Origin of the sequence: Streptomyces sp. VTCC 41912 (assembly GCF_045799175.1) — a bacterium.
GTDB lineage: Bacteria > Actinomycetota > Actinomycetes > Streptomycetales > Streptomycetaceae > Streptomyces > Streptomyces albulus_C.
This window is the reverse complement of sequence record NZ_JBJMAB010000005.1, coordinates 263037-318249: the sequence shown is the minus strand read 5'-3', so window position 1 is coordinate 318249 and position 55213 is coordinate 263037. Positions and strand designations below refer to the sequence as shown.

Sequence of the window (55213 nt, the reverse complement as noted above, 5' to 3'; positions counted from 1 at the left end):
GTGGCTACGACTGACCGCTTGAACTCGTAGATCTCGGGGAACTGGTCCTCGTGGACCTGCATGATGCGCTCGGCTTCGCGCACGGGGATGCCGGCCATGGCCGCGACGGTCTCGGGGCCAGCGCCGTAGACGATCGCGAAGTTGAGACCCTTGGCGACCTGGCGCATCTCCTTGGTGACTTCGTCCCAGGAGACGCCGAACACGAGGGCTGCGGTGGCGGTGTGGGCGTCCACGCCGGCCAGGAAGCCCTCGTACAGGGCGCCGCGGCCGAGGTAGTGCGCGAGGACTCGCAGCTCGATCTGTCCCCAGTCTGCGACCAGGAGCTTGAAGCCCTTGGGGGCGACGAACAGGGAGCGGACCTTGGTGCCCAGCTCCGTGCCCGGCCTGGGGACGTTCTGAAGGTTCGGGGCCGAGCACGAGAAGCGGCCGGTCCTGGCTCCGTACTGCTTGAAGATGGGGTGGATGCGCCCGTTGAAGACGCGCTTGGGCTGGCTGGCCTTGCCGAGGTAACCATAGACATACGTCGACAACAGCTTGTCCACCTCGGCGTACTCCAGGAGGATCTGGCAGACCTCGTTCTCGGGGTACGCCTCCAGCGTCTCCGCGTCGGTGCTCCAGTCGCGGAAGTCGATCTTCTCGCGGTTGCGCTTCTTGGCCTTGCCGCCGTCGGTGAGCTTGATGGGCTTGAGGCCCTGGCCGCCCTTGGATTTGGACAGGAAGAGGATGTCCTGGCGCTGCTGGGGGGAGTTGATGTTGAAAACCTTGCCGGCCGCCAGGAAGAGACGGGTCTTAATCTCCTCCAGCTTGATGACAAGTTCGTGCTCCAGCTCCAGGAGCCGGTCCTCGTCGACACAGGCGCCCGTGGGGTGCATGTCGAGGAGGACCTCGGTGACGGCGAGTTCGAGCGACATGATGTGGGAGAGGTCCTGCTCGACCAGGTCGCCGCACATCGCGCGCCACAGCAGCCAGGTGTACTTGGCGTCGAGGTAGGCGTAGCGGGCGACCGTGCTGAAGCCGTACTTCTCGACTTCCTTGCCGACGTTCTCGGTGTCGTACTTGTGCTTGTAGCGCGTCTCGACAAGGTTCTTCAGACCGTTGAGGCGGTTCTCATCGAGGAGCCAGGAGCCCACGAGCGTGCACCCGTACGGCTTGGGCGGGACCCGGCCGCCGTAGTACTTCGCGAGGGAGCCGAGGTCGAAGGTGGCGGAGTGGGCGACCTTTCGCCGGCTGGAGAACAGGAGGGGTTCGAGGGCCTTGAGGACACGACTCGGGCGGAGTTGCTTGGGCGGAGCACTCCACACCGCGGGGATGGTCTCCCGCTCCCCCGTCTTCTTGTTCTTGCGCCAGGTCGCCTTCGAGATCAGGCGGTCGCCGTTGGGGTGACCCATCGGGATAACGACCGCCCGGCCGTGGGTGGCGAGCGCGACCCACAGGATCTCGTTGGCGACCGGGACGCCACGGTGTTCGCCGACGGTCTCGATGTCGATGACGAACTCGTCATACTCCGAGAAGTACGCAACAGCCTCTTCGAGGTCTGCCATCGTCAGGATGACGTCGCCCACGTCTCGGGTCCTTCCAGTTCAGGCAGCGGCGTCGAGCTGCTGCTCGGCGCAGAGTTCAGCGAGGATCAGGCCGTACGCCTCGATTGCCTGCTGAGGCACGACGCCGTTGCCGATCTTGTGGATCTGCTGGGAACGGGTGAGGTCGGGCACTGTGGTTACTCGGCCGGGGATCCCCATGAGCCACTCAGCGAAGGGAGCGGCCAGACGTCGGCCTCCTCGGGGGCCGATCTCCGTGGGAGCCGGAGCCGGGCAGCCAGTCACGTCTTCCCATCGGCGGATCGCGGGCAGGTACTCGCCCCACCAGTCATCGGGAGACTGGCACCCTTCTGGTTCTGCTTCCGATGCCTCAGACGCATGCGGGAGAAGGAAGCTGACCTCGTCGTCGAGGGTGGGCCCATGCCCACCCTTCCTACGTTTCTCGGGGTCCTGCGGAGCGCCGTTCTTGCCCAGGTTCGCGGTTGGCGTCTTGAGGAGGAGGGCCACCTCTGACAAGGGCCGGCCAACGGTCCCCAGGTTCGTGCTGCCGGACTTCCAGTCCCGTGTGAGCGGAGTCGGCAGCAGGTGTCTCACTGCGTCCGTAAGCGTCGGGTGTGCGCGCGCTTCCGTGTACGGACTTCCGTCCGCGCGCCAACTCGCCGACGATCGGGAGTCCGCTGCTATCGGAGTCGGCAGGAGGTGTACCACCGCGCCAGGAAGCGCTGTGTAGTTCCCATTGCTATCGCGCTGGTTGGGTCCGCCCTTGGGGCCGTCGCTGGCCCTGGGTGTCGGGAAGAGGATCACGTTGTCCGCGTCGGGCCGGTCAGGCGCCTTGGGCGTCGGGAACAGTTGGGTAGGCGACGCAGAACCACCGGTCGCGGCGGTGTGCTGCTCCGGCATCGGAAGCTCGAAGGCACACCCACCGCGCGTCATACCCGATCGCGACCAGGTCCCCGAGTACTTGGTCGAGTCCTCGCCGGGTGATCGCGGCGACGTTTTCCAGGAAGACGATTCGCGGTCGAAGTATGCGAATGGCTTCGGCGACATTCCGCCAGATACCCGACCGCGTGCCATTGATACCCACTCGCTTTCCGGCGTTGCTGATGTCTTGGCACGGGAAGCCGGCTGCGACGATGTCGACGAGGCCGATGAGCTGGTGCCAGTCGATGGTGGTGATGTCTCCGAGGTTGGGGACTTCGGGGTGGTGGTGCGCGAGGATCTTCGAGGCATGAGGTTCGATCTCGGCTACGAAGGCCGTCTGGTCGCCAGTGAGCGCTTCGATGGCGAGTTCCAGTCCTCCGTATCCCGCGCACAGGCCGAGAATCGGCAAATGCTTGTCCTTCAGGAGCGGGGCCGCTCCCCACCCGGAGGAGAGAGGTACAGGTGGGGAGCGGCCGGTCAGGTGGTCTAGTCGTCGTCCTCGTCGTCGTCCACGCCGTTGAGGACCGTCTGCACGGCGGCCTCCAGCTCGGCGCGGGTGCAGTGGCGCTCCCAGGCGTCCGAGTAGAGGGACTTGGACAGGCGCGCGTAGTCGTCGTCGTTCAGCTCGTTGGCGTCCCAGTCCGACTCGACGTCGCGGGCCTTGACTGCCTCGACGTGGTACTCGGTCTTGGTGCCCTTGCCGGTCTTGTGGACGGCGATGTAGAGCTGTGGCGCGGTGAGGTCACCTACGTGGTCCTTGCCGACCTTCTTGGGGTCCTTGGCGATGGCCTGGAGGGCGCGGGCGGCACGGATGCCGACCTCCCACACCCGGTGGACCCACTTCTCGTCGTCCTCGTCCCACAGGCCGACGTTGAAGACCGCGACCTTGCGGCCGTAGTGGTCGAGGTCGTCACAGAGCGGGCAGTCGTCCTTCGGCGCGAGGCCCCGGAAGGATCGCTTGCCCGAGGTGATCTCTCGGACGTAATGGAACTCGTAGGAGTCGAACGGCTCGGGCTCCAGCAGTCGGATGAGTTGAGGATCCTTGGTGATCTCCAGGCGCATCTCGTTCTTGGCCTCGAAGTTCTGCCCGCCGCTGCCGGCGACGTCGTCGAAGGCGTCCCAGCCGCCCTGTGCGCCCTGCTTACGCGCGGTATTGGTGCGCCGCGCCTTCGGCGTGTCGTCGTCCTCGTCGAAGGCTGCTTCACGGCCCTGAGCATTTCGGCCGCGTCGTGTCTTGGGAGCGTCGTCGTCGAGCACGTCTCGCCGGCTGCGTCCGGCTCGTGGGGCGGCGGCAGGGGCGTCGTTCTCGAAGATGTCGTCGAGATTGGCTCGGGCCATATCAGTCCTCGTCGTCGGTGATGGCGGGGTGTACGTGGGCGAAGCTGTTCTCTTCGGTGGTGAGTTCGGCCGCCATCTGCCGCTCACGCGCCAGGAGTTCGTCGATGGCGTCGTCCAGGATCCGAGGGTCGTCGGACTTGACCCGGGCGGTTACCTCGATGTGCTCGTACGAGCCGAGGTTGTAGCGCTCGGTGACGGTCTTCTCGTACTCCACGACCGGCTTCACGCCGCCTCCTTGTGCCTGAGCTGCTCGAATGCTTCCTTGACCCGCTCGGTGAAGCGGGTGTCGGAAAGTCGAATGCCGCGGGGGTCGCCGTCGAACAGCCCTTCCTCTTCGGCGATCCGGACGATGGCCTCGATCTGGTCGCGGGTGTAGAGGCGTCGGTTGCCGTTGGCGGTCTTGCCGCTGATGACGTAGGTGGCCTTCGGGATGACCCCGGTCGCCTCCCACTTGCGCATGGTCACGGCGTCGCGTCGCAGAGCCTTCGCGAGGTCTCCGATACCGAAGAACTCGCGGTATCCGCCGGCGAAGGGCTTGACCTGCGGCTTGGAGTCCCACCGGTCCGGGTGGTCGTGACGGGTCAACTCGCTTGATGGTGAGTCGAGTTGGGCGCGCACCGGCCGGCGCGAGATGCGTCGGGTGGAGCCGGGGTAGAACCGCGTCGGAGGCTTGCCGGCAATATCGGCGAACTCGCTGTCCCAGTCCCTCGTCACGCCGGCACCCGCTTGAACCGGAAGCCTTCCGTCTCCGGGAAGATCCGGTCCATCTGCTCGTCCGTCAGCAGCCCTTCCTGGTACAGCACGTATGCCTCCTGGGCGTCGAACTGCCTGACCAGGGGAAAGAGCCGCTCGTAGACGGCGGCTTCCCGGTTCTGCTCCTTGGCCTGGACGTCGAGATCGCGGGCGATGACCTCGGCTTCGTTCTCGTCAGAGCCCTGGATGGTGTAGCGCTCCAACTTCATGCCCTTGAACTGCTTGTCGCCGACCGAGAGCGGGCGCGGCAGCTCGATGAGGTAGCTGCCCTTCTCATCCTGAATGCCCACCTCGCGCAGGTCCGCGGTCATGTCGTCGCGGAGCCGGTTGAGCAGGGTCGTCTGGGTGTCGACGCGGGCCTTGATGAGTGCCCACTGGGCGGCTTTGCGTTCGAATGCGGATTCCGGCGTGTTCGCGGTCAGAACCGACCCTGCCGGGGCGTCAGAGAAATCCACGCCGTCTCCTCAAGTACGTGTAGGTGAGTAGTCGCCAGGGTGGCTGACTGCGCGGTATCGCGGACCGCCGCAGATCGGGGGCTCGCCCTGGCGACTGATCACAGACTAACACTCTTGTTGGTCAAGTTGAAGAACAAGTTGAGTAACAAGATGTGAGGCTCGGATAGACGGCAGAGGGCCCCGGCGGCTCGCACGTCCACCGGGGCCCTCGATGCGCGTCAGGCGGTCAGCGCCTCTTCCATCTCGTCGATCCGCTCGTCCACGCTGCCCTTGTCGGTCTTGACGGCCTTCCACTCCGCCTCGATCGCCGGGAACTCGTCACGCATGATCTGCCGGCAGCGGACCACGGTCGGAGCGTCGCCCTCGCCCATCTCGGCCACCAGCACCTTGTGCCATGCGGCGGCGGGGTGGTCGTCGTACGTCTTCCCGGAAGCCAGCCACTGCTTGATGAACTGGCGTGCCGTGGGGCGCAGCCTGGACTCCCGCCGGCCGCCCTTCTTGCGCGCCCCCTGCTCAACGTCCTTGGCCATGAACTCCGCGAGCAGCTCCTCGACGGTGCGCGCCAGGTGATCCACCCGGTTGTCGTCGACCGCTGGCAGCGTGCCGGTCTGAGCCTCGGCGTGCTCCGTGCGGGCGATGTGGACCTGCCGCATGAGCCAGGGCCCGATCTCGCCCCAGATCAGCAGGAGGGTGGGCATCACGGCGTCGAAGAGGGCCTCGCCGTAGGCGTGGCGCATGAAGGCGTCGGCGCAGTTGAGGCCGTAGGTCATGACACCCATGAGGCCGAGCCAGATCCGCGGCCGGCGGAGTTCGGCGTCACTCCAGCCGCGCAGGCCGAGGTACTGCTGACCGACCATGAGGCCGAGGTAGGAGAAACTTACGGCCGGGGCGACGAGGGCCTGGACGTGGTCGGGGACACCGAGCCGGGCCGCGAGCGCCCAGACGTTGCCGAAGTCGAAGAGGAACGCCAGGAGGATGACGGCGACGGTCATCGTCATGACGAAGTAGATCGTGAAGCGCTCGCCGGGGATGCGCTCCTGCTGCTTGGCGTACGGCTTCGGCCGGCGCCGGATAGGGTTCTTCATGGGAGTTACGGCTCCTGTTTTCGACGGCTCTGGGTGCGCGCCCAGGGCCGTCGTCCGTTTGGTGATCTCTATTGTGTACACAACGTACTCTGTGTGCGCTAGGTACGCTGCTCGAATGAAGGAAATTGGGGTCAGGGATCTTCGGCAGGACCTCGCCGATCACCTCGACCAGACTCAGTGGAACGGCCAGTTCGCCCGGATCACGCGCCACGGCAAGACAGCCGGCTTTCTCGTCCCGCCACAATTCGCCGACCAGGTCGAGGCGTTGGCGGCTACGCAGCCCTCGGCAGCTGACGCAGAGAGCGCTCCAGGTTCTCCCTGAGCGTCTCCACGTCGTTGACGACCCGGCCGTCGGCGTCGGCCCCGCGGCCGTCGAGGATGGCGGAGGCGGTACGGGTCTTGAACTCCCGGCGCTGGCTGCGTCGCTCCTCCACCGTGCCGGCCACCATGAAGTCGATGGTCTGGACGGTGGCGTGCTGGCTGGAGGCGCGGACGTGCCGGGTGTCCTGCTGCTCCTGTGCGCCCGCGCTGTCCCTCTGGTCGTAGTTGATCAGGATGCGGGCTTCCGGAAGGTCGAGTCCGTAGCCGCCGGCACCGGACGCCAGGAAGAGCCGCACGCCCTTCTCGTAGGAGAAGAGTGCCTTGGCTTCTGCCTTCTTGAGCGCGTTGTGGTCTCCGGTGAACATCACCGAGCGGTGCTGCGGCATGGCCTCGCCGATGAGCTTGAGCATGCCCTTGAAGAACGAGAAGACCACGATCTTCAGGTCCGGGTCCCGCATCAGTTCCTTGCGCAGGAGGCGGGTCAGTTCTTCCAGCTTGGGCGAGTGGTCCAGCTCGTCGAGCACCCCGGATTCCGCGAGGGTGAGGCAGTACGTGCTGCCGCCCTTGCCGGCCAGGTAGCGCTCCGCCGAGTCCCTGATGAGTCCTGGGTGGTTGACCAGCATGTGCAGGGCCAGGAGCCTGCCCATCACGCGGCCCTGGGCGGTGTCCTCGGTGGGCTTGGCCTTGCCCGAGTAGAGCGCGGCCAGGTCGATGCTGCCCGAGCCGTGGCCGGCCGCCTTGGACATCTCGAACAGGGCGTCCTTGACGATGCGTCGGTAGACCTGCGCGGTGGCCTGGTCAAGGTCGACGAGGACGTTGCTGCGCTCGACCGTCGGCATGTACTTCGCCACCTCGGGGTCCTCGCGGGTCTTGCGCACCATCGCGACGGAGACCTTCTGGTGGAGAAGAGGAAGGTTCTTGTACGCCACGGGGAAGCCGGCTCGCCCCTTCCCCTTGCTGCGGACGATGAAGGCGGGGTCGAAGTACTCCCATGGCCCCAGCACTTCGGGGTCGACCCACTGGAAGATCGAGAAGAGTTCTTCCGGGTTGCCGTTGTCCATGACCGTTCCGGTCAGACCGATGCGGTGGTCGCTCTTGATGCGCTTGATCTTCCGGGTCCGACCGGCGTTGAACGTCTTGATCAACGAGGCTTCATCGGCGACGACGATGCCCGGCCGGATCTTCCGGACGTCGGTCCAGTCGTGGACCAAGTTCTCGTAGGCGGTGACCACGTAGTCCGGCTTCTGTTCCCGGATGAAGTCGAACTGCTTCCTCTTCTGCTGAGGGGTTCCGTCGATGACGGTGCAGTGGTGGTCCGCCGGGACGACGATGTGCGCCTTGCCGACCGCACGCTGGCGGGTGTCGACGTCGGTGAACTGGGCGATCCGCTCGGCCCACTGCCACTTCAGGGCGGCGGGCACGACGACCATGCAGGTGATGCGCCGGTCGGTGTCCATGAGCATCTCGGCTGCCGCGATAGCCATCACCGTCTTGCCCGTTCCCATGCCGTAGGCGGCGAGCATCGAGCCGCGGTCGACAATGCGGTCGACGTCGTCGGCCTGGTAGGGGTGTAGGACACCGGTGAACATCAGCGCCTCCCGAAGGCCGACAGGCGGCGCATCATCGGGTGATAGGCGTTCTCGTACGCGGCCCGGTTCTGCTCGGGCGTCATCTCGCCGGGGTCCTTCACCGCGAGGTCTCCGTAGTCGAAGTAGCGGACGATCAGCCCAGTGCCGTGGAAGTGGCCGAAGACCTTGCGCCGCTCGCGCTTGCCGTCATGGTCGTTGTCGTGGGCGGCGACCAGACGGCTGAGACGCCCACCGAGGATGTGGAACTGCTTCGGCGTGAGGATGGCGCCGTAGCTCGCGAGCCCGCCCGCTATGCCGGCCGTCCACAGGACCGCGGTGTCGATGGGCGACTCGACGAGCACACCCTCCTCACCGTCGAGGGCCGGGAGGCCGAAGAGCGAGTCACCCTTCTGCATGCCTTCCGGGTGGTTGAGGAAGTGCCCCTTCCCCTTCTCCTGCCAGCCCAGAAGTTTCCCGCGCTCGTCCCGGACGGGGAAGATCCAGTACTTCCGCTTCGGGTCCCAGAGGATTTCGAAGCGGAGCGCTGCCTCGGCGGTGATGCCCCTGGCGTCGAGAGCCTTGGTCGGCGGCTCGGTGAACAGCGCCAGGTGCGACTCGGTGACCTCTTCTGCCTCCCGCTTCTTGGCGAAGGTCTCTCCGGCAAGGAGGCGCACCGCGCGGTCGATGACGCCCTGGTCGCTCACCCACTGGACGGCGTCGTCCTCGCCCTGACCGCGGATCTCCTTGGCGAGCCGGACGAATGGTCCCCTGAAGTCGCAGGAGAAGCAGAGGAAGACTCCGGTGTCCTTGTGTACGTAGCACGAAGGGTTCCGGTCTTCCTTTCCCTTCCGCCGCAGGTGTGCGGGGCAGGGGATGCGCCAGTTCTCCGAGTCCTCCCCCACGATCTCGATGCCCAGCTTTCCGAGCGCCGAGATGACGTCGCCGGGGATGGGCGCGTCGAGGAGGTCCTCGCTACCAGCCCGCGTACGCCGGGACATCGTCGTTCGCCTCCTCGCCGAAAGGGTCGCCCTGCTGCTCGATCAGGGAGCCGGACTCCCAGTCGAGCTTCACGAACCACTCGTCCTTGGGGACGTTGCGGCCGGCGAGGACCTTGAGCTTGTAAAACATGGGGTCGTCGGTCTGCTCGACTCCGAGCGCAAGGGTGGCGTCCTGGGCGAAGGCCGAGGTGTAGCCCATGGAGCCGGAGTTGAGGCCATTGGAGCCGAGCTTGCTGCGCAGGGCCTGCGTGGTGACAACGAACGGCAGCCCGTTGCGGGCCGCCATGCGCTTGATGCCGCGGCTTATGTTGGTCATGGCCAGCGGGGTCTGCTGCTCACCGGAGACAGCGTCCACGAAAAAATAGGCACCGTCGATGATCACTGCGTCCGGCTGGTACTCGTCGATCTTGGCCTGGACGTTGTCGAGAGTCATCCGGGCGGAAGGGTCCTCGGCGATGATGTAGTCGCCCATCCCCTCCAGCTTCCGCATGGCCTTCTCCAGGCGCTTCCACTCCAACTCGTTGAGTTCGCCGGCTCGGAGCTTGCGCTGGCTGATGCCGGCCAGGAAGGCGTCCAGGCGCTCGGAGATCTCCATGGCGCTCATCTCGAAGGAGAAGAGCAGGGGTCGAGCGCCGACAGAGTGCATGGCGCGGGTGATGGCCAGAAGGGTCGTGGTCTTGTTGGACTTCTCCAGGCCCGTGAGGGTGACCATCTGACCGGCCTGGAGGCCGAGAGTGAGCCGGTCGAGCGAGGGGAAGCCGGTAGGAAGACCGATCAGCTCCCCCTCCTCCCGCTCGGCGTACGAGCGGTAGGTGGCGAGACGGTCATCGACGGTCTTGGCCCAGTTGAAGTCGTTGCCGATGGGGCTGTCTTCGGCGACCTTGCTGATGAGGGCTCGGACGATGTCGAGGGCGTGGTCGGTGTCGCCCTGGCCGACGAGTGCCTCGACCGCGGCGTTGAGGCCGCGCTCGGTCAGAGCGGTGCGGCGCCGGCCGCGGATCCGGTCGATGAGGTAGTCGATCGGCTCGTCGACCTGGGCGACTTCGAAGGTGGGGTGGTCGGCGAGAACAGCGTCGAGGGTGGGCGCCGTGCCGTACTCGGCGTTGTAGGCGATCATGTCCTCGAACACGCGCCGGATCTCGCCGTTGGTGATGTGGCCCGGCCGGATCTTGGCGTTGAGGACCGTGGTGATGTCTCCGGTCTGGATGACCTTGCACAGGAGCTTATGCTCGTGCGACAGGACCGCGCTCACGCGCTTCCTCCTTCAGAGCCTTGATGATGGTGTTGATCAGGACCGTCTTGCCGGTACGTCGGGGCCACTCGACGCAGAGACGGAGGGTGGACCAGTCAGGCTCGACTCCGTCCGCTCGCATCTGAGCGAGGATTACTGCCACTCCAGAGCGCTTGATGCGGTGAACCTGGTGATGGGGCATCCAGGCGGGCAACTCGAAGTTGTGCTCGTACGTGCAGGCGTGCGGTGTCACGCGGCAGTGCTCTCGTCCTCGACGAAGCAGCCGCAGCCACCGACGTCGTACGGATCGATGTTGATCTGCTCGGTCTCGACGCGTTCTCGGAACTCCTGAAGCGACATGGGCTTGGTGGTACCGCCACGCCGATCCCGGAGGATCGCCACGTCTTTTCCGAGGTGGTTGCGCAGGTCCTGCTCGTTCCGCTCGTGGTAGGCGTAGCGCTCGGGCATCACCTTCAACAGATTCTTGAACTGGGCATGGCCGGCCTTGACGCAGAAGCCGCCGCAATTGGCGTGGGGGAAACCGAGGTTGTAGAGCCGCGGCGGTTTGATGCCGCGCTCACGGAGCTGCGCCAGGATGTCGTCCTTGTCGAGGTAGGGCGGCTGACATAGGGGGGCTACGGCCGTGTAGGGCGCGTAGGAACGGACGATGGCCGGAAGGCGGTGGGCTTCGCTCCAGTCGATGCCGACGTAGACAGTGGTCTCAGCCGGATCGCAGTTGGCCTCCAGCCACTCGCGTGCCGGGCGCTGCTTGAGGATCTTCGAGCAGTTGGCGAGGCGAGTGTTGCCGAGGAAGCGGTCGTCGTGGAAGACCTGCCATATGTCTCGACCCTCGTTCAACCAGACCAGTTGGCCGTTGAGGTCCCATGCAGCCTGGCGCAGGAAACGATAGTTATCCGGGTCCTCTCCGGCATGGGGGCTGGGGTTGTCGCCCTTGACGTCGGAGAAGACGAGGTAGAGGTTTTCGCTTCCGTGCTGGTCAGCGACGCGCCGGGCCGCTGCCCAGGAGCCTGCTCCGCTGCTGAACATGACCACGTGCTTATGCACGGCGGTGGTCCCTTCCGGTCATCTGCACGACCTCGCATGCCTCGGTGAGGAAGGACTGCATGGACACGTTGTAGACCTTGTCCCAGTCGCCGGGCTTGTTGTTGCTGGTCAGGATGGTTGGACGACCGTTGCGATGCCGGCCGCGGATGAGTGCGTCGAAGACATCGGCGGCGAATCCCGAGCTGGTGTGGTGTTCCTTGCCCATGTCGTCGAGGACCACCAGGGCGCAGGTCAGCACCTTCTCCAAGAGCTTCTGGAGGGCCATGAACTTCTCGCGGGCGAACTCGTCCCCCGTGGCCTGGTAGAGGTCCCGCATGTTGCGGTGGTCGATCAGGGCCTGGGTGTAGTCCGCGAACGGGACGAAGACGACGGCGACACCGTATGTGCGCCGAATGGTCGTGAGGACGGCGGATGCGGTGGTGGTCTTGCCGCTGCCTGGGTTACCGAAGAGGAGCAACCCCCTGCCAACAAGGTCGCGATCCTCAGGGAGTTGGGCCATCGTCGCGTCCAGCGGGATGTAGCGCTGGTTCCAGGTGGCGATGAATTGTTGGATGGTGGCCCGGATGTCGGGCTGCATCTGATCGATGGCGTCGGCTCCGTGCCCCCAGTGCTTCACGGGAATGCGGGCGGTGCGCCAGACCAAGCTCTCGTCCCTGGCCTGCTCAGCGGTCTGCACGGTCCTCCTCCTTGGGGTGGGGTGAGGACCACATTGAATCACAACTTGTTGCTCACTTTGAATAACAAGTTGTTGCTCACCAAGACCAACTGTCATCCGACGGCTCCTGCTGCGCAGGCTCATCCCAGCCGTCGTAGACCTCGGCCGGGCGCTCGTTGACGGCCCCCGCCTCACGCCCCTTGCGCACCGCGTCGATGAGCAGTGCGCGCTTGCCGATGAAGTCGCGCCACGCCAGGGCACGGGAGTTCCGTAGGCCCTCCGTGGTCGCGTACAGCTCCGACATCGCCCGCAGTTCGTCCGGCGTGAAGCCGGCCTGCTTGAGCTTCACGAAGTGGGCGGCGAGCGCCTTGACGTTGGACTCCAGGCCAAACGCCCACGACTGCGCCCCGACGGTCTCGCGCCAGTGCCGGGCCAGGCCAGGACCGGTGTCAGGACCAGGCCGGCGACTACTGGAGCCCTCGTCGCGCCGGACGGCACCCCAACCGCCGCGAGCGTCCTCCGAGTCGGGCCGAGCAGCCGTCTCGTCGTCCCACAGGCCCATGGCCTTGGCCGGGTCGTATTGATCCTCCTCAGCCGCCCGCCGCTCCTCCTCGGCTCGCCTGGAGGTCCGCCGCGGCGCCGTGCGCGGAGCGTGCGGCCCTTCCGAAGGAAGGAGATTCTTTGAATCTCCTTCTTGTTGCGCCACTTTTGGCGTGACACCTACGCCAGATTTGGCGTAACCCATCTCCTCCGGCGTGGCCAAGTAGTAGTTGCACGGACCGCCTGACCAGCGCCGTTCGCTGCGCAGCCAGCCGCTCTCGCGCAGTTCGGTGATGCGTCGGGAGACGGTGCGCAGGGACCAGTTGAGGTCCTTGGCGAGGGTCGACTGCTTTGGGAAGGCGCAGCCGTTCGCGCCGGCGTACTTGGCGAGCAGACAGCCGATACGGAAGGCGGCGTCGGAGATCTTGTGGTCGAGGATGAAGACGTGCGGGGTCTGCACCCACAACTCGTGGGCCTGGAGCCGGTCCTGCTGTTCGTCGGTCACCGGCCACCCTCAGAGGTGATCAGTCCGGCGGACTTCAACTCGATCCACCAGCTGTTGATTTTCGGCAGGCTGTCGGGCAGTTCCTCGGCGAGGGCGGCAGGCGTCATGGTGGCGCCCTCCTCGCGGGTCAGCAGGTACAGGTACAGGCCGCGTGCGCCGCTGGACAGGCGGACGTCGGCGGCGATCTCGCGGGGGATGCTCACGGGCGCGTTGGCCCAGCCCTGGAGCGTTCCGGCGGGGAAGTCGTCGTGGCGCATCTGGTCACCTCGGAAGAGCAGCGGGGCATGGGGGAAGCGGGGCGGCCGGCGCCGCCCCGCTCGGTGGCCTTCTCAGACCGCGACTTCGCGGATCTTGACGTCCTTGCGGGGCCGGCCGCGCAGGGGCTCCCACTGATTGGTCTTGGGGTTGAGCCACTCCTTGCGGACCTTGCCGGTAGTCCTCTTCGCCGGCTCCTCGACCAGTTCGGCGGCCTGGACGGCGGCGGCCTTGACCCTTTCCAGGCCGTTCATGGCCAGGATGGTGATGGGGCGGTAGTGGACCTCGATGAGGTTGGCGGCGGCGTTGGATTCGTCCACCAGGCGGAGGTGCTTGGTGACGGCTTCCAGGACCTCGACGACGTCGGCGTTCGGCGGACGGTACCGCTCGAAGCGGACAACGTCGTGGTGTGCGGCGGCCTCCTCCTTCAGCGGCTCCTCCGGCTTGGTGGCCGGTGGCTGCTTGGGGAGTGGGACGAGGGACTGGGTGCCGCCCTTGCAGGGCTCCTCGTCGGCCTGATCTTCGACTTCGCCCTCAACTTCGGGCTCCGGCGGGTGGATTTGCTTGAGGGCGTCACGCAGGTCCAGGACGGTGATGCCCTCGGCGTGGGCGTACTCGACCAGGTCGCGTAGGTCGTCGTCGCCTTCGTCGCCGGCTACGAACAGATAGCGATCGCCGTCGCGCTCGGCGAGCGTGCGGCCGAGGACGGTGGTGACTTCCTCGTCCCTCGCCGGGACGGCGTCCTCAGCGTGGTCGCGGATGACCTTGGACGCCTTGTCGAGGGTCTGCGCGACGACGGCGGTGTAGGGCACCTCGGGGTCGACTTCACCGCTCCAGTTGTAGACGGCCTTGACCGCGTGGGTGACGTGGTCGGCTGCGGCAGGGAGGACGAGGTTCACCTCGTCGTCGGTGGTGGGGTGGCCCTTGCTGTCGATGTGGGCCCAGTCATCGAGCAGTTCGGTGACGGTGTCCTTGTCGACGGGGCCGGAGCCAGCGACGGCTATGTGGATGGTGGCCAATTGTGCTCCTTGTACGGGCACGTCGCGCCGCTCGGACGGACGCGCCGAGTATCGAAACTTGACCAACACCCTAACGCACTTATTGTTCTAATTGTTTAACAAGTTGAGCTACAAGTGAGCCCGCCCCGGATTCGGGGCGGGCTCGTCGCCTGACGGGGCTTGTTCAGCCGCTGGTACCCGCCGTGGCCGGCGCCTTGTAGAGCGACTTGGCGAGCAGCTCCTGGAGGGCGGTGCCCTTGTAGACACCGAAGTGCGCAGCAACGCCGAACACGAAGGCGCTGGCGGCACTCCAGCCAGCGACAGTCAGGTTGAAGGTGGAGGGGCTGGCAAGGTACTCGGCACCCAGGCCGCTTGCCGCGGACAGCACGGCGAGGATGACGCCCTTGACCCAACCGGCCCATGCCTCCTTGGAGACGAAGGCGACCAGAAGAGGAAGGACAGCACCAACCAGAAGGTTGACAAGGCTTACTCGGTCCATTGGCACTCCGGAATTTCTACGAGAAGTCGAGGTTGAAAGTTGTTCCCCAAGGGACATTATCCTGGAGAATTTCGGTGAGGCGTCTTGCGTGCCGGGCCCGTCCGGGGAAATAGAAACTCTTTGATGAGTCGTTGGATCCCTGCCAGAGGTAATCCGCAGACGGGTCGGATCCGTCGAAGAATTGCCCCATGCCCGTACCCTCTTCCAGCAGGACATCATCCATCCAGAAGGCAACACCGTTGGCACTGGCCGCGTACGTGGCCTTGGGCGCCATGACGCCTGCGTAAATCTCGCGAGTGCTGGTGGCTGGTGGGGTCCAGGTGTAGTAGACGCGGACCCAGTCACCGTCGACTAGGTCGGGACGATTGGCTTTGATCCAATCCGAGTTGGGCCCCAACTGGTAGCTCGCGGCCAGCGGATCCCAGGCAGCGGCGCTGACCGGCGGGTACCCCGACGGCACGTTCACCCAGGCCGTAAGGGTGTGAGGGACGCCCGTGTGCAGCAGGTCTCCCCCCTTGGTGTTGGGGTTGATGCCCCCGAGCGTCGCGATGCCGACCTGGGCTCCGGGCGTTCCGCCTGCGGGGCTCTGGAGCCTGATTGATCCGGCCTTGGTTCTCCCGACGGCGCTGTCCCAGGAGACAGTATTCGTCACGCCAGAAGGCGCGAAATACCCCCAGCGCGAGACGCCGGAATTAAATCCTGGATTGTTGAGCAGGTTGACCCGCTTCGGCTTTATCTTGATGCCCAGTTTTCTCGGCGCAGCCCAATCCCGGACCTGATACGAAGCGCTTGCGGATTCGTATGCGATGTAGTGGGCGTCGGCATAGAAAATCCAGCCGATCTGGGGGGAGCCGGATCCGTAGTACACGAACGGCGTCACGCAGGCGTATAGAGCAGTGTTGGGCGCCGTGATGCTGATCTGGGCAGTTGACCAGATCCCTTTCGGCTGGCTGGTGTTGTCCGGAGCCGAGGACAGCCCGTCGTAGACCAACTTGAAGTTGGCGTCGTAGCACCGGACCCAAACCCGCCACGTCCGCGGGACGTCCGTCGACACCGATACTCGGGCAGTGATCCTGCCGCCGCCGGCCTTCAGCGGGGCCAGGGCATCGGTGTGCGGGTCCAGGCTCCAGCCGGTCGAGCCGCTGGGGATGTAGAGGATGGTGCTCTTGGCCGAGTAGGCGCCGACCATGGCCCGATCCTGAGTCCGGGTGGCGATGGTGCCGTTGTAGGACTCGTAGCACATGTGGTCGTCGTGGAAGGCGGCCGAGCGGTCCAGGAGATTGCCCGAGGGCGCCTTGGCCACTTGGACGCGATCGAACGCCACCGAGCTGGACGCCGGAAGACTGTCCCAGCGCAGACCCACGCTTGCGTAGGTGGCCCCGTTCCACAGCGTGCCGGCCTCACCGCGGTTGTAGTCGATCGGCGACGTAGCGGTGAGGCTGGTCCTCTGCCACGTCGAGGTCACTGCGGTCAGCGCCTCCGATCCTGCGATCCAGGACATCGCCGGATCCGGACAGGAGGGGTTGGCGATACCCAGGTCGGCGAATCCTCCTGCCGGCCTGAGCGTGGTGATGGCTCCCGTGCCGCTGGTACTGCTCGCGGCCGACCCGGTGATGACCACGGGGTACTCCACAACGAGGGCGCTGGCCGTCGTGGTGGCGGTCGCCTGGATAGGCTGGGTGGACAGGACAGGCATCACAGGCTCCTTTCGAGCAGGCCGAAGTATGCGCCGTCGGGGGCGGCTTGGGAGACCGAGGCCAGCTTTCGAGGGGCGACGCCGGGGCCGACGTACTGGTACACCTCGATCAGAGTCCCCACATGGTTGACGTAGATCCGCCCGCCGTCGAGGATCTCCGGCCAGGTGGCCATGACAGTGATGGTGCCGCCGACTGTCTTGGTCAGTCGGGTACGAGAGGCCATCCAGAAGCTGGAGGCGTCGCTGGTGCAGCGGAAGACGATGCCGTGCTCGGCGCCCGAGCCGAGGCGGGGCCGGCTCATGAACGTCACAAAAAGGCGCTGGTCACCAATCGGTGCACCCCACGGGATCGCGTTCAACGCCCACACTGTGTATGGGGTGGTGCTCGGCGTGACAGGCGACAGCATGCCGTCGGAAACAACCCACGTGCCACTCGTCATCCAAGCACTCGGCGTCCGCCAGATCGAGCTGTTGCTGGAGTAGCTCTTGTCTCCATTGAGGTTGGGGTTCGGCTCGTTGAAACGCTGGAAAAACCCCTGGCCGACGGTGCGCTGGTCGTAGATGGTCGTGACCAGGCGTCCTTGCTCGTCGTACCACTCGACGAATGGCCGCGCGACGCTGCTGGTCGTGCCGGTGAGCAGCTTGGTGTAAGCGGAGACGGTGAAGCTCTGCTGCGCCGAACCGGCGAACGTCCAGTAGCTGGTGTCTGCTGCGTCGCCGTGGGGCTGTTGGCTGCGTGAGTCGATGCGAGCGATGTAGGCGAAGTTGTTGAACGCGACGCGGTCGCCGGCTCGGTAGCCGACCTGGGGACTCCACTGGGGGCTCCGACTGAGGGGTGTCCCCCACTGTCTGACCATGGTCGGCAGTGGCAGTGGGCCATTGCCTTGAGTGTCTGCGTACTCCCACACGTCGCGGTTGGTGCCCGGCAAAATCCCAGTGTTCGTGACGAGCGCCCGCCAGACCGCATTGTTAGTGTCCCGGACCAGGTTGTCGAGAACGTAGACGACGGTTGACGACCAGGCAGGTGCGACGGGGGTACCGACTGAACGGACACCGAGGGTCGCTGCGGATGCCCCCTGGTTGGTGACGGTGCCCGCGTTGTTGTCGGTGCTGGTGCCGGTGACCGCAGTCAGGCCCGCCGCCACGCTCAGCCCGCGGGGGTAGGCGCCGGTCGTGAGGTTTTGCAGGCTCCACGTCGAGGGCGCCAGGGTGATGGGGTTGGTCATTGCGTCGCCGACGTCGAGCCGAGTCGCTTCACTGACCCTGCTCCACCATCCGCTGCCGGCTGCCGGCACCTGGCCGTGTGAGGGGTCTGCCGTGCCGGTGACCGTGAAGTCGAGGAGTCCGGCGTTGTACCCCGTCGCCGCGGCGTTCTTCCCGACGATCTTCATCATGAAGGTGTGTGTGCCAGCGGTCAGCGTGTAGCGGCCGAGGTAGCGGGTGGAATACCAGGTGCGGGCGTTACCCCCGAGGAGTCCGAGGTAGTGGTCGATGGTGCCGATGCTGCTCTTGGCGCCGTCGATGTAGTAGTCGGTCTTGCCGTAGGCCGTGCCGTCGATGGCGCTGGTAGACAGGTCGTAGACGCCGTCCGCGCCTACGGTGAAGGTGACTGTGACGTAGGAGTTGGTCGTGCCCGTGAGCAGCAGGTTCGGTTTGATGCTCTGGAGCCATGGAAGATTGACCTGGGTGAATGCCCCTGAAGGGTTCGTCGTGACAGTGCCCGAACTCGCGGCGACGTTCAGCTTGTCAGCCCATGTCGTGGTGCGTACGGACTTGACTGCCACCCACAGGCCGCCGCTGTAGGCAACGACATCACCACCCTGGTAGGTCAGGTTGGGGTCCCATTCCGGGTACTTCGGGTGGGCGAATGCCGCCTGGTCCTGGTCGAGCATGAGGTTGCTGCTGTCGTCGACCTCGACGTCCCAGCCGGTGAGGGTGTTGACCAGTTCGGATATCCCGGCTTTGGTCCCCCGGTTCCGTGCCAAACCGATGGCCTTGTGTGTGTGCAGCCGGCGCCGGAGAGGCTCGTCACTGACCTCGGCGGACACACCGAGCTGATGGGCCAGGTGCTCGATGGCGCTGTCCGGCGCGGTGTCGATGCGCCGTAGGTCCCGCAGGACGTTTGTCTCGGTGGCGATGGTGTCGAGTTGATGGCCGAAGATCTGGAGGAACTTGAACAGCCCGGGGTTGGTGATGCCGTCCTCGTATCCGGTGACCTCGGCTGTGTCGAGCCGGTAGGCACGCGGGATCGATTCGTACAGGCGCAGCGCGTATCCGCAGTCGAGCACGGATAGTCCTGCGGCTGCGCCAGCCCGGACCCAGTCCTCGGTGAGGGGGGAAGGCTCCCAGTAGTTGCTGTTGCTGCCCGGTGTGATCCCGGTGCTGCCTGTGGTGGATGCGTAGTGCACACCGTTGTAGCTGACGACGTCGCCAGTGGTGTAGGTGGCGGTGCTCGACCAGGCGGTGACGCCGAGGAAGACCGCGTAGTAGTAGACGCGGCCCTGGGGTAGTCCGATGTCGTCCCAAGTGCGGCCGGGGGCGCTTTGGGGTATCTCAGCGATCACGGTGCCGTCGCCGCCATGCGCCGGCACGCCGAAGGGGTTGCGCACGATCCGCAGGACGCTCCAGGCATTCTGCGATGCGGCTCCCCAGGCGAGCTGGATGTGTCCGGGAGCAATGGACGTCGCGGTGACGGGTTCGACGCTGTAGTGGACGGCCGTGTCGGCGCCGTACAAACTCTTGCCGTAGTAGTCGTAGCCGTACACGGCCATGTGTGTCTCCTGGGGTGTGCCGTGTTCAGGCCGAAGGCAACGCCGGATCGATGTCGTCGATGGGGCGGGTGTTCATGACGCCAGGCAGGGCACGGATGTAGGTCAGGCCGCACCAGGCCCAGGCGGTGATGTTGCCGACGGGATTCGGGTAGCTCGCGCGCTTGTGGACGCGCATGGAGTCCATGTGTCGGAGTTGCATCTGGAGGCGCTCGCCCTGGTACCACTCGCCGCTGTACGTGAGGTCGGCGCGGTGATAGCCGTGGGTGCCGCGCGCGTTGGTCGACTCTGCCGTAGCCACGTCGGTGCCGTGGTCGGAGAGGTACATGCGCGCGTAGCACATGTGGTCCAGGGAGTTGGGTCCACTGGGAATGGTGGCGATCAGCCGCATCGTGATGATCCACCAGCCGGTCTTCGGGCAGGTGATGGTGGGGCTGCTGCTGCCCCAGGGGAAAAACGTCAGCGGGGCGGGAAGGCCCACGTCGGTGAGCTTCCGGTTCCAGGTCACCGGATGCCAGTCCTTCGTTACGTCCACGTCGAGTTGGTCGACGGTCGGCGCGATGGATGTGCCGGTGCAGCGGGCGGAGCCGACGGGGAGGTTCCACCCGGTGTTGCTGGCGTCGACCAACTGGTTGACGCTGGCGGCGACTTGGTCGTCGTAGCGCTGCATGGCGTCCAGCCGACTGGCGATGTCCTTGTAGGCGTGCGCCTTGCCGGCCGCGTCGGTGTAGGTCTGCGGCTTGATGCCGATGGCCGTCTCGACGCCTGTCAGTTCGTCTTGAAGCTCGTTGACGTCGGCCGCCAAAACAAAGTCGCGGCCGTCCCGGTGGGTCGGGAACGTGCGGATCGCATTTGGGTAGACCTTGCTCATGGGTGTCCCGTCCTTCTTACTGACCGCCGTCTGAGGTGATGAAGATCTGGCCGGCCACGGGGATTTCCCAATCGCGGCAGATGATGTCCTGGGCTCCGGTCTGCTGTCCGTCAGCTCGGGCCAGGAGGGGAATGGCTACGTACTCCACTCCGGGGATGGCATCGAGCAGCGCGTAGATCTTGGATGCCGGGATGCGTTGCCCGAATGACGATCGCTGACTGGACAGGAGGTCCTGGAGTCCCTTCTGGGCGGCCAGGACGACTTCGGAGGCCCGGAAGTTGCTGTAGACGCCGAGGACGACCGGGCTGGCTGCGGATCCGACGTTGACGCCGACCAAAGTGCCCGGGACCACATCGATGTAGACGCCGGTCAGGGTCCGGTCCTGCACATAGCGGGCCGTGGTACTGAGTTGGTCGCCGGAGGGTACCGAGTTGTCGGCGCCGACGGTCGCGATGGTGATGGCACTGTAGTGGGCGCCGATCGCTCTGGCTTTCGCGTTGCCGGGCACGGCCAGTGCCAGGTCCTCGCAGTCGCGCAGGCTCACCGCGCGGTCCTGGGCGCGATGAACTTTGGGTGCGTTGGTGCGGATCGACTCGGTGGACTCGACGTCCCGGCCGCCTGTCATGGCGGAGGAGCTGGCGATGTAGACGCCGGCGATGCCGAGGGAGATGTCGATGACCTGGTTGGCGTCGATGTTGCCGCGGTTGCCGCCGCCGACCCGGTACGCGGCGTACACAGGGACGTCGCGATCAGGAATCGCGCCAAGCGTGCCGTCGCCGAAGGTGAGCGTGACCGTGCCGGTGTCGGTGCTGGTCAGCGTGAACACCTGATCGGTGGCTGCGGCCGTCAGGAGGTCGTCGGTGGCGTGCCACTCGATGATGGCGTCGCTGCCGACGAACACCCGGACGCTGTCGACGAGCGCAGGAGTGGAAGGCAGCGTGAACGTCTGGCCGGCGACGCCGTCGGAGGTCCCCAGGCTGTCAACGAGGACGAGGGTCTCCGACGCGCTGTTGGCATTGAGCGTGAGGAGCTGCGCACCCGCGATCACGCCTTCTGTTACCGAGACGCTCGCGGTGCCGCCGCGGGCCGGCACAGTGACTGCCTGGTCCGTCTCGAAGGTGAGCGGTGCGTCGAGGCTCTCGATGAACTCGGTCGTCACCTGTGTGCCGGTCGGGATGATGACGTCAGTGGTCTGTGTGGTGTCGGTGACGAACGTGACGGTGCCGACGGCGGGGGCGGCTGCGGCTGGTCTGTAGCCGAGCAGCGCAGCGTGGGCGAGGACAGAGGAGCGCTGGGTGGCGGTTTCCAGGAAGCTCTCCCGTGCGGCGGCATCCCCGTAGTAAGAGAGGATGTCGCCCATGTACGCGAAAAGGTTCACGAGCAGGACGCCGAAGTCGGCAGTATTGCGGCCGGACCATTCCGGGTAGACGCGGGCGGCGTGGTCGAGCATGGCTTGCCGGAAGCCGTCGAAGTCCCGCGAGGTGTAGTCGATAGCCGGTGAGCTGGACGTGAGGTCCGCCACGGTGGTTCTCCTGAATTGAGACAGCGGAATGGGTCCCAATTCGTGCACCGTATGTGGATCAGTTTATGAGGCGTGAAAGCCTGGGTGTTATAGGGAACGTCCGACGACTTGTCCGCCTGGCATGATTCGGACGCTTTCCGTCTGCACCGCTTCCGCAGCTGGGGTGGTGGTGAGGGCGACGTCGACCTCGACGTCCACGATGCCCTCCTGGTCGTCGTGGGCCACGGGGCGGATCGCGGTGATGGTGGCGTCGGGTTCCCAGCGGGCCATCGCATCGCGTACGGCGTCGTTGATGAGTGCCGGTGCGATGGGGTCGCTGGGCCTGAACAGTGCAGCAGCGACGTTGGATCCGAACTCCGGCTGTCCGACGTACTCGCCGGGCGTGGTGGCCACCACGGCGCGTGAGCGCTGGACGAGCATCCTGTCGGGGTTGGTGACCACGGCGATCCTGCCCATGGCGTCGAGTTGGAAGGGCATGCGCATCTGGACTGTGCCGGCGCCCGGGTACCCGGCAACGCTGGTCACGGTCTGGGACGACGGAACCGGCGGGGCCGTCTGTGGCGCTGCCGAGTCACTGTCAGCGGTGCTTTGTGGCCGTGTCTCGGCGACGGCCGCCATGACAGCGCTGGTATAGGCATAGAAGGCATCTGTGCGCCGGGAGGCATCAGCAATCGACTTCAGCGACAGGTCGGCACCTGTGTAGAAGCTCTCGCGCAGTCCCCGGCTCAGTGCGAGATGCACGCCCAGGCCGCGGCGGTTGCGGTTGGCGATGTTCAGCGGGTTGTTGCCGTCGTTCTCCGTTGGCGAAGTTGTGGCGACGGTGAAACCGCCTGCGATCAGCCGGGTCCTGATGGCGTCGATGAGTTCGGTGTCGAGGCCGCTGATGTAAGTGGTGAGGTCGCTGCCGCTGGCTCCGTGCCAGGACACGGTCCACTCCACCGTGCGCAGGACTTGGAAGAGGATGGGCTCGTCGAAGTGGGTGCTGGTGACGTGCAGCGTTGTGTTGCCGCTGCTCATGACGCCCTGGAAAGTGTAGAAGCTCTGGTTGGTCGTCGCGGCGCAGTGGTCGGCGAGTTGTGTGGTGGGCGCCTCGATTTCGCCACCGTGGATGGCAATGTGGGCGCCGCGCGCTCCAATGACGGCTCGCTGGGAGATCAGGTAGTCCGTGCCGAGAGTCTTGTGCGTGGCGAGGTCGGCGTAGTTCGAGTAGGTGTCAGCCAAGGGACGGTTCTCCTTACGTGATACTCAGCGGTACCCGCGCATTGACGTAGAAGCTGTCACCGGCGTTGCGGGTGAAGCTGGCGGGTTTGTCGAAGTGGACGGCACCTGAGGTGTTGACGTAGCCCCAGCTCGTGATGAAGGTGCCATCGGCCTTCGCCTCGACGACCGGGTAGCCGATCTCCCACTTGGCGCTGAAGTAGCCGGCAGGCAGGGTGAAGGCAACGGCGGAGGCCGCCGGGTCGGTGATCTTCAGCGCACCGCACAGGTGCAGGCTGCCTTCGATGTCCCTCCGGAACTGGAGCGGGTTGACGGCGCCCTGAGCGGCGAAGCTCGTCGTGGTCGCCCACCCGGCGGTCAACGACGGGTCCGTCCAGGAGTCGCTGCTGCGCAGCGGGGTGGTCGCGGAGACCGTGATGCCGTCGAGGGCGCCGACGGCCAGTTGTGCTCCGCTAATCAGGCCGGGCTCGGCAGTCCAGTAGACCAGCCGTGTGCCGCCGCCTTCGAACGACACCCACACCCTCTCCCCCACAACGGCCTGTCGGGTGACCTGCCCCGTGGGGGAAGCCCATCCCGTGACGACGTTGCCAGTCACCTGCGGGATTCGCAGTCGTACGCGGCCCTGGCCTTGCGGGTCTTGGGCGTGGGTGACGACCGCGGCGTAGACGTCGCTGCTCATCGAGGTCAGCGCCATGGTCAAGCCCTCCCCATGTGGTGCGCCCGCCAGCGCCCGTCGATCAGCGCCGCGCCGTCGGGGATGGCATCGACCCGGCCGGCCTTCGGTACCGAGTCCAGTCCGTCGAGCCGGTTGCGACCGAGGACCACGTCGGTCAGGTAGACGCCGGCAGCGGGCCGGTTGGGGGCGACGGAGATGCGGTGTGTGGCCGAGCGGACCATCCACACGCCGGCATCCTTGGGGCCGAGCGCGCCGCCGGCGACCGCCAGTTCCGTACCAGGACGCAGTCGGCAGTCACCCACGACGGTCGCTTCGCCGTGCACCCACAGGGTGTCCTTGCGCACCTCCGCCGCGAGGATTTCTTGGGCTTCTGCCTGGTTGGCGAAAGGGCGCCTGGTGCTGTACTGGGTCGTCGTGGCGTCCTGCGTGCCGTCGGCGACGACACGCAGCAGCGCGCGTGTGGTCGTGTTGAAGGAGTACCCCTCGCGCCGGGTGCGCCGACCGCCGAGCGGGTCGAGGTGGCCAGCCGTGGACTTCCACGTCTTGACTGTGTCCGTCCGGTCCTTGGCATACCGGAACTGCGGCAGTTCCTCTCCCGACTCGCGCAGCGACACCAGCGGATGCGTGATCGAGATCGTCGTTCCGTTGGCGACCATCCGGAGGCCGACTTCGTCGCTCAGATCTCGTAGGAAGGCGAAGTCGGACACGGACTGCTGGGGGAGGTTCTCGAAGCGCCGGCTGCTCTGCTGCACCTGCGGGCGTAGGCCCGCGGCTCGGATGATGGTGCGTGCAGCGTACGAGGCGGTCGCCGTGGTCCAGAGGCGGTTGGTTTGGGACTGCATGTGGTGGGTTGGTCCGAGGCATGTATAGACGACGGGGACGAGGACGGAGGCCGCCGTGGAGTGGTGCACGTCGGCGCCCTTGATCGCCACGGACGTGACGTAGCCGTAGAAGGACGTCGACCGCGCCGTGTCGCCGAAGCGGAGGGCGATGGCACTGCCTTCAGTCTCGACGCCGGCAGCATCCAGCAGCCATCCCCCGGCGGGGGACGAATTGCGCTGCACCTGGTGCAGCACCGTGATCTGGGCAACCTCGTGCAGCGACTCCCCCTGTGAGATCGCCACATCGGTGACCCATTTGCTTCCGCTCAAGGCGGGGGTCTCCAAGGATATGATCGGCCACGTGCTAGACAATCGGGATCCTAATCCGTGTGCTGGCGGGGACACTTGTCCAGTCCAGGATCTGTGGGTTGACGTCAGCTATTCGCCACCACTGGGAGGCTTCACCGTAATGACGGTGTGCCAGCAGATCCGCTCGATCACCTTCCGCCCAGGTATATATCTGCACAGTCGCTGACAGCACACCTGCCCCCTTCGGAAGGATCACGCTACGGGACTTCCCGTCCTTTCCGGTAATGACCGCCGTGACGTTGGATGCATATCGAGAGTTCGCAGAAATCACGACTATGCGCCCTTCGTCGACAGATCCACCGTAAGGCTGATCCCGCACCGTTGAGGGATCATCTCTCGCGAGAAATGGGTGTACGCGACAGTCAAGCCCGACACGATTCCGTAATAGGACAGGGTGTTGTTCACCAGGAGACCGATACCCGACGTCGAACCGCCGAAGAAGAAGCTGCACGGGGTGGGTTGCATCGCTCGAAGCGCCTTCTGCTGCGCGCCCTTTGCCGTGACGTCGTAGGCTCCAGTGACGTTGTAGAGCGCCTCCACATCAGCGAGCACACCCCTGGTCCCTGCCTCGTCGTAGAAGCTCGGCCTGGCCCCATACATTTCGTAGGTCCTGTCAAAAAGCAGATCAAACGCGAGCGTCCCGATCCCCTGCGCCCCGATAATGTTCCCGTCCGTCGACATCTGATCCGCCGACAGGTTGTATCCCTGCTGGTGACTGAGGTTAATCGTCGAGGGGTTGAACAGAAAATTCACGATCAGATAGCCGCCCGTGACGGACTTCTCTTCCCGGTAGATCGCACCTCTCCAGAAGCCCGGATTCTTCTTTGCTGCGAGTCCGAGTGCCGGGACGTTTCGCATCCTCGGATCGAACTGCGGATTAGCTGCGTTGACAGGAGACATCAGACCCCCATTCCGAGTTGCTTGATGCGATTGTCAGCCGTGATGCATTCGACGACCTTCTTGGCTGCATCGGAGGCCGCCCGGTCGGTCATCACACCGCTTACGGTGATCTGGATAGCGCCCTGCGCGAAAGACAGTGAGACACCTCCGCCTGGCCCGCTCCCCACGGCGGCCGAAGCTGCGGCGCCGGCCGGTGAGATGACGTTCACCGAGTCCTTGATCAGAGCCTGGCGGATTGTCTCCGCCTTGGGCGCCGGTATGATCATTTCGCCCTTGTGGACCTGAGCGGTGAGGTCCTCGGGGATCTCCCAGGCGCCGGACGCGTACCAGTGGGGATTACGCCGCTGCCAGAGGTCCCACGCCTTGGACGGCGTCCCGTAGTCCGGCCGTTCGGCGATGTACTCCATGCCCCACTTGATCTGGGTGGCCGGGTTGGTCTTCCAGTCCTTGCCTGCGGAGTCGTACTTGCTCGCGGGCAGCGCCTGAGCAATTCCGTACGCGCCCGAGCTGGGGTTTGTTGCGGTGGTGTTCCAGCCGGACTCGTGCTGCCAAAGCTGGTACAGGGCGTCCCAGTCCTTGCCCGTCCAACCTCGCTGCGCGGCCATCTTCTTGCCCAGGGCCACGTTCCCCTGCGGGTTCGAGGGGGCACTGGCGACCGCAGAGGAGCTGTCCGCGTTGGTGGATTGGCCAGTGCCCTTCTTCTGTGGCCCCATCGTGAAGCCGGCGCCACCCGACAGGGCTGCCGCGAGGGCGTCGACCTCCTCGGCGCTGAAGCTGCTGCCGACTCCGCCGTACCAGCCGGAGTCGCCGGCGCCGGCCTGCGCGTCAGTTTGCTTGGTGTCGGTGTTGTAGCTCGCCGCGGCACCCACACCGCTTGCGACTCGACGGACGTCCTTGATCTCGCCGAGGCTGAAGGAGCGCACGCGCACGTCCAGTCCGGTGCGCGGCGCCTCGACGAGCTTGCCGTTGCCGAGCGCCAGCATCACGTGGCCGGGCTCAGGGAACAGCAGGTCGCCTGCTTGGATGTGCTGCTTGTCTACGTCAACGCCAGCTTTCATCTGCTGCTGGGACGTGCGCGGCAGCTCGATGCCGGCCTGCCGGAACGCCCACTGTGTGAGCCCCGAGCAGTCGAAGCCCTGGCCGGGCATCTCGCCGCCCCAGACGTAGGGCACGCCGACCTGTGTGAGTGCCGCCTGGATCGCCTTGCCAGCGTTGCCGCTGGACTGGTGGCCAGCAGTGGCAGTTGCCGTCTTGTCGTGACCGCCAGAGGACGTCGAGGTTGTAGCGCCGCCGAAGATGCCGGTGGGCAGCAGACTCTTACCGATGTTCCAAACTGACTTGAGTTGCTTGACCGGCTCCTTCGCAGCCGTGCCCCACGAACCGGAGAAGCCGACGACCTGCTTGATGCCGGGCAGTTCGAGCAGGGAGTTGATCGCGCCCTCGAAGCGCTGGACGGCCGTAGTTGCGGTCTCCAAATTGTGGGCGAAGGAGTCGCCCATGGTGGCGTCGTGCTGCCGCTCTTGGGCCTCGAACGTCTTGCGTGTCTGGCCCAGGCCCTCGCTCACGCCGTACTTGCTCAGCTTGGTGCGTGCGGCGTTGCCCTCCTTGCCGGTCTGGGAAGCCTCAGAGATGAGCTTGTCGGCCTGGGCCGCTGACATATGGGAGTTGCGCAGGAGGGTGTTGCGCCCTCGCATGTACTCCTTCAGGTTGTCGATTGTGTCCTCGTCCCAGCCAGCCGTCTGGCCGAGTTGGTCGACGTTGTAGTCGAGGACCTGGCCGGAAGCGGTGGCCGCTGCGAACTTCTTGCTGTCGATCGACGTCGACCCGAAGGTTCGCTGCATGATGTTGTCAGCGAGCGTGCCGATTCCTGTCGCCTTGCCGCCCTGGCCGATCAGACGCCCGTAACCGAGGCGCTGCGCTGCGAGCGACGCCTGCGGGTTGTAGAGGCTGGAGTACAGCTTCGCGCCGGTCTCCGCGTCCAGGCCGGCGACGTACGAGGCGCCGAAGGCGTTGCCGCGTGCGGCGGACTGTGCGGATGTGCCGTAGGTCAGGCCGAAGTTCTTGTCGAGGAGGAAGTTCGCGTTGCTGGCGTCCTCGGTGGACTTGGCGACGACCATGCCGTAGCTGTGGTCGCGGATCGCGTTCTTCCAGCCCCACTTGTCGTAGCCCGACGGCGCGCCACCGGAGGCGATGGAGGCCCAGTTGGTGTACCGGTCCATCTCCTCCATCTGCGGCTTCAGACGGTCGCCGTACTTCACCGCCTGCTGGTAGACGGTGTTGACCGGCCCCTTGCCCAGGGTCGAGGGAGGACTGTCGTCGACGCCGTTGGTCGCCTCGTCCGACGGCACGGTCGAGGAGAAGCCCTGCTGCGGAGGCGCGGTGTAGTTCTGCTGCTGCCTGCCCAGGTTCAGGACCGAGCCGTTGCGCGTGGCGTAGACACCGCCGCCGCTGACTCGGGCGCTGGAGAGGCCGGCGCCGCGGTTGTAGGACCACATCCGCTGGCCGATGCGCAGGCCGTACGTCGGGTTGTTGGCGATGTTCTGCCGTCGTATCGCCTCGTCGAAGAGGGAGCCGTAGTAGGCATCGGCGTTCGCCTGTCGGGCTTGCGCCACTCGTTCCGGCGTAACACGGGACACCAGGGCCGGGTTGATGCCAGGGTTTCGGGCCTGCTGACGAGACTGTCGCGCCGCCGCGCGAGCCTGGGCTGCCGCCTGGGACGCGGAAATGTTCTGCTGGTACTGCTGGCTTGCCTGCGAACCGTAGGTGGCCGCGAAGTTCTGCTGCGCGTCCAGGCCCTGCTGGTTCACCATCTGCTGGCGACTGGCCCGCGCCTGTGCGGACTGGGCCTGCATCTGGGCCTGCATCTTCGCCCGCTGCTGCCGGCCGGCCTCCCGAGCCTGCGCCGCTGCCAACGAAGCGGACATGTGCTGCGACAGCCCGTTGTCCTGGTAGCCCCAGCCCCGCGCGGCAACCATGGCCTGCTGGCTGAACGCCTCCTGCCGCGAGACTCGCGCGGCGGACAGGCTCTGCTGCGCCGCGATCTGGGCCTGGTGCCGCGCGGCCAAGCGGTCGGCCATGGGCCCGCTGTAGACCCGTCCCGTCGTCGGGTGCGTGAAGGTGCCCCCGGCCTGGGTGACGGTGTTGGCCGGCGGGTGGGAGATCGGGGCCGGGTTGATGCGGGTGGTCTGGTTGGCTGCGGGGAATGCCTGAGTGGGCATGCCCCGGAACGCTGCGCCTCGGGTGGCCGAGTTGACCGCACCCTGGAGGGCACGGTTGAGGGCAGCGATGTTCGCACCGAGCTTGTTGATGTCCTGCTCGACCTTGTCGGCCGCGCGCTGCATTCCGTTCGTGCCGAGGAGGCGGCCTCCGAAGTTGGGCTCTGCCCGGTTGATCTCGTTGTCTTCAGCCACTGGAAGCCGCCGCCTCCCTTCTGTTCTTGACCCAGACGGCCAGGTCACGCCAGTACTCGCGCTCCTGGACCGTCAGTTGCTTGATCTCGCTGAGCTGCCACTCGGGGTGGGCGTAGGCGAGGGTTGTGATGTCAGCCCGTGCTGCTCGGGCGTCAGAAATCGCGAAAGAGGTCCGCCACGCTGAGCGGGAGCGGCACCTCCCCGCCGCACGCCTCGTGCTCGATCGACAGCTCCAGCAGCCGCGGTCCGGGTTGCTTGGCGGCGAGCTGGGTGAGGATGGTGCGTCGGTCGGCCAGGCCGAGGGACTTGGCGAGGTCCTCGCCGCCGGGCTTGGTGGTGCCCTGGTCGTCACGGGTCTCGACGAGGCACCGGGACAGGAGGATCGAGTTGTGCTCGGCGTTGGTGGCCTTCGGGTCGGCGAGCATGGCCGCCTGGTCGGCTCCGGTCGGGAAGCGGACGATGGCGTAGCCGCCCTTGCGCAGCGGGACTGTCAGCCGGCCGACCTCTGCCGACTGGGACTTGATGTCGCCGAGCGAGATGGTGGCCGCGAAGTCGTCGCCGCAGGCTGGGCAGATGATCTCGGCGAACTCCATCTCGTCTCCGAAGGTCACCCGCCTGATCGCGAGGACCAGGGCATCGCGGTCGCCGAGGAGGAGCTGCGGGAGGACGTCGGAGGTGGCTGGCACATCGCCGATGCGGACGGTTCCCAGCTCCAGCAGCGACTCCAACAGGCGCAAAGGGTTGGAGCGGACGCGGGCCAGGGCCTCCTCGTCGGCGCCCGTCAGCTCGCGCACCTCACCCTCGGTGATGATGTGGTCGTCCCGGACCAGGCCCGCGGGCAGGGTGACGAGGCAGTCGGCGGGCGCAGGTATGGACGGCGGCTCGCCGGCTGAGTCGGTGAGGAGGGACTGGATGGTGGCGGTCGCGCCCTGGGTGTCCCCGAGGACGTCGACCTGCCGACCACCGGCGGGAGAATCGAAGGTCCAGTCGTACTGCGTTTCAGTCATGAGTGATTTCCTTGTGTCGGGGATTACTTGATGACCGCGTAGGAGTTCGGGCCGTAGCTGTCGGCGACCTTGAAGTCCCACCCCTCATGAGCAAAGGTCAACTGGGAAACGGCGAAGGTGTTGCTGCCGGCATCGAGGTCACCAAAAGCTACCGAGGTGGGCCAGGCGTTGTAGAGCCGCCATACGGCCTTCACTGCGGCCTTGCTCTTGGTGACCGGGTGATCGATGAGCATGATGTCGATCGTCGCCCGGAATTCAGAGCCGGTGTCAGAACCGGATCCGTTACCCTGCATGACGTCGAAAAGCTGGTACACCCAGTTCACGAGGTTCTGGTCGCCGGGCATCATTCCCTTGGAAAGGGTGACCGGACTGAAGTCGCTCTGACCCAGAGGCTGTTACCTCTCCGGTTTCCCGGAGCGGGCTGGTCATTTCTGCCAGCCTCTCGCGCTCTCACGCGAGTTCGGACTCTATCTTCACCCCGATGGGGTGTCCCGTACATAGTCTCTGAACCTTCCCGTCGGTTTACCAGGCGGGCTCGGCTGCTGATTTTCCCTACCCTCGAACTTTTCAAGCCGTCGCGCTCGGGCTTTCACCCCACGCTGTGGCGCCGAGGTCTAACAGGATGTTCCAGCAATTCTCGGGATTTTCACTCGCTACTTACGCAGCGAGGGCCCAGTCAATTCGAGGCATCTTCTGAGTGGTCGTGTTCATGCCGCCGGCCCGGTAGGCGATGACGTCGGTCGTCACGCTGAGACCGCTGACGGACATGAAGCCGAGCTTCGGATAGGCCGAGGACAGCTTGCCGACCTGGCTGATCTGGACGTGGAACTTGAACGAGCGAAGGGGGTCCGTCTGTCGCGTGGCCAGACTCTGGCTCTGCGAGACGGTCTTGAGGGTGGATGCCATTCACTACTCCCGTAGCACGAAGTGCGCCAGGTGGTTCTCCAAGTGAATTCCGAATTGAGCGTCGAGGGGTTTACGACGGGACAGGACTCGCATCCCGCCCCGATTCCTTACGCGGACTCAGTTACCGTCGCGCCGCCGTCGTACTGGCTGATGTGGATTGCGACGAACTCGGCCGGTCGCGCGACTGCGATACCGACGTCGATGTGCACTTCGCCGTTGTCGACCGTGGTCGTGGTGTTGTTGCTGTCGTCGCAGATCACTAGGAAGGCGGTGTCCGGGGTGGTGCTCGCGAACTGGCCGGCCTGAGCCTGAGTGGTGAGTTGCTGCGAGAGCGTGGCCGCGATGGAGTGCCACAGGTCAGGCGTGTTGGGCGCGAAGACGGCAGACCGCGTCAGGTCGACGAGGATCTTGCGGGTGTAGGTCAGCAGCCGGCGAACGGCGACGTACCGGTCGGGGTAGCCAGGTTTGAGGGTTCGCGCACCCATGATGCAGATGCCGCTCTGCGGGATCGCCCTGATGACGTTGATGCCCCAGGCGTTGAGGTTGTCGAGCTGGGCGTTGGTGAACCGCAGCTCCGTCGAGTACACCCCGCTGAGCCGGCTGAGGGTGCCGGCAGCCGACTGGTGCGGGCCGTAGAGGGTGTCCGTCTGGGAGATCTTTCCGAGGACCGCACCGCCGGGCGGAAGGATGCGGGTGGCGCCCGAGGCGACAGACGACGGGTCCGCCGTCACCAGCCAGGGGCCGTAGACCGCGACGTACGAGCTGGCCTTCAGCGGCGTCGGGCTGGTCGAGGTGTTGGCCGCGGGCGACAGCTTGCCGTAGTTGGTGACGGCGGTGGCCGCGTCCAGGGAAGCGGTGTGCGGTGCGTCGACCACGACAAACGCGTATCCGTATTCCTCGGCCCAGGTGATGATGTTGTTCAGGATCGAGGTGTCGGTGACGCCCGGCAAGTTGATGTTGACGATCTCGCCGGTCGCTTCGAGTTGCTTGGTCGCCTCGACGAGGTCGGGGGAGGCGCTGCCGTCGATGCCGCCAGTCAGCGGGGTACCGGTCTGGATCGCAGGCGTGAGCGACGCAGACCAGGCATCGGTGGCGACGTAGTCGGCCTTGACGAAAGCCGAACCGTTGACCGGCGAGTTGATCATCGCGACCAGGTTGCGGGAGTCGGCGGGGTCGAGCGAGACGTCGTTGTACCGGTCTGCGACGTACGCGTCCGTCGTCCCACCGACCTTGACGGCCAGGTTGAAGCGGCCGGTGCCCGTGTGGGCGTCGGAGACGTCGATGTAGATCTGGTTGCCGAAGGCGCCGGCTGCACGCGCGGTGAGGCTGAGCAGGGCCTCGGGGGTGGTCTGCCTGTCGTTCAGAGTGACGTGTGCGGCGACCGAGTCGGACGGGACAGCGCGGCAGACGTACGCCTTGCCGCCGCCGTTGGCGAAGTAGGAGTAGACCGCGTACGGCAGCAGATCGGTACCGTTACCCCAGCCGCCGTAGACCAGGTTGAACTGGGACCAGGACGTGATCAGCGTCGGTACGGCCGGACCGAAGTTGTGGGCGCCGACGAAGGCTGCGATGGCCTCGCCGGGATTGGTGGAGACCGGGTTCGATATCGCATCCAGCGTCTCATCCACGTAGATGCCGGGGCGCAGGAAAGTCGCCATAGAGAAAGCTCCTTCGGGGCCTACTGGCCGAGGGGATGTGTGGTGAGTTCGACCGTCTGGACGGGCTTGATCTCGGCGATCTCGTCGAGGAGTTCAGCGCTCACGTGGAGCAGGTAGTCGACCTGCCACAGGCGCTTGCGCTGGTTGTCGCGGCCCTCGTTGAATTCGGGTCCGCCGGCAACTTCAAGACGCCTTACGGTTCCGTCCTGCGGAACTTCCAGGTAGGCCCAGCGCGGGTGGAGATAGTCCCTTGCGGATAGCGTCTGCGCGATGTTCGCTGCGTGGCGCTGTTTTCGCGTGTAGACGGTGACCTGGTACTCGAACAGGTACGGGATGGGTTCCGTCGCCAAGTAGGACTTGGTGTCGTCGTATCCCTCTGGGGTGTAGCCGAGTTCGACGGTGCCGCGGTGCTCGCGCTCGTGGTCGGGTTCTATGCGGGTGCGCTCGATGACGATGAGCGGGAAGGTTGCGGTCGCCAACTCGTTCTCAGGGAGGCGGAATCGCACATCGACTGGAAGGCCCTCAGCAGGTGCGTTGGTGTCCTTGACGACCAGGCCCTGGAGCTTCGCTTTGATGGCGGCGTCCTCGTTGGATATCCAGGGCATCAGGGACCTTCCAGTGATTACATTGACGTTCCTCCGAATTCAGGATTGCAGGGTTCGGGGGAATCTGTTACAGGTCCAGTTTTAGGCGACGGCGGCCCAGACGCAGTTCGTGTCCGGCGTAGCGCTCGTCATCGTGTAGTTGGGCGGAAGCGAGGTCTGGCCTGTGGCCGAGCGGCAGAACCGGTAATTTCCAGGAGTCAGATGGGCGTTTCCGGGGGTGAAGTTTCCGAGGGTGCTGCCGCACGCGAAGGTCGGGCTCGTGGCCCCGTTCACGAGGAAAGCGATGTAGTACTTGCCGGCTGCTGCCCCGTACGAGGACGTGAGTGCCAGCGTCTTGTCGCCCGCGGTGTTCCATACGGTAGACAAGTCGTTGGTGATACCGACTCGGCTGCCGCTGGCGGTGTAGAGCGCGGCCAAGCACTGGCCTGGGGTGAGGCCCGATCCACCCGCGCCAAGGGTGGCGCACAGGTTGCTAATGGTGGCCGCGCTGCGCAGAACGACCTCGACAAAGTAGATGCAGCCGACGCTGAGTGTGGTGCCGGTCGTCGAGCAGCACGCTGGGTCGAATGTCCAGCCAGTCAGCCCGTGATCGCTGGGCTGGAAGTTGGCCGGCGCCGAGCCTCCGGTGGACAGGTCGACGACGGTGCCGCCTGATGTTCGCATCTTGAGCACGCCGCCCTGTGAGTACAGCAGTGCACCACCGGTCGGATTGCTCGTAGGGGCCGTGGAGGCGTCCTTGACACTGACAATCGCCCCGGCTCCGCCTCCGAGGTCAACGGTTGTGGAACCGAGTTGGAGGGCTCCGGTCATGTAGTGGGTCGTCCGGCTGATGGGGTTGCCGGCGGAGGTCACCTCGAAGGTGATGTTGCCGTTGACGTCCTTGAACCGGGCGATCGACGGGGCCGTCGAGGACGCCGCGGTCACCTCGAACGCCACGGTGCTGGCGTCGTTCTGCTGGATGGACAGGCGGCCGGCGTAGGCAGGTCCGTCGATGGCGAGGCTGCCTGTGACGAGGTTGTCGACCATCCAGGCGCCCTGGCGCAGGGTGGCCGGTCCAGGGCCGGTATGAGCAGCGGCGTAGGTGTAGCCGGAAAGTCCCCTAAGCGACAGGTCGGCTGTGATGACCCCTTCGGCATACTGCGGGAGACCGTATCCGTAAACAATGGCGTCCGCGCGCCTACGCTTTCGGAGATAGACGCCGTCGCCCTCGGAACTTCCGTTGACGCTAGTGTTAGCCTCGATCGTCCATATATAGGTGGAGTCGAAGGCATACACAATTCCGGTGTGTTCGCTTCCGCCTGCCCCGTAAAAGACCTGGCTCCCGACTGCCGGATACCAACTCCAGCGGCTTGCCGCCTGGAACCAGGCAACGCCTGTCGAACAGTCGGCAGTGCGCGGAAATAGGTTCGCGACACCGGCTCTCATGGCGACCCACGAGGTGAAGGTCGCACACCAGGACTGGCCGTCGGCCCAGGCGAGACCGGGGACTTCAGCGGCGTAGCGTGTCACGTTGGTCCAGCCGCCTTCGGAATAGCCTTCGTGGACGCCAACTTGGCTCTTGGCGACCGCTATGACGAGCGGCATCTGGGCAATGACCATGGGTGTCCTTGTCAGCTCGCGAGGAGCGCGGTGATGACTCCTGCGACGTAGGAGTGGCCGGCGTCGGACATGAGGTGGGAATCCGTTCCTGCGGCGCCCGGAGTTGACGGGTCAGCCCAGTAGCCCTGGGAGGCCCAGTAGTTCCAGGAGTTCCGGCCGAGAGACCAGAGATTGATGACGGCTGCCTCGAATGCGGTAGCGAGGCCGTGGGCGCGGTCGATGAAGTCCTGGTAGCAGAAGGTCGTGGTGTCTGCTGTACCGATGTGTGGGAGCAGGATGACGATGTCGGTGGTGCCGGTGGCTGCTCCGCCGTCACGGATGTTGGACAGGTGCTGCCGCACGGAGTTGGCCCAGGTGTCGGCGTCGATGCCGCTGATGACGTCGTCTGCGCTAACCGCATAGATCACCAGGTCGGCAGGGTAGTTTGGGCCGCCGTTCCAGGGGAGCCTCAGCCTTGGCAGGTATTCGTTGGCGACGGCCCCGCGCCGGGAAAAGTTGTTCATGACAACGCCCGTTGAGTTTTCGCCGGCTACGCCGCAGACCGCGAGGTACGTGCTACCTGTGGTGCCCGCGTTGGCGATCTTGATGGTGTGTGTGCCGGCGGTGAGGCCGGTGATCTTGGTCGCCATCACCGCGAGGCCAGTGCTCGCGGTGTCTGTGACAGCGACCGCGGCACCGCTGTCGATGGTGTAGGTCCAGGGCGAGTGCTGGCCGTCAGCGCCGAGAGTGTAAATCGTCGCGGTGGTGCCTCGCACGGCGAAGGTCAGGGTGTCACCAGTGGTCGAGCTGTAGAGATACCCCCAGCCGGGCCCGGCGGAGTAACCGCCGATGGTCCAGGTACCAGTCTGGCTGATCAGCTCACGCGAGGTCGTCCAGGCGGTAATCGCGGTGCTGTCCTGCCCCGCGATCCCCTGCGCGCTGAGCAGCGAGGTGTAGTAGCCGGTGCCGCCGTCCCCGTACCCGCTCTGGAGCGCGGTTGCCAGCAGGCCGGGCCAGGACTTGGCTCGGAGCCGGGAAGCGGGGAAGCCGGCGGCGGTGGAGCCACCGATGACTGCGATGGTCGCCTTGCCCGAGCCGGCCTTCGCAGCATCGCGCTGGGGCCGCCAGAACTCCCCCCAGCCCGGCGGGACAACGTGGCCCCTCTTGCCCTGGAAGACAGTGTTGGGATTCGAGGCACCGCCCGCAGCTGAAGGGAGTTGGCTCGCGGTGAGCTTGCCGTCTGTTCCGAGGGTGGCGAGGCCGCCGGCTACTCCAACTTGGGAGACGTCGAGGACGGTGTGACCGCACTGGCTCAAGGAGCCGTCTGTCCCCAGCAGAGCGGGGCCGACCCGCCGTAGCGTCACGTCTGGATCATCGGCACCGGTACCGAAGCCGAGAACCCCGTCAGGAGTGATCTGGACGCGGGGCTTGGTGTCGGTGTCCATCTGTACGGCAAACGCCGGCCCCTGACTGACAGGTATGGCCACGCGAGCCGGCTGCCCGAGCTGCTGGTACCGTGCGTCCGCCTGGTCGCGAGTCATGTAGTTGGTGGAGATTGCGGTCCCAGCGGCGGTGTCCGCGTAGGTAGTAAGGCGCTCCTCCACGAAGGCGTCGGGGCGTTCGTAGGTCATGTGGCTCCTCGATGTGCCGGGCGATCAGCGCTCGCCAGCTCTCACTGCGGGGATGTACTGGGCGAAGTTGGCGTCCGCGGTCAACTCGTCAGCCTTGACCTCGACGGCGGTGATGGACACGAGGACGTCTTGCCTGCGGATCTGTCCGAGGATCGACATCTGGGCGATCCTGAACAATCTGCCGTCGTAGGCGATGCGGTCCCGCAGGTAGAAGTCGGTGTGGATGTCGGCCTGCGTAAGGCCGACCTTCTGTATCTGAGCGAACCCTGCGGTGATTTCCAGCGAGTCGACGGTGTAGAAGCCGCGGTCATCCTCTTGGTCGCCGGCCTCGACGTGGGTGGCGTGCAGAACCGGCACGGGCCAGGGGCCGTCGTAGGCCAGGCCGCCCTCGTCTCCCTCGTCGTAAATGTCATGGGATACCGAACGGGCGTGGGAGAAGCGCCAGTAGGAGATGACGTCCCCGACGTGGCGCTGCCACGCGCGCAGGCCCCGGTCGATGCGTTCGACCTCGTCGGTGGCGGAGAAGCGCCCCCGCTTCCAGTCGGCTCGGCTCATGCAGCCCACCCGGTGTAAGTCGGATTCGGGATGCCGGATGGGTCGCGGTCGTGCTTGTCGATCTGCGGCAGGACGCGCTCCGGGTAGGCGTTGTCGTCGTACTCGCGGTCGACGTAGACGGGCACGTACCGGCCGGTGGTGCGCGAGACCCTGCGGAGGTTGGCCATCTCGATCCGGAACAGGCCGATGTTGAGTTGTCGGCACAGGTCCTCGTACCGGTCGGTCAGCACCGAGATCTGGTGCAGGACCTGGGTGTAGCGCTGTCCGCGGTTGACGTGGGTGCCTTCGCCCGTGCTGATGTCGACGTCGCTGGACGCGTCGGTGGCGACCGCCCACAGCGCGTTGACCACGGCGAGGAGTACCAGTGGCAGTTCCTCGACGTCCGGGAGGTTGTCCAGCGTCAGGGTCTCGTCGGCGTAGCGGATGAAGCCGTTCTGCGAGCGGTACCGGACGGTGACGTGGCGTTGGTGGCAGTGCTGGAGGACAGCGTCCCGCAGGTGCTGGGTCAGTTCCTCGTCGGTGAGCATTCCCGCGGCCGAGCCTTCGACGATGAGTGTCTGGCCGAGCGGGAGCGGTGCGTGCTGGTTGAGGAGCGTGATGCGCCCCTCACGTCCGTCGACCTGGTAGTCGGTGCCGGCGACCAGGTCGGTGAGGACCTGGCCGTTGAGGAGGCTGACGCGGGCCAGAGTGACGTTGACGGCGCTGAGGTCGTAGTCCGTCAGCTCTCCCGTGCCGGCGAGGACGTCGCGGAAACCGCTCCCGAAGTCGCCGAGTTCGGAGCGCATGCGGGCGAGGATTCGGGTCAGCTCTGCCATGAGTCGAGCCCAATCGCCAGGCCGCCAGTGCTGAGCAGGAGGCTCTCGTTCTGGCTGGCGGATACGGGGGAATCGAGCTGCCACACCGCGATCACGGCTCCGGCCGTCCCACTGGCAGCGCTGACGAGTGCGGCGTGTGTGGCGACCACGCCCATGCCGCCGGAGGCGGTGAAAGGCCCGAAGAACACGGGGACGGAGTTGGACTGGCTTGATCCGCCGCCATCAGGTGACCCCGCCTGGGTGAAGGGCAGCATCTGGCGGCTGTATCCGGTCGCAGACACTTCGAGGGTGGCCATAGTCGTCAACGTCGTCTGCCGGCCCGGATCGGCGGTCAGCAGCGCCAGGTACACGCTTCCAGAGCCGTCCGTGCGGGTGCCAATCAGACCACTGAGCCAACTGCCGCTGGTGTCTGTCTTGGCCTGCGTCGAGAAGCCGTTGAGGAACGCGACCGGGAGGTAGTCCACGAGTCCCGCCAGGCTCTGCTGCTGGTACAGCTTCAGGAGGTACGCCCGGATCATCGAGGCGGAGGGAGCCGAAGAGCTGCTCGCGGTGGCGGTCACGAACTGGAGCGACGCACGCTCGGCGACCTGAGTGAGGTATCCAGACATCACGCCACCTTGATCGTCAGTGAGCCCGACTGCGCGAGCAGTGATTCGCCCTGGGCGGCGGTGGCAGGGACGTCCAGCGGCCACACAGCCAGCACGGCGTAATCGGTGCCGGTGGCGGCCGTGACCAGAGCCATGTGTGTCACAGCAGCGCCGGAACCGGTGGGATCGGTGAACGGGCCGAACACGACGCTGCCGACGAGGTCGACCTCGGCGGGCGTCCCGGACTGGATGACGAACTGTCCACCGGTCTTGGGCGCGGACAGGGGGACGACCTGCCGCTGATAGCCGGCGGCCGCGAGTTCGTTCGCCAGGCTGGCGGCGACGTCTCCCGGATCGGCCGTCGACAGCGCCAGGTACACCGACCCGCGCGGGTCGTCCGGCAGTGCCTGAACCGTGGTTCGTACAGCAGCGGAGCCCATCGCGTCGACCTGGTCCAGGAGGTGAAGGAGGTACGCCTTGGGTGCCCAGGCTCCTGGAGCACTCGCTTCTCCCCCGCCCCAGTGCCGAACCTGGTGCGCCTTCAGCAGCCGGTCGGCCACGGCGTCGGTGCCGGACGTGCTGTCCTCCCCACCCCCGGTCATGAGGGTGAGCAGGGCATGCGCAGCCTGCCGGGTGAGGTATCCGTTGGCCATCACACACCGCCCGTCGGGGCGGGGTCCGGGGCGGACGGAACGACAGGCTGCCCCGGCTCGGTCGGCGCGGCCGGCAGGTCGGTCTGGAGGGCGAAGGCGGCGTCGAACGTCGAGACCGCGATGGCGAGGGTGCGGTCGACCGACGCGCCGGGGAAGGTGACCGTGTCCTCGTAGGTGGAGAGGACGACGTCTTCGACGCAGTAGCCGACGCCGGCTGTGCCGGGCGGGACGATCTCGAACGGCGTCACCGCGGAGCCCTGTGGGACGGAGCCAACGCCGTTGCCGTAGCCGCCTTCAGCCGTCAGCACATAGGGCTGACCGAGTTCGATGTCACTCACGAGATTTCTCCTGGAAGGGCGCAGACGAAAAGGGGAGAGGGAGATCCCTCTCCCCCGTGGGCTCAGGGGCTGGCTCAGTGCCAGATCAGGCCCTTCTCCTCCAGGTGGTCGGCGACGTACGCGGGTACCCGGTAGGGCACGCCGACCTCGAAGGTCAGGTAGTTGCCCTGGCCGATGACGACGTCGGTGAGGTTGGTGTTCACACGGATCTCCCGCGGTGACTCCTCGACGACGACCGGCTGCTCCTCCACCTCGGGCCGGGGCTTGTCGACGTAGTCGATGACCGTGTTGGACTTCTCGGCCTCCGCGACGATCGTGGCCGTCGCCATGGTCTTCGCACGTTCCTGGGCCTCGGCGTCGCGCTCCGCCGCGAGCTTCTCCGCCTGGCGGCCGGTGAGGTCTCCGGCGGCCTTTCGGGCAGTCGCCATGTGGTTCTCCTACTCAAGACAATGTTGCGGGATCTCCACAAGTAGGCTCCAGCCGGAGCCTACCCGCAGAGGGTGTTAGCGAAGATTCAACTTCGCTACTACGAATGCCTTAGTTGGTCTCGGCGATGACCACGGACGCGTCGGTGATCAGACCCAGCCCGAAGATCGAGTACCAGGCCAGCAGGTGTTCACGGCCGAAGTCTTGGACGCCGCCATCCCGCAGTTCGACCGGTAGGGAGATGGCGTGACCGAACGCATTGTCACCAATGCAAATGCTCTGGTAGACATCAGCCGGGGTCGTGGTATTGCCGTTGGCGATCTTCTTGACCTGTGTGGTCTCTACAAAAATGACGTCGTCGATCCGACCGATCTCGCCGAGGGAGAACGCACCCGGCTGCGCGTACTTCGAGGACTCGATCCAGGTCGGGTCCTCGCGCAGCCAGCGTGACTGGTGCGGGTGAACGAAACACACGTAGACATCGCCGAGTCTCGGGATGTTGCGGGTGGCGAGGGTCTCGACCATGTCCTTGACCAGGGCGCTGGTGAACCGGCTGTTGCCGGTCAGGCCGGCGCGGTTCGCGGCAGGCGCACCCTTGTCGTACGGAGAGACTCGCGTGATCGCGTTACCCGTGGTGGCCCACTTGTCGTAGCCGTACAGGACGGACGACGCCTGGAGCAGGGTGTCGCGCGCCTGCTCGTCGAGGTACTTGGCCATGTTGCGGCCCAGGAGCCGGCTGCCGGAGGCGAGCACATCGTCGAACGAGGAGTTGAGCAGCAGCTCGGACACCGCGATGGCGTATCCATGCTCGCTGACGGTGATCGAGAACTGCGACGCCGTCAGGGCGTGCGTCTCCATGCGGACGCCTTCGACGAGCTGCGAGGCGTCGCCCAGGTTGTCGTAGCGCATGAAGTGAATCACGAGACCGGGAGAAACGCCCAACTCGGTCTTCTTGACTGCGAACTGCTCGACAATTCGCGCTTGTTACCCGCTGGATGCGGGGCCAGGGCATTTCTGCCTGGCTCTTACGGTTTTCCATCCCGCAAGATCGGACTATATCTTCACCTCCAGCTCCAGCTCACTTCTCACCTAAGAGCTGGACCTGTTGGAGGTGCCTCGCGTGTAGTCTCTACGGAGTCCCAGGTGTTGGGTTCCCTCGGTATTCCCCGTGCTACGAATGAATGCTACGAGGAGGAGGGGTTCACCGATACAGCGTGGTTCTCACTGACCCATCACTGGGTCAGGCGGCCCGAGACCGGAGGATCGGCATCGACTGGAACAAAATTTCCTTCGACCAGAGTTCCTGAATGGCCGGGGAAAGCTGCGAGTTCGCGCCGGAGTAGTTGGTGGGGGACGCCGACAGACGCGGCGTACCGGTGATGGCAGAAGCCATGCTTACATCCCTTACTGGTGCGGCGGATTAACCAACCATGCCCTGACGTGCCGCGGTGCCGGCGGCCGGCAAGAGTTGACCACGGAGCTTGGCGTACTCGGACATGGGCATGTTCTTGATGTCGCCAGCGGAGTACTGGCGGTAGCCGGCGTCCGTGTCGGCCGGACCGACGCCGTAACCGGTGGGAGCGGTGCCTCGCATCGAAGCCCGAGTCGCGACCTGGGTCTGCTGGATCTGGGCGACGATGGCCGCGCTCTTCTGCTTCATCAGCTCTACCGACTGGCGAAGCTCGTTCTCGGTGTTGCCCTGGACGAGGTCGACCAGCTCGGGTGCGATGTCGTCGGCAGCCTGCGAGAGCAGGTCACCACGAACGGTCTGGAGGCGCTGGAACTCCTGCTCGCGGGCGAACAGCTCGCGGTCCTGCTCGTAGCTGGACTGGAGTTCGGTGAAGCGCTTCTCCCACTCTTGCTCGCGCTCCTTGAGCAGGGACTTGGCAGACAGTTCCGCCTGCCGCTTCGCCTCAGCCTCGTCTTCGGCCTGCTTGCGGGCGGTCGCCTCGGAGGCTTCCTTGTCCTCACGGGCCTTGCGGACGGCTTCGAGTTCCTCCTTGGTGGCCTTGAGGATCTCGTCCTGCTGGTTCAGACGCCCGTAGAGCTTCTCGCGCTCCTCGCGACGGACCTTCTCCAGGTCGTCGGCGGTGAAGCGAGCGTCAGTCTGCGGTTCCTTGGGCTGCTCGGGAATGACCGGGACAGTGAGGACCTGGTCGTTGGGGGCACCGTTCGGGGCAGGGGCGGGGGCGTTGGCCGGAAGTGTCATTAGCTCGTCTCCTGGTTACTGGCATCCTCCGAATTCCGGCTCTGCGGCAGCTTTGTGCCGTACGCCATGGTCACGAATTGATTGATCAACATGTTAGTGTCCACACCGAGGTCGATCCCGGTTGCTCCGGGAAGAACTCCGGTCTGAGCGTTGCCAGCGGGAGATCCGGACTGATCCGGGCTTCCCCCACTTGACGGGGCTGGACTACCACTTTCCTCAGTAGCAATTCCAGTCATCTGGACAATAGCAGAGGAAATGGTTGCCTTGATAAGCTCCAGCGCCCCCTGCTCTATTACGTCCCGGCGCTGCTCGCTGAACATCTCTTCTAGGCGCTCGTCGGGGAATTCCTCGCCGAGTTCCACGAGGGCGTTGCGCTTGGATTCGAGACCGATGGCGAGCTTGGCCTGGATCTCGTTGAGCTTCACGAGGTTGTCGACCGGGAGCGGCATCGGCCAGACGCACTCGACCTGGTAGACCTGCGGGTCGTTGGGGTCGAGGAGGACGGGCTGATCGCCATCGGTCATGATGCCGTCGCTGTACGGGTCGTACAGCAGCGTCTCGGGCTCGTGGCAGAACAAGGTCCGCAGCACCAGCTCGTTGATGTGCTTCAGGCCCAGCCCATAGTTCATCTGCTTGATGCTGTTGCGGTTCATGAGCGGCTGGTACTGGATTGACAGGGCGACACCACTCGTATTCGAGATCGGCTGCATCTGCCCGAGTGCCGATTCCGGGACGCCCATGATCTCGTGCATCGCCGTCTTGAGTACCTGGATGAACCCCATGGGCCCTGACAAGTCGACGCCGTTCTCAAGGTTGTAGACCTTGGCCCTTTCCGGCAGGCCACCCCAGATCTTTCGGGGGCCGCGCTCCAAGTTCGTGGCCTTGGCGCCCTGGATAATCGTCGTCGGCGACGCGTGGTAGTTGATGATATCCGAGACGTCGGTCATCTTCTCGTTCAGCTCGCGGTTGATCGAGATGATGTCGCCGATGTCGGCGAGTCCCCAAGGAGATCCGGACACGGCTATGTTCCGGATGTGCGCGACGGGAATCATGCCGAGCGGATTCGGGCGGGAGTCGATCAACTCGTCGTTCAGGTACTCGTCGATGGTGGTGTCGGTCAGACGCTCGGTGTACGTCATGACCATCCGAGCCCCGTCGGCACCGGTCGTCCAGAACTTGTAGCGCAGCTTGAAGGCGACCAATCGGTCCCTGTCGTGCGGGTGGTACTCCGGAAAGCAGTTCGCCGAGTTCAGCGGAAGGATGCGGACGCGGCCCGGATGGATACCGCCTGCCGAGTCGACCCACTGGGGCTCGTATGCGACCTTGACGAAGGAGTCGCCGGTTACGCCGCCCTGCTCACCGATCGAGTTCAGCAGGGATTGTTTGTCGTTGTCGACCTCCCAGACCCGCTTCAACAGGGCCGGCACGACGTGCTCGTACCTTTTCGGGACCGCGAATTTGACGCCCTTGGAGAAGCAGAAGTTGTTGATATAGCGCGCGAACGTCGCCACATAGTTCAGGGTGATCTGCGGCTCGCCGGCTTCTCGGCGGTAGGCCCAGTGATGGCCCAGGTAGAACGCAAAGTTAGTCGCATAGCGGTTCAGCCGAGGCCCATGGATTTCGAAGTCCTCGTCCGACAGCTCCACTAGACCCAAGGGGCTGATGCTGATGGTGAGATCAGAGCCGGCCGCACGCTGGTTCGGCGGGAAGAAAGCGAAGGACAACCGACACATCCTCGACTAAGCACCGAATGGTGCACCTGTATGGAGGCGCGGTGCTACGAGTTGATGTGCCGAATTTCGCTGTGCCCCATCCTCACATGGAGGCTGGTGGGAGTGTTAGCCACAGAGCCCCCCGGTTTTCCGAGGGGCTCTGCGGTGAGGCGGTCAGTCGGTGGTCTTGGCGTAGTTCGGGCGCTCCTGGTGATGGCCGTCGCGGATCACCATCTCGAAGCGCTGCTCGGCGCCGTGGCCGGCGCCGTGGGCGAAGCCACCGAGGAATGCTGGCGCCTCGGGCCAGGCCGCGGAACCGACGTGCGCGCGTTCTCGCATTGTCTCAGCCGCCGGCTTTTCGAACACGTTCGCGTTGTGGTTGTTCCTTCCGGGTGCCGTGGCGTAGCCCTGCATCACGCCCTTACCGAACTCGTCTGGGATGTCGGTGTCGGTAGCGACGCCCTCTTCGAACCTGAGTCGGCCCCGGCGGGTGGTATTGGCGCCGGCCTTGATGCCGTAGTCGTACTGCCCCTTCTCCGGAAAGCTCGGGTTTGGGGCGAGGTTTCCTGCCATGTGTTCCTCAACTCCTTGTGAGACGTCTCGGAATCAAGGGTGAAGGGCATTTCGGGAAAGTGTTATAGACCCGTACTCGTCAGCCGGGTCCCCATTCATTCCATAGTCCGCCGCTGCCGCGCCAGTCTGAGGAGCCGCTTAGGGTCGAGTCCGAGAGCGTCGAGGAGATTCAGACAGTCATCCCAGGTGGCGGCATGGCTCGCTGCCTGCATGCCCGCCCGATCCTCCTCCTCCTGGGATGCCCCCCGGGCAGCCGGGAGGCTGTCGCGGAGCGACCGCATTCGTTCGTCGTGACTCTTGGGTAGCACACGGACGTGTGGCATGCCCCTCCTTCCTTGGCGCACTCATCAAGCGCCGAGAGCCTGAGTGGTGTGATTCATTCCGTTGCCCACGCAGGGCTGACCGCCGGCTACGGCAGGCGCCAAGACGTTCCCGAAGGAGAGTCGAGCCAGAGGGTGTGGGCGCCGTCAGACGAGATGGTGAGCCCGTAGCGGTCGGGAGAGGGACGCCCGTGGTTCGCCCAGTGGCTGTGCAGGGGCGCGCGTTCGGCCCACAGGTCTCGCGGGCCGCCGTGGTCGAGCTGCGCTGTGCGGGGATCGAGGAGGGTGATCCGTGCCCACGACGAGGTGCTGGGCTCAAACAGGCAGTGGATCTGGCCGGCCCCGGTGCTCAGCCCCACGTCCAGCACATCCGGGGCGATCAGAGAGGAGAGGAGCTGCGGGACCTCAGCGTCCAAACTCGCGGGCAGCACGATCTCCCGGGTAGCTCCGGTCCAACTCAGAAGGTCCCGAGTGAAGTGCCCCGCGGTGCGGCTGACGTCGGTCGCTGTCGCACGGGCCAGCATGAACGTGGCGAGGTGCGGCAGGAAGTGCCCGCTGGCTGCGTGTTCTGCATCGACGGTGAGACGCGCGATGCCGCTCGCGATGTTCGCGACGATGATGCCGCCAGGCCGCACTTGGGCCGGCCATGCGGTCGGGATGCGGCCGACGCCGCACGTTGCCAGGAGCCGATCGTACTGCGCCCGCTCAGGGCAGATTTTCATACCGTTCCCGGTGACCAGCGTCGGAGCGAAGCCCGCCTCCTGAAGGCGACCACGCGCCACGTTCACGAGATCAGGGTCCACGTCCATCGACACCACGTGCTCGTCACCGAGCCGGTAGGCGAGCAGGCCGGCGTTGTAGCCCGTGCCGGATCCGATCTCCAGGACGTCGTCGCCGTCCTCGACGTCCAGCGCCTCCAGCATCCTGGCCATGAGGCTGGGTTCAGTGGAGGAGCTGGTCGTGGTCCCTGCGGCGTCTGACTGGGTGAGGAGCGAGACGTCGCTGTACGCGGCGGTGAGCCAAGAGGGGTCGCCCTCGCTGTATTCGATCTTTGTGCCCTGTGACCGCACGGCGAACCGGGGGACGAACGTGTGGCGCGGGACTGCGAGGAACGCCTCCTCCCACTCCTCGGAGTGCAGCGCCCCTGTGGACACCAGGCGCTCTGTCATGAGGCGACGGAGTTCGCCAGCGGACGGTGTTGTGGTGGTCATGAGGATCGCCCCTCCAGTAGGTCTGCCAGTGCTCGGGTGATGGGGCCCCGCAACTCGGGAATGAACCCCCACTGCCCGTTGGGGTTCAGGTCGTGGAAGTACCAGACCCCGTCATGGGTAACGAGGAAGTCGAGAGCGGCGTAATGCAGCCCGAACTCGTCCACGAGCCGTGTAACGCCTGACGCAAGTTCCTGTGGTACTTCGCACGGCACGTAGGTGTGGCTGGCGTAGTCGGTACGGATGTCGATCCGTGCCTTGTCCGACGTCGTGTGGATCTCAGCCGCGAACATCCGGCCGGCGACGACCGTCAGCCGCACGTCGTACGCCTTGGGCACCCACTCCTGGAAGAGGTGGGCGGTCAGGGCCAGGGAGCTTTCAATTTCGCCCGCGTGTACCTGTGTTGTCCACAAGGCTGCTGGTCGGCGGTCGATGTCCTCGGGCGGCGCGGAGCCCAGGGCCTTGTAGGCGGCCACACGGCCAGGCAGGCTGTCAATGAAAGTGCGGGCTTCCTCTTCATCGTTGGTGATCAGGGTTTCCGGGATAGGTAGCCCGCACCGGACCGCGGTGGCGAGAGCAACCGGAGCGACGCCTGCAATGGCATTGTGATGGGGATGGTTCACCCACGTGCAGTCCATCGAGGCGAGGAGGCCGCCGACGCCCGCCGCGGCCTCGGCGGTTGCCCAGCGGGCCGCCTGGGCAGACAGGCCAGCTTCGACTCGAACCGGTGAAGGGCGCCTGTAGTACACGGCACGGACTTGGTCGAGGACGAGGTCCCGGTGCTGACCCCGCAGTTTCCCTGCCCACGAGGGCAGTTCGGAGCTGATTCGAGCCGAAGCGCCAAGGCGCTCCGGGAAGTCGCCGGGATCCATACGGACCACAGGGACGTCCCTGTCGGCGAGTTCCGAGATCACCAGGTCAGCAGTCGAATCCAGCGCGCGAGTCAGCACCAGGACCGTCATCAGTCAGAGCCTCCAGTCATCCGAGCAGGCGTCACTGGTCAGTGTCGTTCTCGGTGTCGGTCGCGAGCTGGCTGTCCTCACGCGTCTGCGACGTCGTGACCAGCTGCGTCGCCATGGACGGCGCGTGGATGAACGGCTCACCGCTCCCAGTGACGCTGATCTGCCGCTCGGGGCAGAGGGTCAGGGACGGTACGACCTCCGCGCCCGGTGCGACCGGGACGGCCCTGGAAAGGCCGAAGGGGAGAACCCCCGACTCGGACGGCAGGGTGATCTTCTCCGGGCTGACCGTGCTCGGGAACATCGGAGGCGCAAGGTGCAATGCCATGGTGCACTCCTTCTCTTCTTTGTACTCGATTTGTTGAGACCGCCCCAGCAATGCGACCGTCACCATCTCTCAGGGGCAGAGCTAGGGCGGGGGTTGGGCCCACTCCAGTCACGGGCGGGGAGGCCGGGCTCTTCGAGCTATACGTGACTGGAGTGGAAGCTTGGGGGCCTAGTCGGCGGGCGTCTGCACTGTGCGCGGGGTTAGAGGGGGCCTAGCAGTCTCGGTACCGACCCGCCATTCCAGCCTCGGAACGACTGCGCATCGGAACTCCCCACTCACGCAATCGCTTGAGAACCGTGGTGTGACTTCCGCCGTACCTTCGCGCAATCTCATGGGCGGAGACTCCCGCGCGGTAGTCGGAGACCATCTTCTCCTTGGCGCTGGGAGAGTAACTGACCCTCTCCCGCCGTCGGCGAGGCTCTCCCCACTCCTTGAAAATCTCACGCATCTTGACCAGGGAAACACCCATTTTTTCTGCGAGTTCCGACAGTGTGACGCCGCTGCGGTACATGCGGATCGCCTTCTGCTTGGATTGCTTCAAGTCGGGCTCGACTCGCTGAAGGTGCTCCTTGCGCTTCAGGTCAAGTTCATTGAACTTGTCCCAGTCCTTCGCGCTGCGAGCCTTATCGAGCTGCCTTTCGAGGTCGCGACACCCGGAACAGTCGAAGCGAAAATGGGGCTTCTTTGTCGTCACTCGGCTTTTCCTGCGATAGTTGCAAAGTTGATTGGAGAAATTGGTTCGACGGTTTGGAACACGAGAGCGCTGAAGTGCTGGGCGCCGATCTTCATCGGTCGTTCCTGTACACGCACCTGGTAACCACCGGTTTTCACAGCCGAGAGAATCTGGTCCAACTTGTCGTACAGTTCCTCACTGGAAGACACCTTGTCGGGCCACCAGTCCAGTTGCGCGCAAAAGGAGGACAATGGCGGCCACAGCACGGTGTCGATGTCACGAACCACTACGCCTTTGCCAGCTTGATACCTGAACCCGGCATCGTCCATTCGCCGTTGAAGCACTTCGAGGGGCGACTTCTCTGACCACCGATAGACCCGTGGGGACGGCACCCATCTCCAAGCGTCGACCGGACGTACCGGTGGTTCCGCGCCCGGCCCCATGCGGTACACCAGCAGACTGGCGTTCGCATCTTGAGTCGGACGTGGCCGACGCCCAGCGCGCTCGACGATGTACCCAAGGGACCGCAGAGCCTCTGCCACAGCCTTCAGGCGCGTCGCCCAATGCGCTTCAACTTCAGCGTGGGACTTCCCGAAAAGAGCCTTCGCCTTCTTTGGGGAATTGGAAAACGTACCTATAAAGCTCGCATCGGGGTACCAGTTCACCACAACACACAGATCAGCGCCTGGGGGCCATGCGCACTCAGGGGCAGACAGAGCACGGCACCATCCAGCTCCGGGGACGATGCCGCGATCGACCATACGGAATCCGTCGCGAACGCCACTAACGAACCAGTTTTCGCCGATTCCGAGTTCGTCCAGGTCGTAGTTCACCACAAGAGGTGCCGCCCTAAGCGCGTTACCTTTGTCGTAGACGGGGCGACCATTCCAGTAGCTCTCCACCTATTTCCTCCACTGAAAACCATTCTTGCCAACCCTGTACCGCTATAGGCAGAGTGCGGTGGTGCGAGTTATCCCAGCCTTCGCAGGCCCCTTCCGTGGGCTCCAGGCCGGTGGCTTCTAAGATCCTGCGGCGAAGGGCGTGGGTCGGCGACTCGCCTCCGTAGGCATGGTGTCGCCGTCGCGCTTCTCGCCGCCCGCGGTGCGGACGACCACCAGGTCCGCAGGGTTCCTGTGGTTGGGTCACCCGCCCAGGCTGCTCGGCTGTCCAGGTTCCCGCGGCCTGGGCGGGAGTCTTATGTGCCGGTCATGTGGGCGCAGACGTGGCAGACCCACATGCCAGGCGTTTCTTCCGTCATCAGATGCCCGTGTTGGCAGAGCACCTACTGACGGCCGTTCGTGCGGCAGGTGGCGCACGGGTAGGGGCATGCGGGTACCGGCTGGCCCGGGGGAATCGACGTGGTGCCGGAGCGGCCCCACAGAGGGCTGCCGATCGTAGCTGGCTTGTGGTCGTGATCGGGCGGGTCAGGGCGGGTCACAGCGTCTCCCGGTGTCCGTTGCGGTGGTTCCGGATTCCCCGGGCGGCATTGCAGGCGGTCTTCCAGTCGCGAGCCTTCGTCGCCTGGTCGCGTTGCGTGGCGAGGGTGGTGCAGTGGGCGCAGCCGGGGGTGGGTGTTCCCTCCAGGAGCCAGGGGTCCAGGGTGAGTTCGACGGGTTCGGCGCTGTACCGGCTCGGGGTCGTCATGCCATCTCCGCGGGTTCTCGCGTCGTTGAGGTGCCGACAAACCTAGGGAGTGCCGGGCGGAAGCAGGAAGCCGATTGCACGCGATTGCACGTGAGTTATCTGAGGGATGCCATGGCTGATGTGATTAGCCTTCGAGCCTTCTCGCCGTGCACTGCCATCTCGGCCATGGTCGAGAACGCGTCGGCGTACGCGCGTACCTCTGTCGGCTGGGTGAGCGTGAGGTAGCCCGAGACGAGTTCGACGTTGGCTTGGGCCTGGTCGAAGATGTAGAACCCTTCGACCGGCATCCGTGTCCGGCCGAGTTCGGCAGGTACTACCCCGATGCTCACGTTGGGCAGTGCTCCGACCATCAGCAGGTGTTCGAGTTGTTCGATCTGCGTGTCGACGGTGCCCAGGGAGTTGGTCAACACCGGCTGCTCCATGAGGAACGCAAAACGCTTCTGTCCCTCGTACAGCACCCGCTGTCGATCCATGCGCACGGCCACCGCATCGGCAACGTCGTCGATCTCCACGCGCCTGCGTTGGACCGCGCGGAGCACGTCCTCGGTGTACGCGCATGTCTGGAGCAGGCCGGGGATGAATGCTGGGGAGTACCACCGGAACCGGCGGGTGCGTTGATAGATCGGGAGAACGGCTTGCTGTGCCCGTCGTAGGCCGGTGCGCTCCATGCGGCTCCACTGGATCCACATGCCGTTTGCGGCCTTGAGAGAGGCGATGAGGTCCTGCGCCTGGTCCTCCGCTCCGCATGCCCGGCACCACGCCATGATGTCGTCAGCGGAGGGTGCGGTCTTGGCAGTGGCGATGCGGGATACCTTCGACGGGTGCCAGCCGCACATCGCTGCCAGTTGCTTCCCTTCCAGGCCGGCATCCCGGCAGATCTCGCGCAGACGGTCTGCAAGATTCTGCCGGGCTTCCTGGGCACTGGACGATGACGACACTGCCATGGGTCAGGCGGGCTTGTACTCCTCGTGCGGGATTGCCCGCTCCCATACGGCTTCGAAGGCGTCAGCGCAGAGTTTGATCACTTCGGGGTCGCTGATGGGTTCCGGGCCGGCCGAGGACCCAGTGCCCGTGAAGTGGTTGAACTTGCCGCGCTGGCCGTCGAAGACCCAGAAGTCGTTCCCGGGCAGGGCGATGTCCGAGGCGCGCCGACGAGGTAGCCAGCGCACCAGTTCACCGCCTGCGAGGTTCACCGGTCCAGTGACGTCGTACTCGAACCGGATGTAGTCCGAGATCGGTTCGCTGATGATCCGGGCGCGACGCACGACCACTCCGCGCGCCGTCAGCCCCTTCACACGTGTGGTCCACCCTTGGTAGGCCGCGGACGCCTCTTCGATCCGACCCTGTTGCCAGGCGATGAACGCCGGGTCATCTCGGATGTAGCTGTCCCTCATCTCCAAATGGACCGCGCTCGTGGTGACGCGGGCCCACTCGTCTTCAACCTGCGTCGGCACCGTTCGACTCATCCTCACTTCCGTGCTCGGGAATGTACTGGAGCATCACCTTCGGCAGCCGGACGATCGTCTCGTGATCCGGAACATTGGTCGAGTGACCGGGGATTGAGCCGATTTCCTGGCAAGCCCTCACCTCCAGGTCAGTGGCCTTGTAGGACTGGATCAGCAGGTCTCCGGTGTCCTCGTCCTGCCAGATGGTCGGCGACTCTTCACCCGGTGTGTTCGGGATGATGCCGAGGAACTTCAGCTTCATGCCTAGCCACTCCCTCTGTCGATCCGATTGCATCCGATTGCACGACCATCACTCTGTGGGGGGATGGCCGTCAAGGGCACCCTTGAGGCAGTTCGTAGGGTGGGGCCGCCTGACCCAACGCCCCAGTTCTCGCAGGCGGCCCCGGGCTCCGATCCTTCCGCACCCGAAGGATGGCGGAGCGCTTCCCGGCCATTGGCCGGGCCCGTCCGGATGTTGTTCGCGTCACCCGGACGGGGCTGGGGGTATCGGCGCTAGCCGAGTAGGGGAATGACCTCCAGCAGCTCGATGCCACCGCCGGCCTTCAGTGCTCGGAGGGCGGACCGGGTGCGAGCAGCCGTGTGGGGCTGGGCGTGATCAGCGAGTCGGTTCGCGGGGATGAATCCGTGAGCACTGAACTCGGCACCGTTCAGGCAGAAGTGGGTGTTATCGGGGAGTTCGCCGCAGTCGACGACCAGGTTGTACCCCTCTGCGGATTCGAGGCTGGCCTGCGTGTATTGAAGGGCCAGGACGAGGCCGGGGCGGGCCTCCAGACCGGTTTCCTCGCGCACCTTGCGGCGGAGGGCATGGGTCGGTGGCTCGCCTCCGACCGCGCAGCCCCCGGGCAGCGACCACGGCTGAAACTGCCGGTCGCGTTGGCGCAGCAGCAGGGGGTGGCCTTCTGCGTTGCGGAAGAGCGCCAGGAGTCCGATGCGGCGGAGGGCAGGGTTGGTGAACTGGTCCGTCATGCTGCGGGAACCTCCTGCTCCTGGTGCTCCTCGCACTCCAGTTGCTGGCGTTCGGCAAGCGTCGCGTTCGTGCACCAGGAGGTGAGGGCGTCCCAAGGCTCTTGGCTCGGCCTGCCGATGACGAGGCAGGCGCCGTTGATCTTGATGATGCGGCCGACGCGGCCTCGGGTGGTGTCCAGCACGACCTGTTGTTCGACGAAGCGCATGATGGCGTCTTCCCTGTGGTGGTTGGGCCTGCCCCGGCAGTGACATCGCCCATACGTTGCCGAGGGGTTGGTGGCCGCCCAGGTCCGGGCGGGGGGGTGGACCTGGGCGGCGTGGGAGTGCACCTGACGCGGTCTGCCCGACAGAACCCGTCAGGTGCACTCCGTGCTCCCCGATGTCTCCGGACGAAGAAGACCCGGGAGCCCGCGAGCGGAGGTGCGGGCTCAACCGTGGGGAGCGCGCCCGGCGGGCATCACTCCGCCGGGGGTCTTTAGGGTCGCCGGTGGCGACCGGGGAGGGTGGTCTGCTGCGGAACCAGCCCGGGGGGCCGCGCGACGCGCGGCGCTACCTGGACGGGAGGGCCAAGGGCCCCAACCACCAAGGTCGCTCCGTGCTGGCGGCAGCTCCACACCGTGGCCGACTCCTGGGTCATGTCGTGCCAACCGAAAGGGCAGCCAACGGAGTTCGAGTCGCCGGTCGCCGTCGTCTCCTGTGCGGTATCCCGCTGGTCAGTGAGCCGGCGTGCTAGTAGGCGCTGCACGGTCGTCCCCGGTCGTCGGTTTTCTTGCCTCCGTTCGGGCCCTCCGACTGTTCGTTCCTCTTGCCGTTCTTCTGGCTCAGGTCCTCCGGCTTACCGCTCACGATCGCGCTCCCTTCAGGTACCCGGTCACGCGGGCGGTCTGGCTCGGGGTGAGCTGCGGCGGGACGACGCGGTGAAGGCGCATGCCGTCCCGCTCCGTCACCTTCACGGTGCTCGGGTCCGCCTGAATGCCGATCGCCTTCAAGGCGTCGTCGAACTTCGCTCCCGCGTCGGCGCACGCCTGGTACGGCGTGCGGGCCGTAGTGGTTGTCATGATCTGCTCTCCAAGCCTCAGGGTGGCTGGGTTTTGGCCTCTCGCACAGTCACGCTGTGCGGCCGACCGATCACAAAGCTAGGAGAAAACCGCTACGCTGACGAGCGTTTCACCGACCAACCTGGAGTCTGGTCGGTGTGGCATATGCCAATCACTGTGACCTGCAAGAACACGAACGCCGGGGTGACTGGACCGGCTCCGTGGTCAGGGGGAAAGAGATGGGAAACGGCCTTGACGCTGAAGAAGTCGCGGAAGTTACGGACGCGAGGAGGGAGTTCGCTGAGGAACTGAAGAGCGCCCGGGAGCTACATGAGCCGCGGCAACTGAGTCAGGAGGCGCTGGCTCGGCTGGCCCGAACATCCAAATCGACGCTCAGTCGGGTGGAGACGTGCAAGGGGCGCATCCCCTCGGAGCTACCGGCCAAGTTAGATGAAGTCCTGGGCACGGACGGGAAGTTCAAGCGGCTGTTCGAAGAGATCGTGGCGCGCAGCTTCCCGTCGCTGTACCGACAACGCATGGCTTTGGAGCGCGACGCCGTCGCAATTCGAGAGTGGTCTCCGACGATCGTTCCAGGTCTGCTTCAGACTGCGGACTACGCCAGGTATCTCCTCAAGGCTGGGGCGCCACGTGCGGGAGAGGAGGAAGTATCACGAGACGTCGAGAACCGACTGCGTAGGCAAGCTCTGTTGAACGTGGATACGCCGCCCGATGTTCACGTGGTGCTTTGCGAATCCGTGTTGCGCAGGAGGTTCTGCCCCCAGGAGGTCATGAAGCGGCAACTCAGGGCTCTGCTGGAGGCGGCAAAGAGCCCGACCGTTCGACTTCAGGTGCTTCCGCTGGACGCACCGGGAAGCCTCTTCATCGACTGGCCGGTCTCGTTGATTACATCTCCAAGTCATGCCGTCTCAGTCTGCGTTGAGACGTACCGGACGGCCAACATCATCGATGAACCTGAGCACGTACGTAGGGCGATTCGGACCTACGATGAACTGACCAGCGAAGCGCTTTCCACACGGGCGAGCGCCCGCATGATCGAGGAACAGATGGAGTCACTGTCGTGATCACCGGTCCGACCCAGTGGGTCAAAAGCGGCTACAGCAGCCCAGAGGGGGGCAACTGCTTGGAGTGGTGCCCCGCTTCGGCCTCCACGACCGGCGTCGTCCCGGTGCGGGACAGTAAGGCGCCGGACGGCCCCGTTCTCACCTTCCCGACCGACGGGTGGATGGCGTTCGTCGGGGCCGTCAGGAGCAACGAGTCCTTCAGCGGAATGTAGGGCGCCCTCCGGCAACACCGGTTCCCCCTTCGCGACCTTGGGGAGGGGGAACTGCTATGGCAAAGATGCGCCGATGTCCAGAGAGGTCTTGTGGCGTTGCCATGGCGGAGACTGCGGGCTTTTCCTGCTAAGGGGTCGTGCTCACGTCGAGAGCAGCAAGCCTCCACCTCGACGGGGTGGGGGCTTTGCGTTTCCGCTCAGAAGCCGCCGGCCGGTGGGCTGACGGAGTAGATCCGGGGCGGTTGGATCTCCCAGTAGTCGATGTCGACGACCAGGTCGTGAAGCTTGAGCGGGCTGGCTGCGTGGTGCGGGACGCTGATCATGAATTTGCGGCCGCCAGGGACGACCTCGTGCACGCTGTAGAAGAACGGCTGGTCGAGGTCGGGGTCATCACTGGCTGGCAGGTCGACACTGAGGGCGCCGTTGATGACCTTCAGCCGGCGGGTGTTGGGGACGACCAGAACCCCGGTGGCCTTGTCGCGGTACCGGCTATTGGCCTGGACGAGCACGGTGCCGGGCAGCGGTTGGCCGCTCTCGGCCATGTAGGTCGCCACGACCGTCTGGGTGGTGATGTCGGCAGGGAAGGGTGCCGGCGAATTGGGCGTCGGGGCTCCGGGGCCGGGGAGTTGGTTGATCGCCGTCCAGCCAGGGATGTTGTACGGGTCGTTGGGGTCGTAGGTGTGGTAGTTGGGGTCGAGCGTCACGCTGGCTCCTAGGCGGCCCTGCCGTAGAGGAAGTTGCCCTCTTCCTGGACCTCGGGCATGGACAGGTCGGCGGTCATGTAGACGGCGTTGGCAAGGGAGTCCACGTAGTCGTCGTGGGCGCCGGCCTCCTCGGGCGCGTGCACGATCACGTTGGGTCCGGCGAACTCCAGCTCGGCGTCTTCCATCTGCGTGCGGAATCGCTGGAAGGTCTTGGTGCGCCGGACCTTGGAGTGTGCTGGCCAGGAGACGTTGTCGGTCCTCATCAGCTCCATGAGGTGCTTCCAGCGCTTGGACTGCGCGCCGCGGTCGGAGGGGAGGTCGATGATGTCGACTCCGGGCATGAGGACGCGCAGCCGGCTGGCGACGACGTCACCGATGCCGCCCG

At 65.4% G+C, this 55213-nt stretch carries 61 protein-coding genes (2 of these 61 only partly in view); 2 read left to right on the top strand and 59 right to left on the bottom strand.

The window, feature by feature from the left end; genetic code table 11:
* From ACJ6WD_RS11065 to ACJ6WD_RS10785, 57 genes are all read right to left on the bottom strand, one after another.
* Window positions 1-1562, bottom strand: the 5' portion of a protein-coding gene (locus tag ACJ6WD_RS11065) for a DNA polymerase (RefSeq protein WP_407615698.1). It extends 385 nt beyond the left edge of the window; the window shows 1562 of its 1947 coding nt (coding positions 1-1562); its start codon is at window positions 1560-1562; the stop codon falls past the left edge of the window.
* An 18-nt stretch (window positions 1563-1580) separates the two neighbouring features.
* Window positions 1581-1712 carry a hypothetical protein gene (locus tag ACJ6WD_RS11060; RefSeq protein ID WP_407615697.1) on the bottom strand — a complete coding sequence of 44 codons (132 nt, stop codon included), beginning with the start codon at window positions 1710-1712 and terminating at the stop codon, window positions 1581-1583.
* A 649-nt stretch (window positions 1713-2361) separates the two neighbouring features.
* Entirely contained in the window at window positions 2362-2868 is a 507-nt protein-coding gene (locus ACJ6WD_RS11055; RefSeq protein ID WP_407615696.1) for a DNA cytosine methyltransferase, read from the bottom strand.
* Between the two features lie 77 nt (window positions 2869-2945).
* Entirely contained in the window at window positions 2946-3797 is an 852-nt protein-coding gene (locus ACJ6WD_RS11050) for a hypothetical protein (protein ID WP_407615695.1), read from the bottom strand.
* 1 nt (window position 3798) lies between these two features.
* Window positions 3799-4023 carry a hypothetical protein gene (locus tag ACJ6WD_RS11045; protein ID WP_407615694.1) on the bottom strand — a complete coding sequence of 75 codons (225 nt, stop codon included), beginning with the start codon at window positions 4021-4023 and terminating at the stop codon, window positions 3799-3801.
* On the bottom strand, window positions 4020-4511 hold the full coding sequence (locus ACJ6WD_RS11040; RefSeq protein WP_407615693.1) for a hypothetical protein: 492 nt from the start codon (window positions 4509-4511) through the stop codon (window positions 4020-4022). Before ACJ6WD_RS11040 ends, ACJ6WD_RS11045 begins: the two co-directional genes overlap by 4 nt.
* Window positions 4508-5005, bottom strand: coding sequence for a hypothetical protein (locus ACJ6WD_RS11035; RefSeq protein WP_407615692.1), 498 nt, complete (start codon window positions 5003-5005; stop codon window positions 4508-4510). The genes ACJ6WD_RS11040 and ACJ6WD_RS11035 overlap by 4 nt, the downstream gene beginning before the upstream one ends.
* Window positions 5006-5223: 218 nt before the next feature.
* Window positions 5224-6090 (bottom strand): hypothetical protein, encoded by an 867-nt coding sequence (locus tag ACJ6WD_RS11030; RefSeq protein WP_407615691.1) that lies wholly within the window; start codon window positions 6088-6090, stop codon window positions 5224-5226.
* Window positions 6091-6362: 272 nt separating this feature from the next.
* The gene (locus ACJ6WD_RS11025; protein ID WP_407615690.1) at window positions 6363-8000 is read right to left on the bottom strand and encodes a DEAD/DEAH box helicase; all 1638 of its coding nucleotides are present in this window, start codon (window positions 7998-8000) and stop codon (window positions 6363-6365) included.
* Window positions 8000-8977, bottom strand: coding sequence for a toprim domain-containing protein (locus ACJ6WD_RS11020; protein ID WP_407615689.1), 978 nt, complete (start codon window positions 8975-8977; stop codon window positions 8000-8002). Before ACJ6WD_RS11020 ends, ACJ6WD_RS11025 begins: the two co-directional genes overlap by 1 nt.
* Window positions 8952-10229, bottom strand: coding sequence for a DnaB-like helicase C-terminal domain-containing protein (locus ACJ6WD_RS11015; RefSeq protein ID WP_407615688.1), 1278 nt, complete (start codon window positions 10227-10229; stop codon window positions 8952-8954). The genes ACJ6WD_RS11020 and ACJ6WD_RS11015 overlap by 26 nt, the downstream gene beginning before the upstream one ends.
* A 228-nt stretch (window positions 10230-10457) precedes the next feature.
* Complete coding sequence (locus ACJ6WD_RS11010) at window positions 10458-11273, bottom strand: hypothetical protein (RefSeq protein WP_366408090.1); 816 nt, start codon at window positions 11271-11273, stop codon at window positions 10458-10460.
* The gene (locus tag ACJ6WD_RS11005) at window positions 11266-11949 is read right to left on the bottom strand and encodes an ATP-binding protein (protein WP_366408089.1); all 684 of its coding nucleotides are present in this window, start codon (window positions 11947-11949) and stop codon (window positions 11266-11268) included. The genes ACJ6WD_RS11010 and ACJ6WD_RS11005 overlap by 8 nt, the downstream gene beginning before the upstream one ends.
* A 76-nt stretch (window positions 11950-12025) precedes the next feature.
* The gene (locus tag ACJ6WD_RS11000; RefSeq protein ID WP_407615687.1) at window positions 12026-12973 is read right to left on the bottom strand and encodes a helix-turn-helix domain-containing protein; all 948 of its coding nucleotides are present in this window, start codon (window positions 12971-12973) and stop codon (window positions 12026-12028) included.
* Window positions 12970-13230, bottom strand: coding sequence for a hypothetical protein (locus ACJ6WD_RS10995; RefSeq protein ID WP_366408087.1), 261 nt, complete (start codon window positions 13228-13230; stop codon window positions 12970-12972). Before ACJ6WD_RS10995 ends, ACJ6WD_RS11000 begins: the two co-directional genes overlap by 4 nt.
* Window positions 13231-13302: 72 nt before the next feature.
* Entirely contained in the window at window positions 13303-14247 is a 945-nt protein-coding gene (locus tag ACJ6WD_RS10990) for a hypothetical protein (protein ID WP_407615686.1), read from the bottom strand.
* A 163-nt stretch (window positions 14248-14410) separates the two neighbouring features.
* Window positions 14411-14725, bottom strand: coding sequence for a hypothetical protein (locus tag ACJ6WD_RS10985; RefSeq protein WP_407615685.1), 315 nt, complete (start codon window positions 14723-14725; stop codon window positions 14411-14413).
* 16 nt (window positions 14726-14741) lie between these two features.
* On the bottom strand, window positions 14742-16421 hold the full coding sequence (locus ACJ6WD_RS10980; protein WP_366408084.1) for a hypothetical protein: 1680 nt from the start codon (window positions 16419-16421) through the stop codon (window positions 14742-14744).
* The gene (locus ACJ6WD_RS10975) at window positions 16421-19192 is read right to left on the bottom strand and encodes a phage tail protein (RefSeq protein WP_407615684.1); all 2772 of its coding nucleotides are present in this window, start codon (window positions 19190-19192) and stop codon (window positions 16421-16423) included. Before ACJ6WD_RS10975 ends, ACJ6WD_RS10980 begins: the two co-directional genes overlap by 1 nt.
* Before the next feature lie 25 nt (window positions 19193-19217).
* Window positions 19218-20060 (bottom strand): hypothetical protein, encoded by an 843-nt coding sequence (locus ACJ6WD_RS10970; protein ID WP_366408082.1) that lies wholly within the window; start codon window positions 20058-20060, stop codon window positions 19218-19220.
* A 16-nt stretch (window positions 20061-20076) separates the two neighbouring features.
* Entirely contained in the window at window positions 20077-21582 is a 1506-nt protein-coding gene (locus ACJ6WD_RS10965) for a baseplate J/gp47 family protein (RefSeq protein ID WP_407615683.1), read from the bottom strand.
* Window positions 21583-21669: 87 nt separating this feature from the next.
* Entirely contained in the window at window positions 21670-22803 is a 1134-nt protein-coding gene (locus tag ACJ6WD_RS10960; protein WP_407615682.1) for a poly-gamma-glutamate hydrolase family protein, read from the bottom strand.
* A 13-nt stretch (window positions 22804-22816) separates the two neighbouring features.
* Window positions 22817-23494: a phage baseplate assembly protein V gene (locus ACJ6WD_RS10955; protein WP_407615681.1), complete on the bottom strand. Its 678-nt coding sequence runs from the start codon at window positions 23492-23494 to the stop codon at window positions 22817-22819.
* A 2-nt stretch (window positions 23495-23496) separates the two neighbouring features.
* Window positions 23497-24627 (bottom strand): hypothetical protein, encoded by a 1131-nt coding sequence (locus tag ACJ6WD_RS10950; protein ID WP_366408078.1) that lies wholly within the window; start codon window positions 24625-24627, stop codon window positions 23497-23499.
* A gap of 34 nt (window positions 24628-24661) precedes the next feature.
* On the bottom strand, window positions 24662-24823 hold the full coding sequence (locus ACJ6WD_RS10945) for a tail protein X (RefSeq protein ID WP_366408150.1): 162 nt from the start codon (window positions 24821-24823) through the stop codon (window positions 24662-24664).
* Window positions 24824-24939: 116 nt separating this feature from the next.
* On the bottom strand, window positions 24940-25566 hold the full coding sequence (locus ACJ6WD_RS10940) for a hypothetical protein (protein ID WP_366408077.1): 627 nt from the start codon (window positions 25564-25566) through the stop codon (window positions 24940-24942).
* Window positions 25566-28976, bottom strand: coding sequence for an NlpC/P60 family protein (locus ACJ6WD_RS10935; RefSeq protein WP_407615680.1), 3411 nt, complete (start codon window positions 28974-28976; stop codon window positions 25566-25568). Before ACJ6WD_RS10935 ends, ACJ6WD_RS10940 begins: the two co-directional genes overlap by 1 nt.
* 152 nt (window positions 28977-29128) lie before the next feature.
* Window positions 29129-29983 carry a hypothetical protein gene (locus ACJ6WD_RS10930; protein ID WP_407615679.1) on the bottom strand — a complete coding sequence of 285 codons (855 nt, stop codon included), beginning with the start codon at window positions 29981-29983 and terminating at the stop codon, window positions 29129-29131.
* Window positions 29984-30006: 23 nt separating this feature from the next.
* A complete protein-coding gene (locus ACJ6WD_RS10925) occupies window positions 30007-30372 on the bottom strand; it encodes a phage tail protein (protein ID WP_366408149.1) in 366 nt (121 codons plus the stop codon).
* A 268-nt stretch (window positions 30373-30640) separates the two neighbouring features.
* Complete coding sequence (locus tag ACJ6WD_RS10920) at window positions 30641-30889, bottom strand: phage tail protein (RefSeq protein WP_366408074.1); 249 nt, start codon at window positions 30887-30889, stop codon at window positions 30641-30643.
* A gap of 107 nt (window positions 30890-30996) precedes the next feature.
* A complete protein-coding gene (locus ACJ6WD_RS10915; RefSeq protein WP_407615678.1) occupies window positions 30997-32547 on the bottom strand; it encodes a hypothetical protein in 1551 nt (516 codons plus the stop codon).
* Between the two features lie 20 nt (window positions 32548-32567).
* Window positions 32568-33152, bottom strand: a complete 585-nt coding sequence (locus ACJ6WD_RS10910; RefSeq protein WP_366408072.1) for a hypothetical protein — start codon at window positions 33150-33152, stop codon at window positions 32568-32570.
* Between the two features lie 81 nt (window positions 33153-33233).
* Window positions 33234-34751, bottom strand: a complete 1518-nt coding sequence (locus ACJ6WD_RS10905; RefSeq protein ID WP_407615677.1) for a CHAP domain-containing protein — start codon at window positions 34749-34751, stop codon at window positions 33234-33236.
* Between the two features lie 11 nt (window positions 34752-34762).
* Window positions 34763-36361: a hypothetical protein gene (locus tag ACJ6WD_RS10900; RefSeq protein WP_407615676.1), complete on the bottom strand. Its 1599-nt coding sequence runs from the start codon at window positions 36359-36361 to the stop codon at window positions 34763-34765.
* A gap of 24 nt (window positions 36362-36385) precedes the next feature.
* Window positions 36386-36916: a hypothetical protein gene (locus ACJ6WD_RS10895; protein ID WP_366408069.1), complete on the bottom strand. Its 531-nt coding sequence runs from the start codon at window positions 36914-36916 to the stop codon at window positions 36386-36388.
* A complete protein-coding gene (locus tag ACJ6WD_RS10890; protein ID WP_407615675.1) occupies window positions 36913-37731 on the bottom strand; it encodes a hypothetical protein in 819 nt (272 codons plus the stop codon). Before ACJ6WD_RS10890 ends, ACJ6WD_RS10895 begins: the two co-directional genes overlap by 4 nt.
* Entirely contained in the window at window positions 37719-38339 is a 621-nt protein-coding gene (locus ACJ6WD_RS10885; protein ID WP_407615674.1) for a hypothetical protein, read from the bottom strand. Before ACJ6WD_RS10885 ends, ACJ6WD_RS10890 begins: the two co-directional genes overlap by 13 nt.
* Entirely contained in the window at window positions 38339-38971 is a 633-nt protein-coding gene (locus ACJ6WD_RS10880) for a hypothetical protein (protein WP_366408066.1), read from the bottom strand. Before ACJ6WD_RS10880 ends, ACJ6WD_RS10885 begins: the two co-directional genes overlap by 1 nt.
* On the bottom strand, window positions 38971-39309 hold the full coding sequence (locus ACJ6WD_RS10875) for a hypothetical protein (protein WP_407615673.1): 339 nt from the start codon (window positions 39307-39309) through the stop codon (window positions 38971-38973). Before ACJ6WD_RS10875 ends, ACJ6WD_RS10880 begins: the two co-directional genes overlap by 1 nt.
* A 74-nt stretch (window positions 39310-39383) precedes the next feature.
* Entirely contained in the window at window positions 39384-39737 is a 354-nt protein-coding gene (locus ACJ6WD_RS10870) for a hypothetical protein (RefSeq protein ID WP_366408064.1), read from the bottom strand.
* A 109-nt stretch (window positions 39738-39846) separates the two neighbouring features.
* Window positions 39847-40710 carry a N4-gp56 family major capsid protein gene (locus ACJ6WD_RS10865; RefSeq protein ID WP_407615732.1) on the bottom strand — a complete coding sequence of 288 codons (864 nt, stop codon included), beginning with the start codon at window positions 40708-40710 and terminating at the stop codon, window positions 39847-39849.
* A 265-nt stretch (window positions 40711-40975) separates the two neighbouring features.
* A complete protein-coding gene (locus ACJ6WD_RS10860) occupies window positions 40976-41128 on the bottom strand; it encodes a hypothetical protein (RefSeq protein WP_366408063.1) in 153 nt (50 codons plus the stop codon).
* A 27-nt stretch (window positions 41129-41155) separates the two neighbouring features.
* A complete protein-coding gene (locus ACJ6WD_RS10855) occupies window positions 41156-41944 on the bottom strand; it encodes a hypothetical protein (RefSeq protein ID WP_407615672.1) in 789 nt (262 codons plus the stop codon).
* Window positions 41944-43668: a phage portal protein gene (locus ACJ6WD_RS10850; RefSeq protein ID WP_407615671.1), complete on the bottom strand. Its 1725-nt coding sequence runs from the start codon at window positions 43666-43668 to the stop codon at window positions 41944-41946. Before ACJ6WD_RS10850 ends, ACJ6WD_RS10855 begins: the two co-directional genes overlap by 1 nt.
* 162 nt (window positions 43669-43830) lie before the next feature.
* Window positions 43831-44229: a hypothetical protein gene (locus ACJ6WD_RS10845; RefSeq protein ID WP_407615670.1), complete on the bottom strand. Its 399-nt coding sequence runs from the start codon at window positions 44227-44229 to the stop codon at window positions 43831-43833.
* A 409-nt stretch (window positions 44230-44638) separates the two neighbouring features.
* Complete coding sequence (locus ACJ6WD_RS10840) at window positions 44639-45760, bottom strand: methyltransferase domain-containing protein (protein WP_407615669.1); 1122 nt, start codon at window positions 45758-45760, stop codon at window positions 44639-44641.
* Window positions 45757-46719, bottom strand: a complete 963-nt coding sequence (gene tgmB / locus ACJ6WD_RS10835; protein WP_407615668.1) for an ATP-grasp ribosomal peptide maturase — start codon at window positions 46717-46719, stop codon at window positions 45757-45759. The genes ACJ6WD_RS10840 and tgmB overlap by 4 nt, the downstream gene beginning before the upstream one ends.
* 31 nt (window positions 46720-46750) lie before the next feature.
* Complete coding sequence (tgmA, locus tag ACJ6WD_RS10830) at window positions 46751-47044, bottom strand: putative ATP-grasp-modified RiPP (protein ID WP_407615667.1); 294 nt, start codon at window positions 47042-47044, stop codon at window positions 46751-46753.
* 211 nt (window positions 47045-47255) lie between these two features.
* The gene (locus tag ACJ6WD_RS10825) at window positions 47256-47738 is read right to left on the bottom strand and encodes a hypothetical protein (protein WP_407615666.1); all 483 of its coding nucleotides are present in this window, start codon (window positions 47736-47738) and stop codon (window positions 47256-47258) included.
* On the bottom strand, window positions 47735-48619 hold the full coding sequence (locus ACJ6WD_RS10820; RefSeq protein ID WP_407615665.1) for a hypothetical protein: 885 nt from the start codon (window positions 48617-48619) through the stop codon (window positions 47735-47737). Before ACJ6WD_RS10820 ends, ACJ6WD_RS10825 begins: the two co-directional genes overlap by 4 nt.
* 532 nt (window positions 48620-49151) lie before the next feature.
* Window positions 49152-49361, bottom strand: coding sequence for a hypothetical protein (locus tag ACJ6WD_RS10815; protein WP_407615664.1), 210 nt, complete (start codon window positions 49359-49361; stop codon window positions 49152-49154).
* 95 nt (window positions 49362-49456) lie between these two features.
* On the bottom strand, window positions 49457-50305 hold the full coding sequence (locus ACJ6WD_RS10810) for a helix-turn-helix domain-containing protein (RefSeq protein WP_407615663.1): 849 nt from the start codon (window positions 50303-50305) through the stop codon (window positions 49457-49459).
* Window positions 50306-50308: 3 nt separating this feature from the next.
* Window positions 50309-50827: a DUF6879 family protein gene (locus tag ACJ6WD_RS10805; RefSeq protein ID WP_407615662.1), complete on the bottom strand. Its 519-nt coding sequence runs from the start codon at window positions 50825-50827 to the stop codon at window positions 50309-50311.
* Entirely contained in the window at window positions 50799-51068 is a 270-nt protein-coding gene (locus tag ACJ6WD_RS10800; protein WP_407615661.1) for a hypothetical protein, read from the bottom strand. The genes ACJ6WD_RS10805 and ACJ6WD_RS10800 overlap by 29 nt, the downstream gene beginning before the upstream one ends.
* Window positions 51069-51319: 251 nt before the next feature.
* On the bottom strand, window positions 51320-51793 hold the full coding sequence (locus ACJ6WD_RS10795) for an NUDIX domain-containing protein (RefSeq protein ID WP_407615660.1): 474 nt from the start codon (window positions 51791-51793) through the stop codon (window positions 51320-51322).
* Window positions 51790-51999, bottom strand: a complete 210-nt coding sequence (locus ACJ6WD_RS10790) for a hypothetical protein (RefSeq protein WP_407615659.1) — start codon at window positions 51997-51999, stop codon at window positions 51790-51792. The genes ACJ6WD_RS10795 and ACJ6WD_RS10790 overlap by 4 nt, the downstream gene beginning before the upstream one ends.
* 636 nt (window positions 52000-52635) lie before the next feature.
* A complete protein-coding gene (locus ACJ6WD_RS10785; RefSeq protein ID WP_407615658.1) occupies window positions 52636-52851 on the bottom strand; it encodes a hypothetical protein in 216 nt (71 codons plus the stop codon).
* Window positions 52852-52988: 137 nt separating this feature from the next.
* On the opposite strand from ACJ6WD_RS10785, the gene ACJ6WD_RS10780 reads away from it, so the two are divergent.
* Complete coding sequence (locus ACJ6WD_RS10780) at window positions 52989-53912, top strand: helix-turn-helix domain-containing protein (RefSeq protein ID WP_407615657.1); 924 nt, start codon at window positions 52989-52991, stop codon at window positions 53910-53912.
* The gene (locus ACJ6WD_RS10775) at window positions 53909-54124 is read left to right on the top strand and encodes a DUF397 domain-containing protein (RefSeq protein ID WP_407615656.1); all 216 of its coding nucleotides are present in this window, start codon (window positions 53909-53911) and stop codon (window positions 54122-54124) included. The genes ACJ6WD_RS10780 and ACJ6WD_RS10775 overlap by 4 nt, the downstream gene beginning before the upstream one ends.
* Window positions 54125-54321: 197 nt before the next feature.
* Here the strand turns inward: ACJ6WD_RS10775 and ACJ6WD_RS10770 are convergent, their stop codons facing one another.
* The gene (locus ACJ6WD_RS10770; protein ID WP_407615655.1) at window positions 54322-54828 is read right to left on the bottom strand and encodes a hypothetical protein; all 507 of its coding nucleotides are present in this window, start codon (window positions 54826-54828) and stop codon (window positions 54322-54324) included.
* An 8-nt stretch (window positions 54829-54836) separates the two neighbouring features.
* Window positions 54837-55213: the end of a hypothetical protein gene (locus tag ACJ6WD_RS10765; protein WP_366408047.1), read on the bottom strand. Its footprint extends 1180 nt past the window's final position; 377 of the gene's 1557 nt are visible here — the last part of the coding sequence; its start codon lies off the right edge, out of view; its stop codon occupies window positions 54837-54839.

What these genes read in the sequence shown, in the direction of transcription:
- ACJ6WD_RS11050 (WP_407615695.1), bottom strand. Translation starts at nt 3,797, where the DNA reads ATGGCCCGAGCCAATCTCGACGACATCTTCGAGAACGACGCCCCTGCC.
- ACJ6WD_RS11030 (WP_407615691.1), bottom strand. Translation starts at nt 6,090, where the DNA reads ATGAAGAACCCTATCCGGCGCCGGCCGAAGCCGTACGCCAAGCAGCAG.
- ACJ6WD_RS11025 (WP_407615690.1), bottom strand. Translation starts at nt 8,000, where the DNA reads ATGTTCACCGGTGTCCTACACCCCTACCAGGCCGACGACGTCGACCGC.
- ACJ6WD_RS11020 (WP_407615689.1), bottom strand. Translation starts at nt 8,977, where the DNA reads ATGTCCCGGCGTACGCGGGCTGGTAGCGAGGACCTCCTCGACGCGCCC.
- ACJ6WD_RS10995 (WP_366408087.1), bottom strand. Translation starts at nt 13,230, where the DNA reads ATGCGCCACGACGACTTCCCCGCCGGAACGCTCCAGGGCTGGGCCAAC.
- ACJ6WD_RS10985 (WP_407615685.1), bottom strand. Translation starts at nt 14,725, where the DNA reads ATGGACCGAGTAAGCCTTGTCAACCTTCTGGTTGGTGCTGTCCTTCCT.
- ACJ6WD_RS10980 (WP_366408084.1), bottom strand. Translation starts at nt 16,421, where the DNA reads ATGCCTGTCCTGTCCACCCAGCCTATCCAGGCGACCGCCACCACGACG.
- ACJ6WD_RS10975 (WP_407615684.1), bottom strand. Translation starts at nt 19,192, where the DNA reads ATGGCCGTGTACGGCTACGACTACTACGGCAAGAGTTTGTACGGCGCC.
- ACJ6WD_RS10970 (WP_366408082.1), bottom strand. Translation starts at nt 20,060, where the DNA reads ATGAGCAAGGTCTACCCAAATGCGATCCGCACGTTCCCGACCCACCGG.
- ACJ6WD_RS10955 (WP_407615681.1), bottom strand. Translation starts at nt 23,494, where the DNA reads ATGGCGCTGACCTCGATGAGCAGCGACGTCTACGCCGCGGTCGTCACC.
- ACJ6WD_RS10940 (WP_366408077.1), bottom strand. Translation starts at nt 25,566, where the DNA reads ATGTCTCCTGTCAACGCAGCTAATCCGCAGTTCGATCCGAGGATGCGA.
- ACJ6WD_RS10930 (WP_407615679.1), bottom strand. Translation starts at nt 29,983, where the DNA reads ATGACTGAAACGCAGTACGACTGGACCTTCGATTCTCCCGCCGGTGGT.
- ACJ6WD_RS10920 (WP_366408074.1), bottom strand. Translation starts at nt 30,889, where the DNA reads ATGGCATCCACCCTCAAGACCGTCTCGCAGAGCCAGAGTCTGGCCACG.
- ACJ6WD_RS10915 (WP_407615678.1), bottom strand. Translation starts at nt 32,547, where the DNA reads ATGGCGACTTTCCTGCGCCCCGGCATCTACGTGGATGAGACGCTGGAT.
- ACJ6WD_RS10910 (WP_366408072.1), bottom strand. Translation starts at nt 33,152, where the DNA reads ATGCCCTGGATATCCAACGAGGACGCCGCCATCAAAGCGAAGCTCCAG.
- ACJ6WD_RS10905 (WP_407615677.1), bottom strand. Translation starts at nt 34,751, where the DNA reads ATGGTCATTGCCCAGATGCCGCTCGTCATAGCGGTCGCCAAGAGCCAA.
- ACJ6WD_RS10900 (WP_407615676.1), bottom strand. Translation starts at nt 36,361, where the DNA reads ATGACCTACGAACGCCCCGACGCCTTCGTGGAGGAGCGCCTTACTACC.
- ACJ6WD_RS10895 (WP_366408069.1), bottom strand. Translation starts at nt 36,916, where the DNA reads ATGAGCCGAGCCGACTGGAAGCGGGGGCGCTTCTCCGCCACCGACGAG.
- ACJ6WD_RS10890 (WP_407615675.1), bottom strand. Translation starts at nt 37,731, where the DNA reads ATGGCAGAGCTGACCCGAATCCTCGCCCGCATGCGCTCCGAACTCGGC.
- ACJ6WD_RS10885 (WP_407615674.1), bottom strand. Translation starts at nt 38,339, where the DNA reads ATGTCTGGATACCTCACTCAGGTCGCCGAGCGTGCGTCGCTCCAGTTC.
- ACJ6WD_RS10880 (WP_366408066.1), bottom strand. Translation starts at nt 38,971, where the DNA reads ATGGCCAACGGATACCTCACCCGGCAGGCTGCGCATGCCCTGCTCACC.
- ACJ6WD_RS10870 (WP_366408064.1), bottom strand. Translation starts at nt 39,737, where the DNA reads ATGGCGACTGCCCGAAAGGCCGCCGGAGACCTCACCGGCCGCCAGGCG.
- ACJ6WD_RS10860 (WP_366408063.1), bottom strand. Translation starts at nt 41,128, where the DNA reads ATGGCTTCTGCCATCACCGGTACGCCGCGTCTGTCGGCGTCCCCCACC.
- ACJ6WD_RS10855 (WP_407615672.1), bottom strand. Translation starts at nt 41,944, where the DNA reads ATGACACTTCCGGCCAACGCCCCCGCCCCTGCCCCGAACGGTGCCCCC.
- ACJ6WD_RS10845 (WP_407615670.1), bottom strand. Translation starts at nt 44,229, where the DNA reads ATGGCAGGAAACCTCGCCCCAAACCCGAGCTTTCCGGAGAAGGGGCAG.
- ACJ6WD_RS10840 (WP_407615669.1), bottom strand. Translation starts at nt 45,760, where the DNA reads ATGACCACCACAACACCGTCCGCTGGCGAACTCCGTCGCCTCATGACA.
- tgmB (WP_407615668.1), bottom strand. Translation starts at nt 46,719, where the DNA reads ATGACGGTCCTGGTGCTGACTCGCGCGCTGGATTCGACTGCTGACCTG.
- tgmA (WP_407615667.1), bottom strand. Translation starts at nt 47,044, where the DNA reads ATGGCATTGCACCTTGCGCCTCCGATGTTCCCGAGCACGGTCAGCCCG.
- ACJ6WD_RS10815 (WP_407615664.1), bottom strand. Translation starts at nt 49,361, where the DNA reads ATGACGACCCCGAGCCGGTACAGCGCCGAACCCGTCGAACTCACCCTG.
- ACJ6WD_RS10810 (WP_407615663.1), bottom strand. Translation starts at nt 50,305, where the DNA reads ATGGCAGTGTCGTCATCGTCCAGTGCCCAGGAAGCCCGGCAGAATCTT.
- ACJ6WD_RS10805 (WP_407615662.1), bottom strand. Translation starts at nt 50,827, where the DNA reads ATGAGTCGAACGGTGCCGACGCAGGTTGAAGACGAGTGGGCCCGCGTC.
- ACJ6WD_RS10800 (WP_407615661.1), bottom strand. Translation starts at nt 51,068, where the DNA reads ATGAAGCTGAAGTTCCTCGGCATCATCCCGAACACACCGGGTGAAGAG.
- ACJ6WD_RS10795 (WP_407615660.1), bottom strand. Translation starts at nt 51,793, where the DNA reads ATGACGGACCAGTTCACCAACCCTGCCCTCCGCCGCATCGGACTCCTG.
- ACJ6WD_RS10790 (WP_407615659.1), bottom strand. Translation starts at nt 51,999, where the DNA reads ATGCGCTTCGTCGAACAACAGGTCGTGCTGGACACCACCCGAGGCCGC.
- ACJ6WD_RS10785 (WP_407615658.1), bottom strand. Translation starts at nt 52,851, where the DNA reads ATGACAACCACTACGGCCCGCACGCCGTACCAGGCGTGCGCCGACGCG.